This window comes from Streptomyces sp. NPDC001634 (genome assembly GCF_040298185.1).
GTDB lineage: Bacteria > Actinomycetota > Actinomycetes > Streptomycetales > Streptomycetaceae > Streptomyces.
Window position 1 is genome coordinate 1 of record NZ_JBEOZU010000076.1, and the last position, 48,446, is coordinate 48,446.

Annotated in this window: 42 protein-coding genes and 1 pseudogene; 24 read left to right on the top strand and 19 right to left on the bottom strand. The window is 70.6% G+C overall.

The features are described 5' to 3' along the window. The coding region (locus ABT186_RS36050; RefSeq protein ID WP_351928676.1) for a M4 family metallopeptidase at positions 1–1,554 on the top strand (1,554 nt) is incomplete at its 5' end. Here ABT186_RS36050 and ABT186_RS36055 read toward each other — a convergent pair. Beyond that, on the bottom strand, positions 1,488–1,808 hold the full coding sequence (locus ABT186_RS36055; RefSeq protein WP_351234104.1) for a PIN domain-containing protein: 321 nt from the start codon (positions 1,806–1,808) through the stop codon (positions 1,488–1,490). The two genes, ABT186_RS36050 and ABT186_RS36055, sit on opposite strands and share 67 nt — an antisense overlap. A gap of 31 nt (positions 1,809–1,839) precedes the next feature. On the opposite strand from ABT186_RS36055, the gene ABT186_RS36060 reads away from it, so the two are divergent. From ABT186_RS36060 to ABT186_RS36100, 9 genes are all read left to right on the top strand, one after another. Then, positions 1,840–2,328 carry a phosphotransferase gene (locus ABT186_RS36060; protein ID WP_351928702.1) on the top strand — a complete coding sequence of 163 codons (489 nt, stop codon included), beginning with the start codon at positions 1,840–1,842 and terminating at the stop codon, positions 2,326–2,328. Between the two features lie 276 nt (positions 2,329–2,604). Beyond that, positions 2,605–3,129, top strand: coding sequence for a GVDTG sorting domain-containing protein (locus ABT186_RS36065; protein ID WP_351234102.1), 525 nt, complete (start codon positions 2,605–2,607; stop codon positions 3,127–3,129). 117 nt (positions 3,130–3,246) lie between these two features. Beyond that, the gene (locus tag ABT186_RS36070; RefSeq protein WP_351234100.1) at positions 3,247–3,885 is read left to right on the top strand and encodes a class F sortase; all 639 of its coding nucleotides are present in this window, start codon (positions 3,247–3,249) and stop codon (positions 3,883–3,885) included. A 154-nt stretch (positions 3,886–4,039) separates the two neighbouring features. Then, entirely contained in the window at positions 4,040–5,275 is a 1,236-nt protein-coding gene (locus ABT186_RS36075; protein WP_351928678.1) for an NAD(P)/FAD-dependent oxidoreductase, read from the top strand. Beyond that, the gene (nirB, locus tag ABT186_RS36080) at positions 5,275–7,863 is read left to right on the top strand and encodes a nitrite reductase large subunit NirB (RefSeq protein ID WP_351234096.1); all 2,589 of its coding nucleotides are present in this window, start codon (positions 5,275–5,277) and stop codon (positions 7,861–7,863) included. The genes ABT186_RS36075 and nirB overlap by 1 nt, the downstream gene beginning before the upstream one ends. Then, on the top strand, positions 7,860–8,213 hold the full coding sequence (nirD, locus tag ABT186_RS36085; RefSeq protein WP_351928680.1) for a nitrite reductase small subunit NirD: 354 nt from the start codon (positions 7,860–7,862) through the stop codon (positions 8,211–8,213). Before nirB ends, nirD begins: the two co-directional genes overlap by 4 nt. A 7-nt stretch (positions 8,214–8,220) precedes the next feature. Beyond that, positions 8,221–8,679: a HEAT repeat domain-containing protein gene (locus ABT186_RS36090; protein WP_351928682.1), complete on the top strand. Its 459-nt coding sequence runs from the start codon at positions 8,221–8,223 to the stop codon at positions 8,677–8,679. Next, positions 8,663–9,232, top strand: a complete 570-nt coding sequence (locus tag ABT186_RS36095) for a DinB family protein (RefSeq protein WP_351237875.1) — start codon at positions 8,663–8,665, stop codon at positions 9,230–9,232. Before ABT186_RS36090 ends, ABT186_RS36095 begins: the two co-directional genes overlap by 17 nt. A 303-nt stretch (positions 9,233–9,535) precedes the next feature. Then, entirely contained in the window at positions 9,536–9,808 is a 273-nt protein-coding gene (locus ABT186_RS36100) for a hypothetical protein (protein WP_351237876.1), read from the top strand. Positions 9,809–10,083: 275 nt separating this feature from the next. On the opposite strand, the gene ABT186_RS36105 is transcribed toward ABT186_RS36100, so the two are convergent. From ABT186_RS36105 to ABT186_RS36120, 4 genes are all read right to left on the bottom strand, one after another. Next, positions 10,084–11,115, bottom strand: coding sequence for a Gfo/Idh/MocA family protein (locus ABT186_RS36105; RefSeq protein ID WP_351928684.1), 1,032 nt, complete (start codon positions 11,113–11,115; stop codon positions 10,084–10,086). Positions 11,116–11,237: 122 nt separating this feature from the next. Beyond that, positions 11,238–15,329 (bottom strand): beta-galactosidase, encoded by a 4,092-nt coding sequence (locus ABT186_RS36110; protein ID WP_351928686.1) that lies wholly within the window; start codon positions 15,327–15,329, stop codon positions 11,238–11,240. Positions 15,330–15,771: 442 nt separating this feature from the next. Beyond that, positions 15,772–18,513, bottom strand: a complete 2,742-nt coding sequence (gene ppdK / locus ABT186_RS36115) for a pyruvate, phosphate dikinase (RefSeq protein ID WP_351229003.1) — start codon at positions 18,511–18,513, stop codon at positions 15,772–15,774. 526 nt (positions 18,514–19,039) lie between these two features. Beyond that, positions 19,040–20,260, bottom strand: a complete 1,221-nt coding sequence (locus tag ABT186_RS36120) for an ROK family protein (protein WP_351928688.1) — start codon at positions 20,258–20,260, stop codon at positions 19,040–19,042. A gap of 120 nt (positions 20,261–20,380) precedes the next feature. Here ABT186_RS36120 and ABT186_RS36125 point away from each other — a divergent pair, with 120 nt between their 5' ends. From ABT186_RS36125 to ABT186_RS36135, 3 genes are all read left to right on the top strand, one after another. Next, positions 20,381–21,934 (top strand): MGH1-like glycoside hydrolase domain-containing protein, encoded by a 1,554-nt coding sequence (locus ABT186_RS36125; protein WP_502973432.1) that lies wholly within the window; start codon positions 20,381–20,383, stop codon positions 21,932–21,934. Further along, positions 21,931–23,868, top strand: a complete 1,938-nt coding sequence (locus ABT186_RS36130; protein ID WP_351228999.1) for an amylo-alpha-1,6-glucosidase — start codon at positions 21,931–21,933, stop codon at positions 23,866–23,868. Before ABT186_RS36125 ends, ABT186_RS36130 begins: the two co-directional genes overlap by 4 nt. Before the next feature lie 447 nt (positions 23,869–24,315). Continuing rightward, on the top strand, positions 24,316–27,174 hold the full coding sequence (locus ABT186_RS36135) for a CDP-alcohol phosphatidyltransferase (protein WP_351928690.1): 2,859 nt from the start codon (positions 24,316–24,318) through the stop codon (positions 27,172–27,174). On the opposite strand, the gene dusB is transcribed toward ABT186_RS36135, so the two are convergent. Beyond that, positions 27,175–28,344 carry a tRNA dihydrouridine synthase DusB gene (gene dusB, locus ABT186_RS36140; protein WP_351228995.1) on the bottom strand — a complete coding sequence of 390 codons (1,170 nt, stop codon included), beginning with the start codon at positions 28,342–28,344 and terminating at the stop codon, positions 27,175–27,177. A 98-nt stretch (positions 28,345–28,442) separates the two neighbouring features. On the opposite strand from dusB, the gene ABT186_RS36145 reads away from it, so the two are divergent. Continuing rightward, a complete protein-coding gene (locus ABT186_RS36145; protein ID WP_351228993.1) occupies positions 28,443–29,888 on the top strand; it encodes an MFS transporter in 1,446 nt (481 codons plus the stop codon). A 13-nt stretch (positions 29,889–29,901) separates the two neighbouring features. Here ABT186_RS36145 and ABT186_RS36150 read toward each other — a convergent pair whose 3' ends face one another. Then, a complete protein-coding gene (locus ABT186_RS36150) occupies positions 29,902–30,129 on the bottom strand; it encodes a hypothetical protein (protein WP_351228991.1) in 228 nt (75 codons plus the stop codon). Positions 30,130–30,285: 156 nt separating this feature from the next. Between ABT186_RS36150 and ABT186_RS36155 the strand changes: the two genes are divergently transcribed. Further along, the gene (locus ABT186_RS36155) at positions 30,286–31,965 is read left to right on the top strand and encodes a helix-turn-helix domain-containing protein (protein ID WP_351928692.1); all 1,680 of its coding nucleotides are present in this window, start codon (positions 30,286–30,288) and stop codon (positions 31,963–31,965) included. Between the two features lie 16 nt (positions 31,966–31,981). Here ABT186_RS36155 and ABT186_RS36160 read toward each other — a convergent pair whose 3' ends face one another. Then, the gene (locus ABT186_RS36160; protein ID WP_351228987.1) at positions 31,982–32,899 is read right to left on the bottom strand and encodes an MmyB family transcriptional regulator; all 918 of its coding nucleotides are present in this window, start codon (positions 32,897–32,899) and stop codon (positions 31,982–31,984) included. Between the two features lie 101 nt (positions 32,900–33,000). Between ABT186_RS36160 and ABT186_RS36165 the strand changes: the two genes are divergently transcribed. Together ABT186_RS36165 and ABT186_RS36170 are read left to right on the top strand one after the other, a co-directional pair. Continuing rightward, complete coding sequence (locus ABT186_RS36165; protein ID WP_351228985.1) at positions 33,001–34,428, top strand: MFS transporter; 1,428 nt, start codon at positions 33,001–33,003, stop codon at positions 34,426–34,428. A 174-nt stretch (positions 34,429–34,602) separates the two neighbouring features. Further along, the gene (locus ABT186_RS36170) at positions 34,603–34,809 is read left to right on the top strand and encodes a hypothetical protein (protein WP_351228983.1); all 207 of its coding nucleotides are present in this window, start codon (positions 34,603–34,605) and stop codon (positions 34,807–34,809) included. A gap of 103 nt (positions 34,810–34,912) precedes the next feature. Here ABT186_RS36170 and ABT186_RS36175 read toward each other — a convergent pair whose 3' ends face one another. Next, positions 34,913–35,530 (bottom strand): CGNR zinc finger domain-containing protein, encoded by a 618-nt coding sequence (locus ABT186_RS36175; RefSeq protein WP_351228981.1) that lies wholly within the window; start codon positions 35,528–35,530, stop codon positions 34,913–34,915. A 21-nt stretch (positions 35,531–35,551) separates the two neighbouring features. Here ABT186_RS36175 and ABT186_RS36180 point away from each other — a divergent pair, with 21 nt between their 5' ends. Continuing rightward, on the top strand, positions 35,552–36,004 hold the full coding sequence (locus tag ABT186_RS36180; RefSeq protein WP_351928694.1) for a VOC family protein: 453 nt from the start codon (positions 35,552–35,554) through the stop codon (positions 36,002–36,004). A gap of 21 nt (positions 36,005–36,025) precedes the next feature. On the opposite strand, the gene ABT186_RS36185 is transcribed toward ABT186_RS36180, so the two are convergent. The 3 genes from ABT186_RS36185 to ABT186_RS36195 form a co-directional block, all read right to left on the bottom strand. Next, the gene (locus tag ABT186_RS36185; protein WP_351228978.1) at positions 36,026–36,622 is read right to left on the bottom strand and encodes a TetR/AcrR family transcriptional regulator; all 597 of its coding nucleotides are present in this window, start codon (positions 36,620–36,622) and stop codon (positions 36,026–36,028) included. Positions 36,623–36,648: 26 nt separating this feature from the next. Continuing rightward, positions 36,649–37,653 carry an aldo/keto reductase gene (locus ABT186_RS36190; RefSeq protein ID WP_351228976.1) on the bottom strand — a complete coding sequence of 335 codons (1,005 nt, stop codon included), beginning with the start codon at positions 37,651–37,653 and terminating at the stop codon, positions 36,649–36,651. A 156-nt stretch (positions 37,654–37,809) separates the two neighbouring features. Further along, on the bottom strand, positions 37,810–39,192 hold the full coding sequence (locus tag ABT186_RS36195; protein ID WP_351228975.1) for a glycine--tRNA ligase: 1,383 nt from the start codon (positions 39,190–39,192) through the stop codon (positions 37,810–37,812). A 185-nt stretch (positions 39,193–39,377) separates the two neighbouring features. On the opposite strand from ABT186_RS36195, the gene ABT186_RS36200 reads away from it, so the two are divergent. From ABT186_RS36200 to ABT186_RS36215, 4 genes are all read left to right on the top strand, one after another. Next, positions 39,378–40,337, top strand: coding sequence for a metal ABC transporter substrate-binding protein (locus ABT186_RS36200; protein ID WP_351928696.1), 960 nt, complete (start codon positions 39,378–39,380; stop codon positions 40,335–40,337). Positions 40,338–40,354: 17 nt separating this feature from the next. Continuing rightward, positions 40,355–41,122: a metal ABC transporter ATP-binding protein gene (locus ABT186_RS36205; protein WP_351228972.1), complete on the top strand. Its 768-nt coding sequence runs from the start codon at positions 40,355–40,357 to the stop codon at positions 41,120–41,122. Then, complete coding sequence (locus tag ABT186_RS36210; protein ID WP_351228970.1) at positions 41,122–42,024, top strand: metal ABC transporter permease; 903 nt, start codon at positions 41,122–41,124, stop codon at positions 42,022–42,024. The genes ABT186_RS36205 and ABT186_RS36210 overlap by 1 nt, the downstream gene beginning before the upstream one ends. 221 nt (positions 42,025–42,245) lie before the next feature. Further along, positions 42,246–42,656, top strand: coding sequence for a Fur family transcriptional regulator (locus tag ABT186_RS36215; RefSeq protein WP_351228968.1), 411 nt, complete (start codon positions 42,246–42,248; stop codon positions 42,654–42,656). Between the two features lie 71 nt (positions 42,657–42,727). Here the strand turns inward: ABT186_RS36215 and ABT186_RS36220 are convergent, their stop codons facing one another. The 5 genes from ABT186_RS36220 to ABT186_RS36240 all read right to left on the bottom strand — a co-directional run bounded on the left by ABT186_RS36220 (position 42,728) and on the right by ABT186_RS36240 (position 46,297). Then, a complete protein-coding gene (locus tag ABT186_RS36220; protein ID WP_351228967.1) occupies positions 42,728–43,561 on the bottom strand; it encodes a glycosyltransferase family 2 protein in 834 nt (277 codons plus the stop codon). Positions 43,562–43,730: 169 nt separating this feature from the next. Continuing rightward, positions 43,731–44,582, bottom strand: a complete 852-nt coding sequence (locus tag ABT186_RS36225) for an isoprenyl transferase (RefSeq protein ID WP_351228965.1) — start codon at positions 44,580–44,582, stop codon at positions 43,731–43,733. A 45-nt stretch (positions 44,583–44,627) separates the two neighbouring features. Then, a complete protein-coding gene (gene recO / locus ABT186_RS36230) occupies positions 44,628–45,374 on the bottom strand; it encodes a DNA repair protein RecO (RefSeq protein ID WP_351228964.1) in 747 nt (248 codons plus the stop codon). Between the two features lie 22 nt (positions 45,375–45,396). Beyond that, positions 45,397–46,023 (bottom strand): DUF1266 domain-containing protein, encoded by a 627-nt coding sequence (locus ABT186_RS36235; protein ID WP_351928698.1) that lies wholly within the window; start codon positions 46,021–46,023, stop codon positions 45,397–45,399. Between the two features lie 58 nt (positions 46,024–46,081). After that, complete coding sequence (locus ABT186_RS36240) at positions 46,082–46,297, bottom strand: hypothetical protein (RefSeq protein ID WP_351928700.1); 216 nt, start codon at positions 46,295–46,297, stop codon at positions 46,082–46,084. 364 nt (positions 46,298–46,661) lie between these two features. On the opposite strand from ABT186_RS36240, the gene ABT186_RS36250 reads away from it, so the two are divergent. Further along, positions 46,662–47,495, top strand: coding sequence for a helix-turn-helix domain-containing protein (locus tag ABT186_RS36250; RefSeq protein ID WP_351228957.1), 834 nt, complete (start codon positions 46,662–46,664; stop codon positions 47,493–47,495). Further along, entirely contained in the window at positions 47,477–47,758 is a 282-nt protein-coding gene (locus ABT186_RS36255) for a DUF397 domain-containing protein (RefSeq protein WP_351228955.1), read from the top strand. Before ABT186_RS36250 ends, ABT186_RS36255 begins: the two co-directional genes overlap by 19 nt. Positions 47,759–47,768: 10 nt before the next feature. On the opposite strand, the gene ABT186_RS36260 is transcribed toward ABT186_RS36255, so the two are convergent. Further along, positions 47,769–48,212: a hypothetical protein gene (locus tag ABT186_RS36260; RefSeq protein WP_351228954.1), complete on the bottom strand. Its 444-nt coding sequence runs from the start codon at positions 48,210–48,212 to the stop codon at positions 47,769–47,771. Positions 48,213–48,256: 44 nt separating this feature from the next. Further along, a pseudogene (locus tag ABT186_RS36265) lies at positions 48,257–48,446 on the bottom strand (hypothetical protein); the annotation flags it as partial.

The following is a 48,446-nucleotide window of genomic DNA, read 5'->3' on the forward strand; positions in this document are numbered from 1 at the left end:
CCCGCCGCCGGAGCCGCCGGCAGACCCAGCCGGGCCACCGCGATCAGCAACGCCGCGGCGGCGCTGGTGCACCAGGCCGCGCGCCTCGGCCTGACTTCCGCGCAAGGCACCAGCGTCCGGGATGTCGTCGTGGACGCGGACGGCAGCCAGCATGTGCGGTACGACCGAACCTACCGTCAGCTCCCGGTCCTCGGCGGCGACTTCGTGGTCCACCTCGCACCGAACGGCTCCTACCGCAGCGCGGACCGGGCCACGAAGCGCGCCGTCTCCGTGCCGTCGACCACCCCCACGGTCAAGGCTCCCGAGGCGGCCGACCTCGCCTCCGCCGCGCTGCGCACCGCCAACTCCGGCGAGCTGCTGAAGAACGTGACCGCCAAGCCGCAGCTCGTCGTGGACGCGCTGCACGGCGCGCCCCGGCTGGCCTGGCGCACCAACGCCGTGGGCCAGGACTCCCTCGGCAACCCGGTCGCGCGCACGGTCCTCACCGACGCCCGCACCGGCCGCCAGATCGACGCCTGGGACAGCATCGAGACGGCCTCCGGAGACGGAAAGTCCCTCTACAGCGGCACGGTTCCGCTGGAGACGACCCAGTCCGGTTCGACGTACCAGCTCAAGGACCCGACGCGCGGGAACACGTACACGGGCGACGCCGCGAACAAGACGGACCTGTGCATCCTCGGGATCTGCTTCAGCCGCGCGCCCGCGACCCTCTTCACCGACTCCGACAACCACTGGGGCTCCGGCACGACCTCGGACCGCTCGTCGGCCGCCGTGGACGCGCAGTACGGCACCAACGAGACGTGGGACTACTACAAAAACGTCCACGGCCGCAACGGCATCGCGGGCGACGGCAAGGGCTCGTACAACCGCGTGCACTACGGCACCAGCTACAACAACGCCTTCTGGGACGACAACTGCTTCTGCATGACGTACGGCGACGGTGACGGCACGACGTTCGGGCCGCTGGTGGCGCTGGACGTGGCGGGCCACGAGATGTCGCACGGTGTGACGTCGAAGACGGCGGCGCTGACCTACTCCGGCGAGTCCGGCGGCCTGAACGAGGCGACCTCGGACATCTTCGGAACGCTGGTGGAGTGGTACGCGAACAACGCCTCCGATCCCGGTGACTACCTGATCGGCGAGAAGATCGTCCGCTCGGGCTTCGGCAAGTCGGCGCTGCGGTACATGGACAAGCCGTCCAGGGACGGGAACTCGGCGGACTGCTGGAGCAGTTCGGTGGGCAACCTGGACGTCCACTACTCCTCGGGCGTCGCCAACCACTTCGCATATCTGCTCGCGGAGGGCAGCGGCGCGAAGACGATCAACGGGGTCTCCTACGACTCCCCCACCTGCAACGGCTCGACGGTGACGGGCATCGGCCGGGACAAGCTGGGCAAGATCTGGTACCGGGCCCTTACGGTCTACATGACGTCCTCGACGAACTACGCGGGCGCCCGCACAGCGACCCTGAACGCGGCGAAGGACCTCTACGGGGCCGGCAGCACCGAGTACAACGCGGTGGCGGCGGCGTGGAGTGCGGTGAGCGTGGGCTGATCTGTTCGTGGGTGTGTGATGCGGCCGCCCGGGAACCGGACCGGGGCGGCCGCATCGTACGACTGGGCGGAGTACTCCCAGGCGGAGTCGCGCATCGGGTAGGACGGAAAGGTCTCCCGAAGCAACCCGTCCGCCTCGTAGTACGCCGGTCGCCCGCCGACCGCCCGTAGAAACTCCTTGCGCACCGGCTCGCACAGGCCCACGAGACCGGAACCGACACGTTGGTCCCACTCGTTCTTCGTGGTCGTGCCCAAGTGACGGGCGCCTCGGCGAGCGCCGGCGGCGCTGCGGAAGGCCGACGCCACCGGCGGCCCGGCGTCCTGGCGCGGTGGCCCGGTCGCGGCCAACGACGCCTACGTCCGCGCGGCGATCCGCGACCTGGGCGCGGACGGCACGGTGGACCCGGCGGCGGCGACGGCGCTGTGGGAGGACGTCATCAGGCTCCCCCAGTGGGACGGCGACCCCGTCCTGCTGCACGGCGACCTGCTGCCCGGGAACCTGCTGACCGAGGCGGGCCGGCTCACGCCGGTGATCGACTTCGGCGGCCTCGGCGTGGGGGACCCGGCGGCCGACACCCTGGCCGCGTGGGCGGTCTTCACGGCCGGCCCCCGCGACCTGTTCCGCGAGGCGGCCGGGGCCGACGACGCCACCTGGGCGCGGGGGCGGGGCTGGGCCCTGTGCTTCGGCCTGATGGCGGAGCACTACTACCGGGAGACGAATCCGGTACTGGCCGCGGTGGGCCATCGCGCGGTGAAGGAGGCACTCGCGTGCTGACGGATGCTGCCGTCCGGCCGCCGTCACCCGTTCGCCGCCACCCCTCCCCCCTTCGTCCCCTCATCCGCCACACACCCCGCCGTACGCCCGTGACCTGCAGGAACACCTTCGCGGCCGCACTGCAGGGCCCCGTTCCAGCACCCGCTCCCCGCATTTCTGACCATCCGTCAGAGAGCGGAAGCGGCCGAGTGCCTCTTTCCTCGACAGAGCAGGGGTACGACCGACTCAGCGGCACATTGGGGGTGCCGCGGGCCGTGCCCTCTCGGAGGAGCACCGATGCGACGTACGGCCCGTCTGCTGACCGGCACCGCGCTCGCCCTCGCCGCCGCGGGCCTGGTTGCCGCGCCCGCGTACGGCGGTGACACCCGGAGCCTGGAGGTCTTCCCCTCCACCGTCGTGCCCGGGGCAGAGGTCACCGTCAACACGGCGGCGTGCGGCGCGGACGGCTCGGCGGCGGGCGACGCCACCGCGGTCGGCGGCGGCACCTTCACGCTCGCGCCCAGCACGCACGAGCAGGATGCGATCGGGCGGTTCCGGGTGCCGCCGAGCGCGCAGCCGGGGACGTACGAGATCGTCGCGAAGTGCTCCGGCGGCCCGGACAAGACCGTGACCGGTGACCTGACGGTCACCCTGGCCGCGGCCAAGGATCAGACGCAACCCAAGGGAAGCGTGAAGACGGGGGTCGGCGGCGCACTGGGCCCCGACCCCGTGAAGACCGCGGCCGGCGTGGCGGCACTCGCCGTCGCCGCCGCGGGCGGTACCTGGCTCCTGCACCGCCGGGCGAGAGGCGACAGGATCTGACGGACACCCTCCGCTGTCCGTCCGCCGGTACCGCCACCCCTACCCCCCTCCGGGTCCGACTGCCCCTCGCGGCCCGGAGGGGGCACCCCACCACCGGCATCCAGGAAGGAGGCGCACGTGCGCAAGGTCGGCAGGCCCGCCACGGTCGGCAACGCCGCCATAGCATCCGCCACGGCGTTCGCCCTCTGTTCCGGTGCATGGCTGCTGCGCAGCGCCACCGAGACCCACCCCCCGCCACAGCCGTCGGCCGCGCAGGCGGCCGCGGGCAGCGGGCACGAGGGGGCCGCCGCGCCCGCGCTGCCGCCCTCGCCGCCCGACCGCATCCGAATACCCTCGATACGCGTCGACGCCCCCCTGATGGGCCTGCGCCTGACCAGGACGGGCAGCCTCGACGTCCCGCCCGCCGAGAAGAAGAACCTGGCCGGCTGGTACGAGGCCGGCACCATGCCCGGCGAGACGGGCACCGCGGTCGTCGCGGGGCACGTGGACAACGCCCAGGGCCCGGCCGTCTTCTACGACCTCGGCGCCCTGAACAAGGGCAGCACGATCGAGGTCGACCGCCGCGACGGCTCGACGGCCCTCTTCACGGTGGACTCCGTCGAGGTGTACGAGGCGAAGAACTTCCCCGACGAGAAGGTGTACGGCGCCGCCCCCCGTCCCGAACTGCGTGTGATCACCTGCGGCGGCGGCTACTCGAAATCGACGGGCTACCAGGGGAACGTGGTCGTCTTCGCCCACCTCACGGGCAGCCGCTGAGAGCTTCCCGCGATCTGCGGATGCGCTCCTCACACCCGCCCCCACGCCCGCGCCGAACCCTCACATCCCCGCCCCGCCCCCGCTGAGGGCAGCGTTCCTCGTGAGAAACAGTCGTGATGCGGCCGGGTAACGTCGGCACCGCACGCTGCGATGCATGACCTCGAATACGCGTGTGGTGGTGATCGGCGCCGGACTCGCGGGCGTACGTCTCGCCCGGCGGCTCGGCGAGCTCGGCACGCCCGCCGTCCTCGTCGGCGAGGAGGAGCACGCACCGTACAACCGCGTCCTGCTCGCCGAGGTCCTGGCCGGCCGCTACGCCCCCGCGGTGATCGCCCTCCCGGCCCCCGCACAGCTGACCCGCGCCCAGGTCACGTCCCTCGACCGCGCGGCCCGCGAGATCCACTGCGCGGACGGTTCGGTGATCGCATACGACACGCTCGTCCTGGCGACCGGCTCGAACCCGGTACTTCCGCCCCTGCGCGGCCTGCTCACCCCGGACCGGCACGAACTTCCCGAGGGCGTCCACGCGTTCCGCACGATGGACGACTGCCTGGGCCTGGCCAAGGCCGTGCGCGAGGGCGTGCGTGCCGTCGTCATCGGCGGCGGTCTCCTCGGCGTCTCCGCCGCCCGCGCCCTGGCCGCCCGCGGCGCCCAGGTCGTCCTGGCCCAGCAGGCCGAGCGGCTGATGGAACGCCAGCTCGACCCGTCCGCCTCGAAGCTGGTGCGCCGCCACCTCACCGACCTGGGCGTCGAGGTCCACACCGAGACCCGGGTCCGCGGTGTGCGCACGCTCGGCGGCGCGGTCCGCTCCGTCGAGATGGCCGACCGCTACGCCCTCGACACCGATCTCGTCGTCCTCGCCTGCGGCGTCCACCCCCGGGTGGGCCTCGCCCGGAGCGCGGGACTCGACGTGCACAAGGGCGTTCTCGTCGACGACGAACTGCGCACCTCCGACCCGCACATCCGGGCGATCGGCGACTGCGCCCAGCACGCCGGCACGGTCTACGGCCTCGCCACCCCCGCCCTCGACCAGGCCGAGGTCCTGGCCGAGCTGATAGCGAGTGAGGCGGGCGGCGCGGGCAACCCCGACGCCCGGTACACCGGCACCCGTTCCCTGACCCGGCTCACCCTCGCCGGTCAGGACTTCCTCGACCTCGCCGCCTTCGGCGAAACCGACCCCCGCCCCGGCGACGACGTCGTGCAGCTCGCCGACGCCACCCGCGGCACCTACCGCAAGGTCGTCGTCCGCGACGACCGCCTGGTCGGCGGGGTGCTCGTCGGCGAACTCGGCACCGTCGGCGCGCTCGCCCGCGCCTGGGAGGGAGCAGAGCCGCTCCCCGCGGACGGTGCCCCGCTGCTCCACCTGCTCACCAACGATGGAGGCTCCTGATGACCACCGGCACCCCCACGATCGTGCTCGTCGGCCATGGCATGGTCGGCCAGCGCTTCCTCGAAGCGCTCGCCGAGCGCGGCCTGACCGCCACGCACCGCGTGGTCGTGCTGTGCGAGGAGCCGCGCCCCGCGTACGACCGCGTCCAGCTCACCTCGTACTTCTCGGGCAGGACCCCCGAGGAACTGTCCATGACGGACATGGAGTTCATCGAGACGCACGGGATCGAGCTGCACATCGGAGACCCGGCGGAGACCATCGACCGGGAGGCACGCAAGGTGACCGCCCGCTCCGGACAGGTTTTCGACTACGACGTCCTCGTCCTGGCCACCGGCTCCTACCCCTTCGTACCGCCGGTCCCGAACAAGGACGCGCAGGGCTGCTTCGTCTACCGCACGATCGAGGACCTGCTCGCGATCGAGGAGTACGCGAAGACCCGTGCCACGACGGGCGCGGTGGTCGGCGGCGGTCTGCTGGGCCTGGAGGCGGCGGGCGCGCTGAAGGGTCTGGGGCTCACCAGCCACATCGTGGAGTTCGCACCGCGGCTGATGCCGGTGCAGGTCGACGAGGGCGGCGGCGCCGCGCTGCTGCGCACGATCGAGGACATGGGCCTGGCCGTCCACACCGGCGTGGGCACGCAGGAGGTCGTCGTCGGCGAAGACGGCGCCGTCACCGGCATGAAGCTGTCCGACGGCTCCGAACTCGCGACCGACATGGTCGTGTTCAGCGCCGGTGTCCGCCCCCGCGACCAGCTGGCCCGCGACTGCGGGCTCGCCGTCGGCGAGCGCGGCGGCATCACCGTCGACGAGCAGTGCCGCACGGTCTCCGACCCGCATGTGTTCGCGATCGGCGAGTGCGCGCTGGCGTCGGACGGCCGGGTGTACGGCCTGGTGGCCCCCGGTTACGAGCAGGCCGAGACGGCGGCGGCCACGATCGCCGCGGACGAGGCCTCCTTCACCGGAGCCGACCTGTCCACCAAGCTGAAGCTGCTCGGCGTGGACGTGGCGTCCTTCGGCGACGCACACGGCGCCACCGAGGACTGCCTGGACGTCGTCTACTCCGACTCCCGCGCGGGCCTGTACAAGAAGCTGGTCATCGGCCGCGACGGCACGCTGCTCGGCGGCATCCTGGTCGGCGACGCCGATGCGTACGGGACACTGCGGGCGCTCACCGGGTCCGTGCCGCCCATCTCGCCGGAGCAGCTGGTACTGCCCGCGGGCTCCGGCGGCCCGGCGCAGCTCGGCCCCTCCGCCCTCCCCGACGAGGCGGTCATCTGCTCCTGCCACAACGTCACCAAGGGCACGATCCGCGGCGCGGTCACCGAGCACCAGTGCACGACCGTGCCCGAGGTGAAGAAGTGCACCAAGGCGGGCACGGGCTGCGGCAGCTGCCTCAAGGTGCTGGGCCAGCTGGTCAACGACGAGCTGGAGGCGAGCGGCGTCGAGGTCGACAAGGGTCTGTGCGGCTGCTTCTCGCAGACCCGCGAGGAGCTGTACGAGATCGTCCTCGCCCTGCGCATCTCGTCGTACCAGCAGCTGCTCGACCGGTACGGGCGCGAGAGCGCGCGCGGCGGCGACGGCTGCGAGACCTGCAAGCCGGCGGTGGCCTCGATCATCGCCTCGCTGGCACCCACGATCGGTGCCGACGGCTATGTCCTGGAGGGCGAGCAGGCGGCCCTGCAGGACACCAACGACCACTTCCTCGCCAACCTGCAGAAGAACGGCTCGTACTCGGTCGTGCCGCGTATCCCCGGCGGTGAGATCACCCCGGAGAAGCTGATCGTGATCGGCGAGATCGCCCGCGACTTCGGTCTCTACACGAAGATCACCGGTGGTCAGCGGATCGACCTGTTCGGCGCGCGGGTCGAGCAACTCCCGCTGATCTGGGCGCGGTTGGTGGACGCCGGCTTCGAGTCGGGCCACGCATACGGCAAGGCCCTTCGAACCGTGAAGTCCTGCGTGGGCTCCACCTGGTGCCGCTACGGTGTCCAGGACTCCGTACGCATGGCGATCGACCTGGAGCTGCGCTACCGGGGCCTGCGCTCGCCCCACAAGCTCAAGTCGGCGGTCTCCGGGTGCGCCCGCGAGTGCGCCGAGGCCCAGTCGAAGGACTTCGGCGTCATCGCCACGGCCAACGGCTGGAACCTGTACGTCGGCGGCAACGGCGGCGCCACCCCGCGCCACGCCGATCTGCTGGCGCAGGACCTGTCCGACGCCGAACTGATCCGCCTGATCGACCGCTTCCTGATGTTCTACATCCGCACGGCCGACCGCCTGGAGCGCACGAGCGTCTGGCTGGAGCGGATCCCGGGCGGCCTGGACCACGTACGGGACGTGGTGGTGCAGGACTCGCTCGGCATCTGCGAGGAGCTGGAGTCCCTGATGGCGGCCCATGTGGCGAACTACCGCGACGAATGGGCGGAGACCATCAACAACCCCGAGAAGCTGGCCCGTTTCGTGTCCTTCGTCAACGCGCCGGACACCCCCGACCCGGTGGTCGGCTTCGTCCCCGAGCGCGACCAGATCAAGCCCGACCTGCCGCTGCTGACCATCGGCACGCGACCCCTGGAAGGAAGCGCCCAGCGATGACCCTGGCACCCGAGACGACCGACCTCAAGGTCCAGATCCGGCTCGACGAGGACAGCTGGTTCACGGTCTGCGACCTGAGCCTGCTGACCCCGGGCCGCGGAGTGGCCGCGCTGCTGCCGGACGGCCGCCAGGTGGCGCTCTTCCGTGACCGTGCGGGCCGGATCTACGGCATCGACAACCGGGACCCGTTCAGCGGCGCGGCGGTCCTCTCCCGCGGCCTGACGGGCACCCACCAGGGCAACCCGTTCGTCGCCTCGCCCCTGCTGAAGCAGCGGTTCGACCTGCGGTCGGGGCAGTGCCTGGACGACGAGACGGTGCGGGTGACGGCGTACGAGGTGCGCAGCGCCTGAGACCGACGTGCGGGATCCACTGCTGCGGTACCAGGTGGTGCAGCAGTGGATCCCGCACGGCCTTACCGGTTCCATGGCGGACGACCCCGACGCCCGGGTCAGGATCGCCGCACTCCACGCGCCGGCGTGCGACCGGTGCAAGGGCGACACCTGCGCACCGGGCCCGGACCGTGTCCCCGAACCCGCGCTGCACCGCCTGGTCTCGGACCCCGACCCGCACGTCCGGGCCATGGCCGCCGAACTCGTCGGCGGGTTCGCCCGCTCCGACGCACGCGCCGTTGCCGCCCTGAAGACGTCCGAGGACAACGCCCCGAGCCCCGCGGTACGGAAGAAGGCGGGCTGGTTCGCGCCCGGCGGGACCATCTACGGACGGACCCTTCCTTCGTGGGAGGCCAGCGGTTGCCTCGAAGCGAGAACTCAGTGGCGAACTTGGGCGGTCGCAGACGAACATGCAACGCATGAGTGACCAACCCGCGCGATGGAGCCAGGCAACCGTCTACCCCGACATGTGGGCCGATCCGGACGACGATCCCCGCAACAGCGAAGGTCCTGCTCCGGACGGTGAGCTTGCGACGCTGCAGGACTTCCTGACGAACTACCGCATGACCCTGCGGATGAAGTGCGAGGGCCTGGATGCGGAGCAGCTGGCCCGTCGGTCGGTTCCGCCGTCGACGATGTCGCTGCTCGGCCTGGTTCGGCATCTCGCCGAGGTGGAACGCGACTGGCGCAACTGGATCGGCAACGGTGACCCGCTGCCCAAGCTGTACGGCGAGCGTGACGCGGACTTCGACGGAGCCGTCGCCGAGCAGGCCGTGGTCGACGCTGCGTACGTCGATCTGGAGCGCGAGCAGGCCGCGACCGACGCCGCGCTGGCCGACCACCCGGACCTGGGCGAGCGTGTGGGGAAGGACGGGATCGCGGTCCGGGAGCTGATGGTGCACAGGATCGAGGAGTATGCCCGTCACTGCGGGCACGCCGACCTGTTGCGCGAGTGCGTCGACGGAAGGGTGGGCCAGTGACGAGGGGGGTTGCACCCGCCCCCACCAGCACCTGGGACCGGATCCTGGCCGCGGTCCAGGGGCCGACGCGGACACCGCCGGCCGCATCTTCTGGTCCATCGTGAGCGTGGACAGAGGCGGTCTCCCGCCGCCGGGTCGGAATGCGCGCGGCAGCGGACTGTTCTAGCGTCGAACGGAGGAGGGGCGGTCCTGCCGAGCCGACGGGTGCGGGGCCCGGGGCCACGGTCGTACGCCGGCCGCGTCCGCTGCTCGGTGCGTTGAATCCGCGAATCGCCGACCAACCCCGGAGAGCAGGTGGCTCCCATGCGCATGTCGGCCCGTATCGCCGGTCCCCTCACCGGTCTGACCCTCGTATGCGGCGGCGTGGCCTTCTCCGCCACCGCGGCACAAGCGGACATCCCGGCCTGCACGAACATGGTCCAGCAAGCGGGCGTCGAAGTCTCGGACGCCGTCAGAACGGCGTGTACCCAAGGTGTGCACAATGACCTGCAGGGCTGTGTGAACGCCCTGACCGCCGCGGGCGTGCCGGGCGGCGCTGCGAACGGCGCCTGCCGGCTGGCGGCCAACCCGCCGTGACGCGGATCCCAGGACCGAGCGTCGACCTCAGTCCGGCACCTACACCCGTCACTCGGCGGACCGTCTCCGGGCCGCCCGAGGCCGTCCGAGGCCGCCCGACGCCGACCAGCTGCGGCAGAAGCCCACGGCATCCGAGCTGTTGGAGCCGTGGGCTTCTGCTGTGCCGCCGGTCAGCGGCAGGGCCGATCAATGGAGTAGCCGAAGGTGCGTGCCTCTTGCTGTTCGCCATGCAGAGGCTGCGGCCCATATCCGGCGAGCCCTGCCGGACCGTGAGGTCAGGACAGGTGCACGGTCCGACCGCTGTCGGCACTGGCGCGGGCGGCGTCCAGGACTGTCGCCGTGGCCACGGCGTCCCATGGGTCGACGGGCACCGGCCCGGTGCCGCGGACCGCGGCGGCGAAGGCCGGATAGAACAGGTCCCACTTGCCGCGGGCGAGGGTCACAGGCTCGGCGCGTCCGGCTCGCAGTAGTTGTCCCCGCCGCAGCTCGGGCTCGCTCCCCCACCGGTCGCCTTCCGAGCCCGGGGAGGCGCCCGCGACCAGCAGCGCTTCTTGTCCGTCCACGCCGTCGACGACATAGCTCGCGCGGGTACCCGTCGCGCGGAAGCGGGGTCCGGGGGCGCTCTGCCGCCAACTCCCCCACAGGTGTGACCGCACGCCGTTGCGGTGGGTCAGCGCAAGGAAGACGTCGTCGTCGAGCCCGTCCTCATCGTTGCGTCGGTGGACCTCCGCGTACACTCGCTCGACCTGCCCGGACAGTACGAGTGCCTGGTCGACCAAATGACTGCCGAAGTCGAGCAGCGTGCCACCGCCCGCCGCGGGCGGGCCCGGTTCGGGCTGGAACCGCTCGAATCGCGACTCGAACCGCGTCAGCGTGCCGAGCGACCCTTGGTCAAGGAGTTGCCTCAGCGTCAGGAAGTCCGAGTCCCAGCGGCGGTTCTGATAAACGGTCAGCGGGACTTCATGCCGTTCCGCCATCTCCACTGTTTCGCTTGCCGAGCGCGCATCAAGCGCGAAGGGCTTGTCGCACACCACCCCCAGGCCCAAGTTCACTGCCTCCTGCACCAACGGGATGTGCGTGGCTGCGGGGGTGGAGATCGCGACAGCCTCGGCTCCGGCCCGCGCCAGCTCCTCGAGCGTGGCGTACGTCGGCCGTCCAAGATCCTGTGCTACCTGGGCACGGCGCTCGGGCGAGGTGGTGACCACCCCGAGGAACTCGCAGTCCGGCGCGACCGCGAGGAGGGGTGCGTGGAAATATCTGCCGCCGAAGCCGTAGCCAACCAGTCCGATACGTACGGGCGATGTCATATGAAACCCTTCTTCCATGAGGCCCGAGGTCTCCGGGAGGGGCGGCTCCGGGGCAGGCTGCGACGCGGTGGTGCGCCGGGTGCCTGACCGCACCCGGCGCACCGGTTTTCTTGATTCCAAGGTCACCCGCAGGTCAGCACGGGGTTTGCCCAGTCACCGTGGTCGTTGCCGTTGCCGTCCCCGCCGTCCCCCACGGACAGGTCGAGGACCTGCCCGCCGGTGACGGGGACGTCGATGGTGGCGGGAGCGGACTTGCCGTTGAGGACGGGGGTGGTGGTGAGGACCTTGCCGTCGAGGAGGACGGAGAAGGTGACGGTGCCGGGGTCGCCGTTGTCGACGCCCACGGTGGCAGTGAACTTGCTGCACTGTCCGGCGAGGTAGACCAGCACGTCGCTGGGCGAGTTGGTGCCCAGGCCCTTGGCGTAGACGGTGCCGCCGAGTTTGAGAGGTGTGCCGTCGCCGGCCGCGGTGCCGCCGACGCTCTGGTCGCGTTCGACCGGGCCCCAGCCGTTGGTGGCCGACAGGAACGGCAGGTCGCTGACCTGGTCGGTCCCGGCGGGCGGCGGGGGCGGGACGGCGGCGACGATCCGTTCGTCGCCGGCGGTGGAGGACCGGTCGCGCTGGACGAACGCCGTGGTGGCCTTCAGCGCGTTGGTCTTCGCCATGCCGGCGGGGGTGGTGACGTCCCAGGTGAAGGTCACGGAGCTGCCGGGAGTGACCCGCTGAGCGGCGGCGGGTGCGGGCTTCGGGGTGACCGTCCAGCCGTCGGGCGCGGCGAGCTTCGCCGTCACGCCGGAGGCTGTGGCTGCGTTGTCGGGCACCTTGAAGGTCGCGGTGGCGGTGAAGTGCTGTCCGGCGCCGGCCGATCCGGGCACCTGGAGGGCGACCGTCGCGCCCGGTGCGGCGGGCATGACGTACCGCGCCTTGTCGTAGCGGGGGCTGTCGTTCTGGGCGACGGTCAGCGAGGAGGCGTAGCTTCCGTAGTTGGTCAGCGCGACCTTGCCGAGGCCGCCGGTGGAGCCGTCCAGGTTCCATACGGCGATGGCGATCCGGTTGTTCCCGTTCGGGTTCAGGATGCCGTTGGGGACGGGGAAGCTGTGCTGTGGGCCGAGGTAGTTGACGTAGTTGCCCATGTCCCAGCCGTTGACGTAGATCTCGGCGCGGTACTTGCGGGACGGGTCGTCGGTGATGGTCAGGCCCAGCGAGGTGTCCTGGCCCTTGGGCAGGTCGAGGGCGACGTCGGTGCTGTACCAGGAGACGCCGGGGGTGGTGTCGGTGGCGGGCAGGGTGGTCGGGGTCCAGTTGTCGGTGGGGTAGCCGGGCAGCATCCATCCGGCCCGCTCGCCGTACAGGCCGCCGGTGGCCAGCGGGCCGCGCACGGTGTCGACGGGCGTCTCGCCACCGCGAACTCCCTGCAGCCGCCAGGTGATCGTGTTCAGCGAGTCACCGGTGAGGAGGGCGCCGGTCAGGCCGCGGGCGGCCTTGTTGCCGTTGGACTCGTTGTAGTCCTCCTCGTGGCCCATGTTGACCGTGAGCACGGATATCACGTTGTCGCCGCCGGCCTTGACCGCTCCGGCCGGGAAGCCGTACGTCTTCTGGCCGTCAGCGGTGGAGCTGCCCAGGAAGGTGCCGTTGAGCCAGACCGAGGAGGCCGCGGCCTTTCCGCCGCTCTGCGTGGACAGGGTGATGCCGGTCTCCTTGCCGGTGCCGGTGAACCGGCCGCGGTACCAGGTGCTGCCGGTGTGGAAGCCGTAGTCGTCGGCGAACAGCACGGGCAGGCTGCCCGGCTGTGTGGTGCTGTGGGTGGTGGTCTTGTCGGCGACCTGCCAGGAGGAATCGTCGAAACCGGCCTGCGCTTCGGGGGATTCGGCGGTGTGCTTCCAGTTGGTCGGCGCCGGCAGGGTGACGGGGGCCGCGGTGGGCAGGGTGCCGGTGAGGCTGCCGCTCGCCGAGACTGTGGTGTGGACCGACTTGCCGTTCCAGGTCAGGGAGCCGGCGTTGGCGAAGACCTCGGCCGAACCGTCCGTGCCGGTGTCGCCGGTCAGGTTCAGCGTCGTACCGGAGTACGCCGCGCCGCGCAGCAGGTGGGTGCCGCGGACCAGCACCGGCCCCTGCGCGGTGTCCTGGCGCCAGAAGGTCCTGGCAGTCGCCGTGTCGGCGAGCAGCAGGAGCAGTGGGTGGCTCCCGCCGGTGACGGTCACCCGGGTCAGGCCGTCGTGCTGGTAGTTCAGGCGCAGGTCGCCGGTGGCCGGGTCCCAGGTGGAGGCGACGGCGCCTCCGGTGGAGGTCACCTCCGGCTTGGACGCGAAGTGCAGGACCGTCTCACCGTCCGAGCCGTGGTCGCCGTAGAGCACCGCAACGTCCCGGCCGCCGATGGTGGCGTCGGTCATGATCTGCGAGGTGGAGTACTGGAGGTGGTTACCGCCCGGGTCGTAGTCCGCGACGATGATCGTCGACTTGCGGCCGTTGAGGGTGAGGGCGGTTCCGGGCTGCTGCGGGACGGTGTAGACGGGGGCCGTCGCGGCGGAACCGGTGGCGACGTCGATGGCGTCGACCGTCACGAACGTGCCCGTGGCGGCGGCGTCCTTGGTGCCGGTCACCACGACCTTCAGGGTGTGTGGTCCGTCGGTGAGGCCGCTCGCCTGGTACGCCACGTACTGGTTCTGCTTGGACGCGCCGTAGGTGTCGACGGTCTTGACCTTGGTTCCGTCGAGGTAGACATCAGCGATGCCGTGGTTCTTGTCGAGGTTGCTGATCCACTTCACGCCGGTGCCGGTGAAGGGCACGGACACGCTGTCGCCGGCGGTGTCCGAGAAGGACTCGGTGTGCTTGTAGTCGCCGCCGGTGTAGTTCTGCTCCGCGCCGACGTGCGACCAGCTGCCGGTGTACGTGACGGCCGGGTCCGGGTCGTCGTAGGTGTATCCGGCGTGGGCGCCGAGGTCGATCGTCACATGAGCGCTGTCGCTGGTGGTGGCGGTGGAGTCGGCGTGCCGCAGGACATGGAACTGGGTGCCGGTGTCGGGGTTGGCGCGCGCGGTGTCGACGATCTTCGAATTGTCGGTGGGCGTGGCGGCCAGCGCATCGGTCTTGGTGAGCGGGGCGACGGCCTGGGTGAAGTAGCCGATCAGCTTGTCCTGGTCGTACTTCGGGTCGAGCTGCCGGTTCTCCCGGATGGCGGCGCCGTAGTCGTAGGACGTGTAGTTCTCCGGCATGCCCAGCCAGCCCCAGTTGGTGCCGCCGTAGGTCATGTAGAAGCTCTGCGAGGTCGCGCCGACCGCGATGTTCTGCTTGTAGAACACGTCGGCGAACTGGTCGTTGATCAGCTGGGCGCACTTGTCGTAGCCGGGGCCGCCCCACGGGTCGAAAGCGCCACCCTGGAACTCGGCGGTCGCCAGCGGCTTGCCTGCCACATGGTCGTAGCTGATGTCCGGAACGCCATTCCACTTGGTGGGATTGGAGCAGTTGAAGCCCTGCGGGTAGGAGTCGGCGGCGTCCACGTCCAGGGCGGCGTCACCGGAGTTGAAGGTGCCGTTGTTGTTGCCGACCAGCGGCACGGTGATGCCGTCCGCCTTCGCCTTGTCCTCCAGGTGCTTCATGTACGTACGACCGGCCGCCGAGCCGTGGTAGTACTCGTTCTCCACCTGGTACTCGATCACCGAGCCGGCGCCGTTGGTGAGTTGGTGGCGCTTGATGATGCGGTCGATCTGCGTCTGCCACTCGTCGCTGTACTTCAGGTACTCCGGGTCGGAGGTGCGGGTGTTGCCGGCCTTGGTGGACAGCCAGCCGGGGAAGCCGCCGCCGTCGACTTCGGCGTTGATGTAGGGGCCCGGGCGGGCGATCACGTAGATGCCCAGGTCGTTGGCCATGTCGAGGAGCTTGTCCACGTCGCGGACGCCAGTGAAGTCGTACACGCCGGGCGCCGGGGAGTGGTAGCCCCAGTCGAAGTACAGCGACACCGCGTTGAAGCCCGCCGCCTTCATCTTCTGCAGGGTGTCGAGCCAGAGGGCCTGGCTGGGCAGCCGGAAGGAGTGGAACTCTCCCGACCACAGGTACGTCCGCTTCCCGTCGATCATGAACGAGTAGCCGTCGTACGTCACCGAGTGCGTCGCGGGTGAGGCACCGGCAGCCGCGGACGACGTGGATGTGGCGCCCACCGCGGGGTGCACACCGGCGCCCACCCCGCACACCAGGGCAATGGTCGCAGCGATCGCCAAGCGGCGTCTGACTGCCCGGCGACCCGGGCCATGAGCATTCATCTCGACCTCCATACAAGACGATCGATCATCAACCCCCGAATGCAACCGAAATGCACCAGGCGCTGAGGCTCAATTGGTTTGAATTATGTGCGAATCTGTTGCACAGGGGAGTGTTGCGAGCTGACGAGCGCAGCGCAAGAGTCTCGACGCCGTCATCTGCATCGGGGGACACGGAAGCCGGCCGAAGCCGCGACGTGTTGCGCCCGCCTCTGCGACCCCCCAGGCAACCCTGAACTGCCCGACCTCTCCGCGCGGCTCCGGCCCCGCCTTCGTCCGCGCACAACGAAAGGGCGGCACCCCCCGCACAGGGGTGCCGCCCTCTCTGGATGGTCCGGAGCCGCCTTCGTGAGTCGGTGAGGGTCGGGTACCGACGACGGCTCCGGAGGTCTTGCGGTGTGTGTCAGCGGTGGTCGCTGCCCTGCGACTGCGATGCCGCACGCCCCGCCTCCAGGCGGGCCACCGGGATACGGAACGGTGAGCAGGACACGTAGTCCAGTCCCACCTCGTGGAAGAAGTGGACGGACTCGGGGTCGCCGCCGTGCTCGCCGCAGACGCCCAGCTTCAGGTCGGGGCGGGTGGCGCGGCCCGCCGTGGCGGCGGCCTGGACCAGGGAGCCCACGCCGTCCTTGTCGATCGTCTCGAACGGGCTGACGCCGAAGATGCCCTTCTCCAGGTAGGCCGTGAAGAACGAGGCCTCGACGTCGTCGCGGCTGAAGCCCCACACCGTCTGGGTCAGGTCGTTCGTGCCGAAGGAGAAGAACTCGGCGGCCTCGGCGATCTGACCGGCGGTCAGCGCGGCGCGCGGCAGCTCGATCATCGTGCCGATCGCCATCTTCAGCTTCGTGCCCGTGGCCGCCTCGACCTCCGCGATGACCTGGTCCGCTTCCTCACGCACGATCTCCAGTTCCTGGACCGTGCCGACGAGCGGAATCATGATCTCCGCGCGCGGGTCGCCCTTCGCCGCCTTGCGCTCGGCCGCGGCCTCGGCGATCGCCCGTACCTGCATCGTGAACAGACCCGGGATGACCAGACCGAGGCGCACGCCCCGCAGACCCAGCATCGGGTTCTGCTCGTGCAGGCGGTGCACGGCCTGGAGCAGGCGCAGTTCGTTCTCGTGCGGCTCCTGGCGGGACTCCGCCAGCGCCACGCGTACCGACAGTTCGGTGATGTCGGGCAGGAACTCGTGCAGCGGCGGGTCCAGCAGACGGATCGTCACCGGCAGGCCGTCCATCGCCTCGAAGAGCTCGACGAAGTCCTGCTTCTGCAGGGGGAGCAGTTCCTTGAGGGACTCGTCGCGCTCGGTCTCGGTGTCCGCCAGGATCAGGCGCTCGACCAGCTCGCGGCGGTCGCCCAGGAACATGTGCTCCGTGCGGCACAGGCCGATGCCCTGCGCGCCGAAGCGACGGGCGCGCAGCGCGTCCTCGGCGTTGTCCGCGTTCGCGCGGACCCTCAGGCGGCGCTTGCGGTCCGCGAAGGCCATGATCCGGTGGACCGCCTCGACCAGCTCGTCCGCGTCGTCGGCGCCCGCGTGCATCCGGCCCTCGAAGTACTCCACGACCGGGGAGGGGACCACCGGGACCTCGCCCAGGTAGACCTTGCCGGAGGAGCCGTCGATGGAGATCAGGTCGCCTTCCTCGACGACGTGACCGCCGGGCACGGTCATCCGCCGGCGCTTGGTGTCGACCTCCAGCTCCTCGGCGCCGCACACACAGGTCTTGCCCATGCCGCGCGCGACGACGGCCGCGTGGGAGGTCTTGCCGCCGCGCGAGGTCAGGATGCCCTCGGCCGCGATCATGCCGTCCAGGTCGTCGGGGTTCGTCTCGCGACGGACGAGGATCACCTTCTCGCCGGAGCGCGACCACTTCACCGCGGTGTACGAGTCGAAGACCGCCTTGCCGACCGCCGCGCCCGGCGAGGCCGCGATGCCCCGGCCGACCTGCTCGACCTTCGCATGCTCGTCGAACCGCGGGAACATCAGCTGCGCGAGCTGGGCGCCGGTGACGCGCTGGAGCGCCTCGGCCTCGTCGATCAGGCCCTGGTCCACCAGCTGCGTGGCGATACGGAAGGCCGCGCCCGCCGTGCGCTTGCCGACGCGGGTCTGCAGCATCCACAGCTGGCCGCGCTCGATGGTGAACTCGATGTCGCAGAGATCCTTGTAGTGGTTCTCCAGGGTCTCCATGATCTGCATCAGCTGGTCGTACGACTTCTTGTCGATCCGCTCCAGCTCGGCGAGCGGGACCGTGTTGCGGATGCCCGCGACCACGTCCTCGCCCTGCGCGTTCTGCAGGTAGTCGCCGTACACGCCCTGGTGGCCGGAGGCGGGGTCACGGGTGAACGCCACGCCCGTGCCCGAGTCGGGGCCCAGGTTGCCGAAGACCATCGAGCAGACGTTGACGGCGGTGCCCAGGTCGTGCGGGATGCGCTCCTGGCGGCGGTAGAGCTTCGCGCGGTCGCCGTTCCACGAGTCGAAGACCGCCTTGATGGCGAGGTCCATCTGCTCACGCGGGTCCTGCGGGAAGTCGCGCCCGGCCTCGGTCTTGACGATCTTCTTGAACTTGGTGACCAGCTTCTTGAGGTCCCCGGCCTCCAGCTCCGTGTCGACCGTGACCTTCTTGGCCGCCTTGGCCGCCTCGAGCGCGTCCTCGAAGAGGTCGCCGTCCACGCCGAGAACCGTCTTGCCGAACATCTGGATGAGACGGCGGTACGAGTCCCACGCGAAGCGCTCGTCGCCGGCCTGCTTGGCCAGGCCCTGCACGGACTTGTCGGAGAGGCCGATGTTCAGGACGGTGTCCATCATGCCCGGCATGGAGAACTTCGCGCCGGAACGGACGGAAACCAGGAGCGGGTTGTCGGCCTGGCCGAGCTTCTTGCCCATCCGCTCCTCGAGCGCGGCGAGGTGCGCACTCACCTCGTCACGCAGTGCCGCCGGCTCCTCGCCGCTGTCGAGGTAGACCTTGCAGGCCTCGGTGGTGATGGTGAAGCCCGGAGGGACGGGAAGGCCCAGGTTGGTCATCTCGGCGAGGTTCGCACCCTTGCCACCGAGGAGGTCCTTGAGGTCCTTGTTGCCCTCGGTGAAGTCATAAACGAACTTCACGCCCTCGACGCCGTTCTCAGCTACGTGGGGATCTTTGTTTTCCGACACGGTCTCGACTCCTCGAGGACGCGGTGGCTGCCCTGACGGCGAGGAACATACCCAGATCGAAGGCGCCTGGGTACGTCCACTTGCGCGTCATGCGCCCGTAACCACTCGTCCGCCACCGGATCGAAAGTCAAGGCTGAGCAAGCACTCACCGTCGGATGTTTTCACTTCTTGAACGCAACACCACCCAGGGGATGCCATACAGCGCTCATCTGAGCGGATCTCGGCACGTCTGATTTCGATCGATGAACGATCAAGGGGTGGCACTGAGTGCCACCCCTTGGAGAAGTGCAGCCGCCCAAGATCCGCTCATCTGAGCGCAACCCCTATCAGAGGTGGCGAGAATCACGCTATGCGAGGCGGGCCGATTTCACCATGCGGACGTGCATCCGGACGGAAACACGACCGTCACGCGCACGACGCCACACGCCTCGCCTCACCTCGCATCGCCTCGCCTCGCCTCGCCTCGCATCACAGGCATCACACACCTCGTACACGCCTCGAACCGCCTCACACGCCTCACCACGCCTCACACGCCGAGCGCGAGCAGCCTCTCCTCCACCCGCTCCGGGGCGTAGAGGTGCTCGACGACCAGCGCACCGGCCCCGACCAGGCCCGCACGCTCCCCGAGCTGCGAGGTCAGCACGTCCAAGTGCGCGGTGGAGCGGGGCAGCGCCCGCTGGTAGAGCAACTCCCGTACGCCCGTGAGGAAGGGTGTTCCGGCCAAATCTCCGGCGATCATCAGCACCCCCGGGTTCAGCAGGGTCACGACGGTCGCGAGGACGTCCCCGACTCCTCGCCCGGCCTCCCGTGCCAGTGCGGCGGCCTCGGGGTGCCCTGCGGTCAGCAGATCCCGTACGTCCGAGCCCGAGGTGGCCGGCACCCCCGCTTCGGCGAGCCGCCGTGCCACGGCGCCTCCGCTCGCGACGGCGGCAAGGCAGCCGTACGACCCGCACCGGCACAGCGCGTCGGCGCTCTCGGGGACGCGGATGTGCCCGATGTCCCCGGCGCCGCCGTCGATACCGCGGTAGATCCGGCCGTCCACGACCACGCCCGCGCCAATACCGGTGGAGACCTTGACCAGCACGAACGCCGAGCAGTCGGGGTGTCCGGTGCGCTGTTCGCCGTACGCCATCAGGTTGGCGTCGTTGTCGACGAGTACGGGCACGTCGGCGGCGCCGTGCGCGTGCTCCGCGAAGGCACGGCCGAGGCGCCCCCGTATGTCGTAGCCGTCCCAGCCCGGCATGATCGGCGGCTGGACGACCCGGCCGGTGTCACTGTCGACGGGCCCGGGGACGGCGATTCCTATGCCGCAGACCTCGTGCGCCCGGTGGCCCGCCTGGGGCAGCAACTCGGCGAACCAGCGGCCCAGTGCGCCCAGTACGGCATCCGGGCCGTCCTCGATGACCAGGATCCCGGAGTGCTCGGCAAGGATCTCGCCGGTCAGGGAGAGGACGGCGGCACGGGCGTGCCGTGTGTCGAGGTCGGCGGCAAGCACCACGGCGTGGGCGTCGTCGAACTCCAGGGTGATCGAGGGGCGGCCGCCCAGCGGGGAGTCGACCGGACCGCCCGCGCCCTCGCGCAGCCAGCCGGCCCGGAAGAGACGGTCCAGTCGCTGGCCGACCGTGGCCCGGGACAGGCCCGTGGCCTGCTGCAGAGCACCACGGGTCGTGGCGCGGCCACTGCGCACCAGTTCGAGCAGATCTCCGGCGCTGGCCTGGCTGCCCGGCTTTCCGGCTCTTCCGTTCATGCGCACCCCCTTGCGTTCACCAACCTTGCATTACATATTGAGTTTTGCGTGTTAAATAGACGTAACCCTAGGGTAGCCACTGCCGAACCGCTCGGCCGGACGTCTTTCGGGGAGACCTGAGTGGACCGCACGACCCAACTCACCGCCCTCCGTACGGAACTCACGGGTCCCGTGCGCACCTCCGGCTCACCGCCGGGGTCCGGCCCGGGTGAGATCGTCCATTCCGGGAGCCATGTATACGATCCGGCCAGGCCCTCGGGTTCGCTGCACGTCAGAGCGGCGCAAGTGCTGGAGGACAACTGGACGGGCACGTCCACGGTGCCCTCGCGCAGCCTGTATCCGCACCAGTGGTCGTGGGACTCGGCCTTCATCGCGATCGGGCTCCGGCATCTGTCGCCGCTCAGGGCCCAGACGGAGCTGGAGACGCTCCTCGACGCCCAGTGGGGGGACGGGCGCATCCCGCACATCGTCTTCAACCCCTCCGTGCCGCTCGACGCCTACTTCCCGAGCCCCGACTTCTGGCGCTCCTCGACCGCGGGGCGCGCTGCGGGCGCCCCGCGCACCGTACAGACCTCGGGCATCGTGCAGCCACCGGTGCACGCGCTGGCGGCCTGGCTGGTGCACCGCTCCGACCCGGGGCTGTCCAGGGCGCGCGGCTTCCTGACCCGGGTCTACCCGCGCCTTGCCGCCTGGCACCGCTATCTGCTGCACCGCCGGGACCTGGGCGGCGGCGGGCTCGCCTCGGTGGTCCACCCCTGGGAGCAGGGCATGGACAACAGCCCCACCTGGGACGCGCCGCTGTCCAGGATCACCCCGGCCCCGGCCCGTTCCTTCCGCCGCGCCGACCTCGCCCACGGCGCACCCGAGGACCGGCCGACGGACCTGGACTACGGGCGGTATGTGCAGCTGGCGACGGACTACCGGGACGGGGGGTACGCCGATGGCACAGACGAGGGGGCGGCTCGCAGGGCCCCGGTCGATGGCGGTGGTGGGAGACGGGCGGGCCGGTTCGCGGTGGAGGACCCGGCGTTCAACGCACTGCTGATCGCTTCGGAGCATGCCCTGGCGCGGATCGCACGCGAACTGGGCGCGACGGGGACGGCCCGGCACGCCCGCGCGGAGCGCCTGACGGTGGCGCTGATCGACCGGCTCTGGGATCCGGCGGAGGGGATGTTCTTCTGCCGGGACGTACGGGGCGGCGACACCCTCGTCCCCGAGCGCAGCATCTCCGGACTCATCCCGCTGCTCCTGCCCACGCTTCCCCGTGACATCGCCGCCGCACTCGTCCGTACCCTGCGCGGCCCGCACTTCGGGCTCGGCGGCGTCACCCGGCTCGTGCCGAGCTACGACCTGCTCGGCGAGGCCTTCGATCCGCACCGGTACTGGCGCGGGCCCGCCTGGTTCAACACCGGCTGGCTGCTGGAGCGCGGACTGCGGGCGCACGGGGAGCAGAGGGAGGCGGACGCGCTGCGCGGCACCCTGCTGGAGATCGCGGACACCTCGGACTTCGCGGAGTACGTCGACCCGTACACGGGCGAGGCGTGCGGAGCACTCGGCTTCGGCTGGACCGCCGCACTCACGCTCGATCTGCTTCAGCGGCGCCCCGGACACGGCGTGTCCCCCGTGGGCGCCGACGCATTCGACAAGAGTGACAAGGGAGGGGACCGGGGATGACGGACCGGCATCATCTTCTCGTGCACGGCGGGACGTTCGCCGCCGTGGGCGACGGCGGGGACATCAGCGGAGTGCGGGGCGGCGGCTCCCCGGCCGGGTTATTCGTACGCGACGCACGGCACCTGAGCCGGTGGCAGCTCACCGTCGACGGCGCCGTGCCCGAGACGCTCACGCCGGTCGCCGACGGGGACACGGCACGCTGCGTCCTCGTGCCGCGCGGTGGCCGGCAGGAACCGCCCGCGCACACCCTCTTCCGGGAACAGGCCGTCGCCGACGGCGCGTTCGTGGAGTCGCTGCGCGTCACCAGCAACCGCCCGGTGCCCACGACGGTCCGCGTCGCGGTCACCGCGGACGCCGATTTCACGGACCAGTTCGAACTGCGCTCCGACTACCGTACGTACGCCAAGTCGGGCGCCGTGCGCTCCCGCGAAGTCCTCGACGACGGCGTGGAGTTCAGCTACCGGCGCGGCGAGTGGCGGTCCTGTACGACAGTGACGGCCGAGCCCCCGCCGGACGGCGTCGAGGAAACAGGCACGGGCGCCCGGCGCCTGGTCTGGACGCTGGATCTGGAGCCGCACGGCTCCACGGAACTGGCGCTGCGGGTCGCGGCCCGGCCGCACGGGGCCCCACAGCACCCGGTGGTACCGCGCTCACCTGCCGCCGCCAACGACCAACTCCTCGCCGAAGAGGGCGCGTTCATGGAGGGCGTCGCCTTCCCCACCGGCTGGCCCGAACTGGCCACAGCCTGTTCGCGGGGCTTGTCCGACCTCGCCTCGCTCCAGATCCCGGCGACGGGTCCCGACGGCGAGGACCTGCGCGTCCCGGCGGCAGGCGCCCCCTGGTTCCTCACCCTCCTCGGCCGTGATGCGCTTCTCACCTCCCTCTTCGCGCTGCCCTACCGCCCCCAGCTGGCCGCGGCCACGCTCCCCGCGCTCGCTGCGACACAGGCGACCGAGGTCGGGGCGGATGCGGTGGCCCAGCCCGGGAAGATCGTGCACGAGGTACGGCACGGGGAACTGGCACACTTCGGGCAGGTGCCGTACGGGCGGTACTACGGCTCGGTCGATGCGACCCCCCTCTTCCTGGTGCTGCTCGGGGCGTACGTCGAGCAGACCGGGGACGTGGCACTGGCCCGTCGCCTCGAACCCAACGCCCGCGCCGCGATCGGCTGGATGCTGGACCACGGCGGGCTCACCTCCCGCGGCTACCTCGTCTACCGCGCCGACCAGGGCGGCCTCGCCAACCAGAACTGGAAGGACTCCCCCGGCGCGATCTGCTGCGCCGACGGCAGCCGTCCCCATGGGCCGGTGATGGCGGCGGGCGCGCAGGGGTACGCGTACGACGCGCTGCGCCGCACCGCGCAACTGGCGCGCGCCGTGTGGGAGGACGAGGTGTACGCGGCCCTCCTCGAACAGGCGGCCGGGGATCTGCGCGACCGCTTCCAGCGGGACTTCTGGATGGACGAACACTCCTTCCCGGCGCTGGCGTTGGACGGCGAGGGCCGCCAGGTGGACGCGCTCGCGTCGGACGCGGGCCATCTGCTGTGGTCCGGCCTGCTGGACAAGGAGTACGGGAAGCTGGTGGGCCGACGCCTGCTCGAACCGGACTTCTTCTCCGGCTGGGGCGTGCGCACGCTGGCCGCGGACCAGGCGGCGTACCACCCGATGTCGTACCACCGCGGCTCGGTCTGGCCGCACGACAACGCGCTGATCACGCTGGGGCTGGCGCGCTACGGGCTGCATGACGAGGCCCGTACGGTCGCACACGCGCTGGTCGACGCGGCGACGGCGACCGGCCACCGGCTGCCGGAGGTGCTCGCGGGGTACAGCCGCGACACCCACCCGGAACCGGTGCCGTATCCGCATGCGTGCATCCGCGAATCCCGCTCGGCGGCGACGCCGCTGGCGCTGCTGACCGCGGTGGGGGGCGCGTAGCGGGCGGCTCGGCCGACCGGAGACGTCCGGGGTCGCGCGGGCCGGGCGGGCGGCGCGGCCCCGGACCCGTGAGCGAGCAGGTTGACCTGGGGTTTGCCGGGTGTTTGCCGGGCTGTGGTGCACCGTGGTTGAACGTAGGTACTCGGCCACCCGTACGGGATGACGGCGGGTCTCCAGCCTCCCCAGCGTGGCCCGCCGCTCCACCACGGGCTTCAATACGGAAGGACCCTCGGGTTGCCTCTCAACACACGTTCACCACAGACGACGAAAAAGGCTGGGGCGGCCACGGAGAGGGTCCTGCCGGCGGAGGAAGAACCTGCGGGGGCAGGGAGAGGGACTCCGGGGACGGCCCAGACCGAGCCGGCCCCGGGGGGTCCCCCGGGCCCGCCGTCGGTAGTACTGCCGAAGCAGACAGCGGACGAACGAACCGAGCCTGAGCCGACGACGGTGGAGAAGCCCGCCACGCCGGAGTCGAAGACGGCAACGGAGTCGATGCCGGGCGACGGGAACGCCGGGTCCGCAGCCGGTGGTGCGGCGGATGCCGAGCCCGTGCTCGGGGGCGCGACAGAGGCGGGGTCCGTGTCCGGTGGCGCAACGGAGGCCGGGTCCGGAGCCGGGGGCGCGAGGGGTGCCAGGTCGGCGTCCGGCGTCACGGAGGAGCCCGAGCCGGCCGACGGGGTCGCCGAGTCCATAGCCGACGTGGTGGCTGATGCCGAGCCCGTAGCCGGGGACGCGGCGAAGGCCGAGCCCGCAGCCGGGGGCGCGGCGAAGGCCAAGCCCGCATCCGGCGACGTGGAAGACGCCGGGCCCGCGTTCGGCGACGCCACGGACGCCAAGCCCGCGTCCGGTGACGCGGAAGACACCGAGCCCGCAGCCGGGGGCGCGGCGGAGGCCGAGCCCCTGTCCGGCGACGCGGAAGACGCCGGGCCGGTAGCCGGCGTCGCGGCGGACGCCACACCCCTGCCCGGCGACGCGGAAGACACCGAGCCCGCAGCCGACGGCGCGACACACGCCAAGCCCATATCCCGCCACGCGGCAGACGCCAAGTCCGCCGACACGGACGCCAAGTCCATAGCCCGCGCCACAGCCGACACCGAGCCCGCGCCCGCGCCCGCGGCCACGACGAACGCCGAGCCCCAGACCCAGGCCGCGGCGAAGGCCAAGCCCGCATCCGGCGACGCCGCCCAGACCCGGGCCGCGAAGGATGTCGAGCCCATAGCCGGTGTCGCGGCGGACGCCAAGACCGAGTCCGGCGACGCGGAAGACGCCGAGCCCATAGCCGGTGTCGCGGCCGACGCCCAGTCCGTAGCGGGCATCGTGGCCGATGCCCAGTCGGCGTCCGGCGTCGCGGAGGAGCCCGAGCCGAAGCACGAAGCCGCCGCGGCACACGCGTCCGAGGACGACGCCGCCGCGCACGTGCCCGGGGACGACGCCCGCCCGGTGGCCGACCACTCGGCGAAGCCGACGGCCAAGGCGGCCGCGAACCCCGCGGGCGGAAGTGCTTCGCCCGGCAGGACCGCTTCGGGTGAAGCCCGTACCGACGCGGCAACCGACACCGAGTCCACCGAAGGCGCAGCCGAGACCGGGACCCCCTCCCCCGCCGAAGCCGAGGCGCCTCCCGCGGAAGGCGAAACCCCCACCCGCCGCCGGCGCACCTGGCGGGCCGACCACCCCCTCGTCGCCCGTGTCCTCGGTATCGGCGTCACCCTGCTCGCCGGGGTCATCGTCGTCGCCTCGCTCGTCCTGCCCAACCGGCCCCAGGACATCCAGCCCGCCTATTTCACGCGGCTCCCGGTGGAGGCGCTGATCGGTGCCGTCGTACTGACCGCGCTGCCGCGCCGGACGCGGCTGGTCACGGCCTGGCTCGGCGGGATCGTGCTCGGCGTGATGACCCTGCTCAACCTGCTGGACATCGGCTTCAACCAGTACCTCGGCCGCGGCTTCAACGTCATCCTCGACTGGCCCCTCTTCAGCGACGCCTACTCCTACCTCAAGGACACCCTCGGCGGGGCGGGCGCCCTGGGCACGCTGATCGCCGTCATCGCGATCGTCCTCGCCGTGCTCGTCGTCTCGGCGCTCGCCGTCGTCCGGCTCAGCAACCTGATGGTCCGCCACCGGGCCACCACCACGCGTGTCGTCCTCGTGCTGAGCATGGTGTGGATGACCTGCCAGTCCCTCAGCCTGCAGTACCAGGGTGTGCCGGTGGCCGCCGACCGCACCGTGTCGACGCTCCAGTTCCGCTCCGACAACATCCGTCAGACCATCCGCGACGAACGGGAGTTCGCCAAGATCGCCAAGGTCGACGCCTTCGGCAACACCCCGGCCTCCCAGCTCGTGCCGGACCTGCGCGGCAAGGACATGATCTTCACCTTCATCGAGAGCTACGGCCGCAGCGCGATCGAGGACCCGATCATGGCGCCCGGCGTCGACAAGACCCTCGACGACAGCACCGCGGCCCTGGCCAAAGCCGGCTTCCACGCCAAGAGCGGCTGGCTGACCTCGGCGACGTACGGCGGCAGCAGCTGGCTCGGTCACTCCACGTTCCTGTCGGGCCTGTGGATCGACAACCAGAACCGCTACCGCACGGTCACCGCGAGCGACCACCTCAGCCTCACCAAGGCCTTCAAGAAGACCGGCGCCTGGGACACGGTCGGCATCATGCCCGGTGTGCAGAAGGGCTGGCCGGAGGCGAAGTTCTACGGCCTCGACAAGGTCTACAACGCCTTCCAGATGGGCTACAAGGGCCCGAAGTTCAGCTGGTCGACCATGCCGGACCAGTACGCCCTGGAGGCCTTCCAGCGCCTGGAGCACAGCAAGAAGCGCGACAAGCCGCTGATGTCGGAGATCATCCTGACCTCCAGCCACACTCCCTGGGCGCCCATCCCCCAGATGGTCGGCTGGGACCAGCTGGGCAACGGCTCGATCTTCGACGGCATCCAGAAGGCCGGCCACCCGTCCTCGTACACGTACACCAGCGACGTCCACTCGAAGGAGGAGTACGGCAAGTCCGTCCAGTACTCGGTCACCAGCCTGACCCAGTTCCTGGAGCGCTACGGCAACGACAACACCGTGCTTGTCTTCCTCGGCGACCACCAGGCGAACGCCCACGTCAGCGGCAACCGCGCCAGCCATGACGTGCCGTGCGTGATCGTCGCCAAGGACCCGAAGGTGCTCGCGAAGATCGCCGACTGGGGCTGGTCCGACGGCCTGCGGCCCGCGCACAACGCCCCGGTGTGGAAGATGAGTTCGTTCCGCGACCGCTTCCTGACGGCATTCGGCTCGACGCCGCACCCGTCGAAGGGCTGATCAGCCGCCCGAGGTGTCCAGCTCCGCGTCCTCGCCGACCCCCGCGCAGTCGTACGGGTCCTTCAGCCAGCCGTCCGGCAGCACCACCCGGTTGTTGCCGGACGTACGGCCGCGGGGCCCGTCGGCGCCCACCGGCCAGGCCTGGTCGAGGTCCAGCTCGTCCAGGCCGGCCCGGAGTTCCTCCAGCGACGAGGTGATCGCGAGCCGCTTGCGCATGTCCGAACCTACCGCGAAGCCCTTCAGGTACCAGGCCACGTGCTTGCGGAAGTCGATGACCCCGCGCGACTCGTCGCCGATCCACTCGCCGAGCAGGGTGGCGTGCCGGACCATGACATCGGCCACTTCGCGCAACACCGGCCGCCGACTGTATCCATCCGTGCCTCCGGCACGGGCGGTACGCCCCTCGAAGGCCGCCACCAGGTCCGCGAACAGCCATGGGCGGCCGAGGCACCCACGCCCCACAACCACTCCGTCGCAGCCCGTCTCGCGCACCATCCGCAGCGCGTCCTCGGCCGACCAGATGTCGCCGTTGCCGAGCACGGGGATCTCCGGCACATGCTCCTTCAGCCGCGCGATCGCGTCCCAGTCCGCCGTGCCCCCGTAGTGCTGGGCCGCCGTACGGCCGTGCAGCGCAATGGCCGTGACGCCCTCCTCGACGGCGATCCGCCCGGCGTCGAGGTAGGTGATGTGGTCGTCGTCGATGCCCTTGCGCATCTTCATGGTGACGGGGAGGTCGCCGGCGCCGCTGACGGCTTCCCGCAGGATCGCCCGCAGCAGGTTGCGCTTGTACGGGAGGGCCGACCCGCCGCCCTTCCTCGTCACCTTCGGCACCGGGCAGCCGAAGTTCAGGTCGATGTGGTCGGCCAGGTCCTCCTCCGCGATCATGCGGACGGCCTTGCCGACGGTCGCCGGGTCCACGCCGTACAGCTGGATCGAGCGCGGCTTCTCGGTCGCGTCGAAGTGGATCAGCTGCATGGTCTTCTCGTTGCGCTCGACCAGCGCCCGGGTCGTGATCATCTCGCTCACGAACAGCCCCTTGCCGCCGCTGAACTCCCTGCACAGCGTGCGGAACGGCGCGTTCGTGATCCCGGCCATGGGCGCGAGCACGACGGGCGGCTGGACTGCGTGCGGGCCGATCTGCAACGTCGGGGTCATCGTGGGCGTGGACATTCCCCCATTGTCACGTACGCGGGCGGGTACTCGGCACTGCCGATCATGTAGCGACAATTAGTTAGACACACTATCGATTTTGGCGTACGATGGGCCGCATGCCCGAGCTCAGCCCCCGCCGGCGCCTGCTGGTGCTCGCGATCTGCTGCATGAGCCTGCTGATCGTGAGCCTCGACAACACCGTCCTGAACGTCGCGCTGCCCTCCATGCAGAGGGAGTTGCACGCGAGCGTGGCGGGCCTGCAGTGGACCATCGACGCGTACACGCTGGTCCTGGCCTCGCTGCTGATGCTCGCGGGCTCGACGGCGGACCGCATCGGCCGCCGCAGGGTCTTCCAGACCGGTCTTGTGCTCTTCACGATCGGCTCGGTCCTGTGCTCTCTCGCCCCGAATCTGGCCCTGCTGGTCGCCTTCCGCATGGTGCAGGCCGTGGGCGGTTCGATGCTCAACCCGGTCGCGATGTCGATCATCACCAACACCTTCACGGACCCGCGTGAGCGCGCCCGCGCGATCGGCGTGTGGGGCGGGGTGGTCGGCATATCCATGGCGGCGGGCCCGATCGTCGGCGGTCTGCTGGTCGACTCGGTCGGCTGGCGCTCGATCTTCTGGATCAACCTGCCGGTGGGCGTCGCCGCGCTGCTGCTCACCTTTCTGTACGTCCCGGAGTCCCGCGCCCCGAAGGCGCGCCGCCCGGACCCGGTGGGCCAGCTCCTGGTGATCGTTCTGCTGGGCTCCCTGACGTACGCGATCATCGGGGCGCCGGACTCGACCGCCGGGCACACCCTGGCCTTCGGCGCGCTTGCGCTGGCCGCGCTGCTCGCCCTGCTCCGGTACGAGCCCCGGCGCGCGGAGCCCCTCATCGACCTGCGCTTCTTCCGTTCGGTGCCGTTCAGCGGGGCGACGGTGATCGCGATCAGCGCGTTCGCGGCGCTCAGCGGCTTCCTGTTCCTGTCGACGCTCTACCTGCAGAACGTACGCGGTCTGGACGCGCTGCACGCGGGCCTGTGGATGCTGCCGATGGCGGTCATGTGCTTGGTGTGCGCCCCGGTCTCCGGCCGGCTGGTCGGCAACCGCGGCCCCCGCCTCTCCCTGCTGACGGCCGGGATCACGATGACGGCGAGCGGTCTGCTGTTCGCGGCCTTCGAGGGCGAGACGTCGAACGTCACTCTGGTGATCGGCTACGTCCTCTTCGGCCTGGGCTTCGGCTTCGTGAACGCGCCCATCACCAACACGGCCGTCTCCGGCATGCCGCGCGCCCAGGCCGGGGTCGCCGCCGCCGTGGCCTCCACCAGCCGCCAGATCGGCGGCACGCTGGGCGTCGCGGTGGTCGGCGCGGTCCTGGCCTCGGGCGTGCACGCGGGCCCGTACAAAGAGGTGTTCGTCCAGGCCGCCCGCCCCGGCTGGTGGATCCTCACCGGCTGCGGCCTTGCGGTCCTGGCCCTGGGCATCCTGACGACGGGCCGCTGGGCACGCGGGACGGCGGAACGGGCCGCGGGCCGGTTCCATGAGACCGAGGTACGGGACACGACGGGCGTGCGCGCATAGTCCGCGACCGGCGTCATCGCCGCTCGATGACCTGGTTGAACAGCGCGAGCGCCCCGCCGCCGGCGCCTCCCGCGGTCACGACGGCCTCGGGCCACGGGTGGTGCGCCGCAAGCCAGAGGGCTCCGGCCGCCACCGCGGTGAGAACGGACAGCAGGAGCACGAGCGCGCCCCTCATGCCGATCAGTGCCCCGCTCGGCGCCGGAGGCTCAGAAGGCCGGCCCTGGGGTGACGGCTCGATCACGATGTACTCCCTCGGAAACGCAACGGGTTGTGCGGTGTTCTCACGCCACACGGTGCTGCGGAGGGCCGTTCGGTTGCACCGCTTCACGCGGAAGTCGTCCGAAGTCGGACCGGGGCCGCACGGTCCGTCGGTACAGTTCCGAACGGAACCGAACGGTTGACCGCGAGGACGGGGGCGGCGGTGGGGAACGACTGGTTGCCGGATCCGGAGTCCATCCAGACCCGGGCCGACCTGGCACACGGTCTCCAGGCGCTGCGTGAGGGGGCGGGCCGAAGTTACGGACGGGCGGCGAGGGCGGCCGGGGTCTCCCGGTCGACGGCCAACGCCATGTGCCGGGGACAGTCCCTCCCCAGAGAGGAAACGCTCGATCGGTTCGTGAAGGCCCTGGGGGCGGACCCGGCGCCGTGGACGAAGGCGCTCCGCCGCATCAGGCGCAACGAGGCGGGTGAGGTTCCGCCTCCCGCCTCCGCCCGCCCGGCCGCGGACGTCATCGTCGAGCTGCGGCCCTGGGTGACGTACTACGACCGGGACACCTACCCGCAGGAACTGCTCCGGAACGTCCCCACCGAACCCGAGGACGGCTGGCCGGAAGGCGGTGATCTCGCCGAATTCCCCGCGCTTCTGGGGCGCCTGACGAGCTGCCATGTCCGCGTGCAGGCCGTGACCTGTCATCGCGGGATCGCCGTACCCGTCGACTCGCCCGAGCGGTTCTGGGCGCTGGTGGCGACCGACATCGTGTTGCGTGAGTCCGGCGGCCGCCGGTTCGAAGGCTCCCGTAAGTGGCTGGTCAGGCAGACCGAGGAGATCATCGGCGGGCAGGGCGCAGGGCAACCGGGCCGACTGGCGCTGATCTGGCGGACGTTGTTCGAGGTGCTGCTGCAGGGCGAGGATCCGGCACGCTGCGCCTGGCCGCCACGGCAGATCGTCAAGGATGTCGCCGACGCGTTGAACGCGAAACCGCTCCGCCTGCGCAGGGTGATGGACTGGCTGTTCGAGGTCTTCCCCGCCGACGACATCGTGGGCGACGGCCTGCGGGAGGCTTGGGAGCAATACACGGCCACACGGTTCCCGGGCCTGTCGAGCGCCGACTCCGGCTCCTTCGCCCCGCGGCTCGTCCCCATCGCCGGGGGGAATCTGTGCCCGTATCCCTTCCAAGCGATGCGCTTGCCGCTCACCGAACGTCATCTGGCGCTTCTGCTGGGCAAGGCGGCATCAGCCGATACCGGCCTGCCGCTTCCGTACCTGCTCGGCTCACAGTCCGAGGAGAGGGGCGACACCCTGGGGAAGTTCCTCCGCGATCTGATCGGCCGCTGTCTGGTGCTCACGCGGTCCGAATCCGACGAGGACTGGGTCTGGGCGGTGCCCACGGCGCCCGAATGGCTGGAGCTGTCCGGCTGTGCGACCGACGGCCGACTGTATCCCTGGGGGACGGAGTTGCCGACACCCCGCCACGCCAACCTCCGTTATCCCGGCGGGCCTAAGGCGGTGAAACCGGTGGGGCTGCAGTCCGAGGGCAAGTCGCACACCGATGTCTGGGACTGCTGCGGCAACGTCCATGAAGTCGTCGTGTGGCGCCCGCGCTTTCTCGATCAAAAGGCCCCCGCCCTGCCCGACTTCCGCCTGGCGGGGGCGAGTTTCCGCAACCGGCCCGAGAACGCCTCGTGCTGGACCTTCCGCCGGTTCATCCCGGAACCCTGGCTGCCGTCCCGGCAGAACGTCGGCCTCCGGCTCATCAAGTACCGCAGCACGGACGCCGTCCTGCGGACGCAGGCGCTCAAGGACTTCCACAGCATGCGGCAGCGGCCGCACGGGGTGGAAAGCGGCACCCCGGACTGAGCTGAGCCGCACTGAGCTAAGCCGCCGCCCTCTCCCTCTCCACCGCGATCGTCAGCAGTCTCTCCAGCCCCCTGCGCGACTCTGCGTCGGCCGGCGCATACGTCACCATCCGCGACCCGTTGTGCGGCCCCAGCCACAGATCCGTATGGTCCAGCGTGAGCAGGCCGACGTGAGCGTTGCGGAACTGCTTCCGCTTGCTGCGGGCGCCCACCACCTCGTGCCGCTCCCAGTTCTCGCGGAACTCGGCGGACTCGGCCGTCAGTCGCTTGAGCAGCATCTTCCAGGTGGGATCGCCGAGATTGCCGGCCATGGCACCGCGCAGCTTGGCGGCCATGAGCCGCAAGGCCTCTTCGCGCTGCACCATCGACGTCTTCCAGTCGGCGTTCGTGTAGGCCAGCACCATGCAGTTGCGGTCCACCGGCGCCACGGCGTCGAGGTCGCAGAGCAGCAGCCCGTACGTGCGGTTGTAGGCGAGGATGTCGTACCGGCTGTTCTGGATGCAGGCCGGTATCGGCTCCAGCTGTTCCAGGAGGGCGCGCTGGGCCGGGGTGATGCCCGGGCAGTTCGAGCCGGGCGTGGGGTCGACGGCCCCGGCCAGGTTGAACAGATGGGCACGCTCACCGGGGTCGAGCAGCAGGGCGCGGGCGAGGGCGTCGAGGACCTGGACGGAGACCTGGATGTCCCGGGCCTGCTCCAGCCAGGTGTACCAGGTGACGCCGACCGCGGAGAGCTGTGCGACCTCCTCGCGGCGCAGCCCCGGAGTACGGCGGCGCCGGCCGCGGGGCAGTCCGACCTGCTCGGGGGTGATGTGCTCGCGGCGGTGCCGGAGGAACGCGGCCAGCTCGTGCCGCCGGAAGTCGGATTCGCGAGTCTCGCGAGCCTCGGACTCCCGGGCCTTTGAAGCCGTCGGCGTCTCCTGCACCATGGTCGTCATGCCTCCACCCTGCCGTCCTCAGGACCCTGTTTCCAGGTAGTGCTTGTACCAGGATAAAGAAACTCTGGTACCACCCTGAGAGAAGGCGGAGTCTCGAAGGCGTGACCGAAACTCTGACTTCCCGTACCGTCCGCTCGCCGGTGGCGGAGCCCCAGTTGGGCGGGCTCGGACTGTTCACGGTGCTGCTGGCCGCGGCACTTCCCCTCATCGACTTCTTCATCGTCAACGTCGCCCTCCCGACGATGGGCAAGGACCTGCACGCGAGCGAGGCGGTCCTCGAACTCGTCGTCTCCGGGTACGGGCTCGCGTACGCCGTCCTGCTCGTCCTGGGCGGCCGCCTGGGCGACCTCTTCGGCCGGCGTGAGCTCTTCCTCGGCGGGATGGCGGCGTTCGGCGTGACCTCGCTGGCGTGCGGGCTCGCGCCGAACGCCTGGACGCTGGTGGCGGCTCGCGTCGCGCAGGGCGCGGCGGCCGCGGCGATGCTGCCGCAGGTGCTCGCCACGATCCAGGCCGCGACCAGCGGGCACCGCCGTGCCAAGGCGATGGGCCTGTACGGCGCGACGGCCGGACTCTCCATGGTCGCCGGACAGATCCTCGGCGGCGTGCTCGTGGCCGCGGACATCGCGGGCACCGGCTGGCGGTCGGTGTTCCTCGTCAACGTCCCGGTCGTGGTGGTCGGCCTGGTCCTGGCCGCGCGGACCATCCCGGAGACCCGCTCGCAGCACCCGGAGCCGGTGGACGGCCCCGGCACCGTACTGCTCGCCGTGTCGCTGCTGACCCTGCTCGCGCCGCTGACCGAGGGCCGCGCGGCGGGCTGGCCGCTGTGGACCTGGCTGGCGCTGGCCGCGTTCCCGTTCGTGGCGTGGGCGTTCTACGCCGTCGAGCGCCGGGCGGACCGGCAGGGCCGTACGCCGCTGGTTCCGCCGAGCCTGTTCGCACTGGTGTCGCTGCGCCGCGGGCTGATCATGATCGTGCCGTTCTCCATCGGCTTCAGCGGGTTCATGTTCGTGATCGCGGTGGCACTGCAGCGCGGCGCCGGGCTCGGTCCGGTGGCGGCGGGGCTGACGCTCACGCCCATGGCGGTGGTGTTCTTCCTCGTCTCGCTGTGGGGGCCGCGTCTCGTCGCCCGTTTCGGCACCCGCGTGGTGACCGCCGGCGGGCTGATCCAGGGGGTCGGTGTGGCGCTGATGACGCTCGCCGCCTGGCGCTCCTGGCCGCACCTGGGCTTCGTCGAGCTGCTGCCGGGCGCGGCGGTGGCCGGTGCCGGCCAGTCCCTCCAGCTCCCGGTCGTCCTCCGGCTCATCCTCTCCGAGGTGCCGCCGGCCCGGGCGGGCGTCGGCAGCGGCGTCATGGTCACCACCCAGCAGTCGGCGCTGGCGCTGGGCGTGGCGACGCTCGGCTCCCTCTTCCTGGCCCTGGTGCCCAGCATGGGCATGCGGGACGCGCTGGTGACCACGCTCCTGGTCCAGCTGGCCGGGATCGCCCTGACGATCGCCCTGAGCATGCGCCTGCCACGCACGATCGGCTAGCGCGGCTCCGGCCGGGCGGTGCCCCGCGCCCCTCAGGGGGCGCGGGGCCGCCGGGTGCCCGGAGAGGGCCCGCCGGGACCGGTCCACCGATTCGACGCCCAATACCCCCCGTTGATCTTCCCGTTGCTGCACACTCCTTGCTGCGCAAGCGGACAGGTACTTCCTGGAGGCGTCATGCTGCAGATCAACACGAGCAAGGTCAGCCGCTGGGACCAGCACGGGCGCGAGCACGTGGTACGGGTCCAGCGGGCGGGAGTGCAGCGCACGATCAGCTGCGAGACATGTGGCTGGCGCAAGAACGCGCAGTTCCTGCCGTGGCTGAAGGCGGAGGAACACCTCGCGGAGGCACACCAGGCGACGGTGGACCCGGCGGAGGGTTAGCCGCCGAGGGCCACCGCGATGTCGTCCGGCACCCCGGTCCGGTGCGGACGGTGGCCACGCACCTCACCGGCGACTGCGGAGGCGGAGCCGGTGGGCATCGCCATCACCCTTCCTCGGATCGGCGGGCGCGCAGTGTCCGCACCTTGTGGCGGTTGCCGCAGTGCTCCATGGAGCACCAGCGGCGGCGGCCCGGACGGGATGTGTCGACGTACACCAACTGGCAGTCGTCGGCGGCGCACATGCGGATGCGATGCGCGCAGGGGCCGGTGAGCAGGTCCACGGCGTCGCGGGCGACGGTGGACAGCAGCTGGGCGCCAGTGCCGGGCCCGGCCCAGGCCCGTGCGCCGTCGGCGCCGATGGCGGGGGTGAGGGGCGGCCGTGTGGCCGCGTCGTTGACGATGCCTACGTCGTCCGCGGCACCCGGTGCCCCTTCCGTACGCGCGATGACGACCCGCCACAGCGCATCCCGCACCCTCCGTGCCGCCGTGAGCTCGTCCTCTGCGATCTCCAGGACGGGCGCCGGTGACAGCCGGGACCGCTGCGCCCAGGCGGCCAGGTCGGCGGGCTCGTACAGCGTCTCGTACCGCCGGAAGGCTCCCGGCCCGCCCGTGGTGAGCAGCTCCAGGCTCAGGGCGCCCGCGTCGAATCGGTAGGCGGCCCCGGTGTGGGACCGCAGCACGATTCCGTTCCCCTCGGCCCCGCTCATGGACGACGACCCCATGTAACCAATATAACCGGTTACATGACACTGGACTGGAAGCTGGTCGTGGACGCCCGTGACGCCCTTGCCCTGGCGGACTTCTGGGCGGCGGCACTGGGGTACGAGGTCGAGGACAACAGCGCGCTGATCGCCCGTCTGCTGGCGGCGGGCCAGTTGCCGCAGGCGGCGGTCGCCGAGCACAACGGCACGCGTGTCTTCCGGGGTTTCGCGGCGATCCGGCACCCTCAGGACCCGTACGACGAGGAGACGGGCATCGGCCGGGGCCGCCGCATCCTCTTCCAGGACGTCCCGGAGCCGAAATCCACGAAGAACCGCCTGCACATCGACGTCCACGCCGGCCCCGACGCCCGCGACGCGACGGTCGCCCGCCTGGAGTCCCTGGGCGCCACCCGCGTCGAGGAGGAGGACAAGGGTCCGGGCGGCCGCTGGTGGGTCATGCGGGACCCGGAGGGCAATGAGTTCTGCGTCGCCTGAGCGCGGTGAGCACGGTCCGCGTCAGGCGTCGGCCCGCAGCCCTCGCACCAGAAGGTCCACCACCGCCGCGAACTCCTCCTCGACCCCCGGCTGCCGCCACTCCGCCGCGTGGGCCGGGTCGTGGAAGCGCCCGGTCGCCTGGAAGACCGCACGGGCCGTGACCGCCGGGTCGGGGGTGGCTGCGAACGTGCCGCGTGCGACACCGTCACGGACGATCGCCGTGAGCTGGGCGGTCAGCTCCACGATGTGCTGGTCCACCGCCTCACTGCTCTCCCCGGCCAGCACGCTGAAGGTGGCGAACAGCTCGGGGTCGTCCCCCGCCTTGCGCCGCTTGGCGTCGAAGAGCGCCCGCAGCCAGTCCCGCAGCCGTGCCTCGGGATCCCGCCCCTCGGTGACGAACCCGGCCAGGACCTCGGCCGTACGGTCAAGCCACCGCTTCGTGACCGCGTCCCGCAGCGCCGCCTTCGTACGGAAGTGGCGGTACACGCTGCCATGGCTGACGCCGAGCGCACGGGCCACGTCCACCACGGTGGCCTTGGCCGGGCCGTGGCGGCGCAGCACCTCCTCGGTCGCCTCGAGGATGCGCTCGGCGGTCAGGGTCTCGGTGCTCGGTGCCATGACCTAGACCGTACCCGGCACCGGGATCACTCCTTCGTGCCGAGGCGCGTCATGTGCGAGGCGGGGTAGCGGTCGCCGGCCGCCGCATCCGCAGGTACGGCCTCCTCGATCGCCGTCAGGTCGGCCTCGTCCAGTGTCACGTCCAGCGCACCCAGCGACTCCGCCAGCCGCTCCCGGGTGCGTGCGCCGACCAGCGGCACGATGTCCTCACCGCGTGAGAGCACCCAGGCGATCGCGATCTGCGCGACCGTCACGCCCTTCTGCTCGGCGATCTTCCGCAGCGCCTCGACCAGGTTCAGATTGTGCTGGAGGTTCTCGCCCTGGAAGCGGGGCGAGAACGCCCGGAAGTCGCCCGCGGCGAGCTGCCGGTCGCGGGTGAAGTGGCCGGAGATCAGACCGCGGGACAGGACGCCGTAGGCGGTGATGGCGATGCCCAGCTCGCGGGTGGTCGGCAGGATCTCGTCCTCGATGTCCCGCGAGATCAGCGAGTACTCGATCTGCAGGTCGGCGATCGGTGCGGTGGCGGCGGCCCGGCGGATGATGTCGGCGCCGACCTCGCTGAGGCCGATGTGCCGGACATACCCCTTCTCGACCAGTTCCGCGATCGCGCCGACCGTCTCCTCGATCGGCACGTCCGGGTCGGCGCGGGCGATGCGGTAGACGTCGATGTGGTCGACGCCGAGGCGCTGGAGCGAGTACGCGGCGAAGTTCTTCACGGCGGCGGGGCGGCCGTCGTAGCCGACCCAGTTGCTCTCCGGGTCGCGCAGGGCGCCGAACTTCACGCTCAGCAGGGCCTGTTCACGACGGGCCGCGGGGGCGGCGCGCAGGGCCTCGCCGATCAGCATCTCGTTGTGGCCCATGCCGTAGAAATCGCCGGTGTCGAGCAGAGTCACGCTCGCTTCGAGGGCGGCATGGATGGTGGCGATGGACTCGGCCCGGTCCGCCTCGCCGTAGAACGCGGACATGCCCATGCAGCCGAGGCCGAGGGCCGAGACCTGGGGGCCGGTGGTGCCGAGGGGGCGGGTGTGCATGACAGCTCCTTGGTATTCCGTGGACCTTTCTCCAGCATCACATGACAGCTGACAGATTTCAATATCTGTCAGCTGTCATGTGATGCTGGGCGCGAAAAAACGCCGGGCGGGCTGGAAACTCCAGCCCGCCCGGCGTCCGGGAACTTCGCGAAGCGACTAGCAGCCGATGAGCCGCCCGGCCAGGTAACCCTCGATCTGGTCGAGGGACACACGCTCCTGCTTCATCGAGTCCCGCTCACGCACCGTCACCGCATTGTCGTCCAGCGTGTCGAAGTCGACCGTCACGCAGTACGGCGTACCGATCTCGTCCTGGCGCCGGTAGCGGCGGCCGATCGCGCCCGCGTCGTCGAACTCGATGTTCCAGTGCTGGCGCAGTGCCTGCGCCAGACCCTTGGCCTTCGGGGACAGCTCCGGGTTCCGGGACAGCGGCAGCACCGCGACCTTCACGGGAGCCAGGCGGTGGTCCAGGCGCAGCACCGTGCGCTTCTCCATCTTGCCCTTGGCGTTCGGCGCCTCGTCCTCGACGTAGGAGTCGAGGAGGAAGGCCAGCATGGTGCGGCCGACACCGGCCGCGGGCTCGATGACATAGGGGGTCCAGCGCTCGCTGGCCTCCTGGTCGAAGTAGGAGAGGTCCTGGCCGGAGGCCTTGGAGTGCGCACCCAGGTCGTAGTCCGTCCGGTTCGCGACACCCTCCAGCTCGCCCCACTCGTTGCCGCCGAACTGGAAGCGGTACTCGATGTCGGCCGTGCGCTTGGAGTAGTGGGAGAGCTTCTCCTTCGGGTGCTCGTACCAGCGCATGTTCTCTTCACGCAGGCCAAGGCCCGTGTACCAGTTCCAGCGCTCCTGCATCCAGTACTCGTGCCACTTCTCGTCCTCGCCCGGCTTGACGAAGAACTCCATCTCCATCTGCTCGAACTCGCGGGTGCGGAAGATGAAGTTGCCCGGCGTGATCTCGTTGCGGAACGACTTGCCCATCTGCGCGATGCCGAACGGCGGCTTGCGGCGCGAGGTCTGCTGGACCTGGGCGAAGTTGGTGAAGATGCCCTGCGCGGTCTCGGGGCGCAGATACGCGATCGAGCCGCTGTCCTGCGTCGGGCCGAGGTGGGTGGAGAGCAGACCGGAGAACTGCTTGGGCTCGGTGAACATGCCCTTGTTGCCGCAGTTGGGGCAGTTGACGTCCGCGAGGCCGTTCTCCGGGAGGCGGCCGTGCTTGGCCTCGTACGCCTCTTCCAGGTGGTCGGCGCGGAAACGCTTGTGACAGGAGGTGCACTCGGTCAGCGGGTCGGTGAAGGTGGCGACGTGACCGGAGGCCACCCAGACCTCGGTCGCCAGGATCACCGAAGAGTCGATACCGACGACGTCCTCGCGCGACGTCACCATGTAGCGCCACCACTGGCGCTTGATGTTCTCCTTGAGCTCGACACCCAGCGGTCCGTAGTCCCAGGCGGCACGCTGACCGCCGTAGATCTCGCTGCACGGGAATACGAAGCCACGGCGCTTGCTCAGGCTGACGATGGTGTCGATCTTGTCGGCGGCCACGGTGCTCTCTTCATTACGACGACGGGCGACGAAGCGACTGCTTCAGAGCATTGCTTCAGAGCGAATGCTTCAGGTTACCGGCGGGGGCTCCCCTCCAATCAAATCGGTATGGCACCTCGGGCACACCGACGCCTTACCCGGAGGCTTGTTGACAACGGTTTCCATATTTGTTGAAAATGACTGTCATGAACGTACGACGACGCCTCATACCGGCGGCCGCCCTGACCGGGGTCACCGCACTCACGCTCGCGGCGACCTCCGCCTGCTCCTCCGCCGGCGCCGCGGCCGGCAACACCGGCAAGTTCGACGTCGTCGCGTCCTTCTATCCGATGGCCTTCCTCGCCGAGCAGATCGGCGGGAACTACGTGCACGTGACCAGTCTGACGCAGCCCGGCCAGGAACCGCACGACCTGGAGATCAGCGCCAAGCAGACCGCGCAGCTCCAGGAGTCCGACGCGGTCCTCTACCTCAAGAACCTCCAGCCCTCCGTCGACGACGCGGTGGCCCAGTCCGAGGTCAGGACCAAGATCGACGCCGCCTCCCTGACCACCCTTGAGGAGCACGGCAACGAGGTCGGCGGACACGCGGCCGCCCGCGACACGACCAAGGGCGAGGAGTCCGGCGGCAAGGACCCCCACATCTGGCTCGACCCGGTGCGCTACGCCGAGGTCGCCAAGGGCGTCGGCAAGGCCTTCGAGAAGGCGGACCCCAAGCACGCGGACACGTACCGGAAGAACACCGACGCTCTGGTCAAGAAGCTCGACGACCTCAATACGCAGTTCGCGCAGGGCCTGAAGAACACCAGGAGCAAGGTCTTCATCACCACGCACGCCGCCTTCGGCTACCTCGCCGAGCGCTACGGCCTCACCGAAGAGGCCATCAACGGCCTGGACCCGGAGTCCGAGCCCAGCGCCGCCCGCGTCCGCGACCTCGAGAAGATGGCGCAGGCCGACGGCGTCACCACGGTCTTCTACGAGACGCTCGTCAGCGACAAGACCGCGCAGACCATCGCCAAGGACGCGAACCTCAGGACGGACGTCCTCGACCCGATCGAGGGCATCACGCCGAAGTCCCGCGGCACCGACTACTTCTCGGTCCAGGAAGCGAACCTCAAGGCTCTGCAGACAGCCCTGGGAACCAAGTGATCATTACGGAGGACGGCATGACCCAGCCCGTCATATCGCTGCGCGGCGTCCGCGCCGACCTGGGCTCGCGCCCCGTCCTGCGCGGCATCGACCTCACCGTGCACCGCGGAGAGGTCGTCGCGCTGCTCGGGGCGAACGGCTCGGGCAAGTCGACCGCCGTGCGCAGTGTGATCGGCCAGGTGCCGGTGAGCGCCGGCGAGGTCGAGCTGTTCGGCACCCCGCAGCGCCGTTTCCGCGACTGGCGGCGCGTCGGATACGTGCCGCAGCGCACCACGGCCGCGGGCGGCGTGCCCGCCACGGTGACCGAGGTGGTCTCCTCCGGCCGGCTCTCCCGGGCCCGCTTCGGCATCCTGCGCGGGGCCGACCACGAGGCGGTACGACACGCCCTGGAGCTGGTCGGCATGGCGGACCGGGCGAAGGACTCCGTCAACGCGCTGTCCGGCGGCCAGCACCAGCGTGTGCTGATCGCCCGCGCGCTCGCCTCCGAACCCGAACTGCTGATCATGGACGAACCGATGGCGGGCGTCGACCTGGCGAGCCAGGAGGTGCTCGCACAGACGCTCAAGGGCCAGGTGGCGTCCGGCGCGACCGTGCTGCTGGTGCTGCACGAACTGGGCCCCCTGGAGCCGCTGATCGACCGGGCGGTCGTCCTGCGCGACGGCTGCGTCCTGCACGACGGCCCGCCCCCGAAGGCCGTCGGCCAGCATGCCCTGCCCGGCCACGACCACGTACACCCGCACGCGACGGCGGGCACCGAACCGATCCGTACGGGGCTGCTGAGCTGATGGACTTCCTGAACTACGCCTTCATGCAGCGGGCCCTGCTCGCCGCCGTCCTGGTCGGCATCACCGCGCCGGCCGTCGGCATCTACCTCGTACAGCGACGCCAGGCTCTGATGGGCGACGGCATCGGCCATGTGGCGATGACGGGCGTCGGCCTGGGCTTCCTGCTGTCCACCTCCCCGGTGTGGATGGCGACGGCCGTCTCCGTCCTCGGCGCGGTCCTGATGGAACTGATCCGCTGGTACGGAAGGACGCGCGGCGACATCGCGCTCGCGATGCTCTTCTACGGCGGCATGGCCGGCGGCGTGATGTTCATCAACCTCGCGCCCGGCGGCTCGAACGCGAACCTGACCTCGTATCTGTTCGGCTCGCTCTCCACGGTGTCGCAGTCGGACGTCGTGGCGATCTGCCTGCTCGCGGCCTTCGTCGTGCTGGTCACCCTCGGCCTGCGCCGCCAGCTCTTCGCGGTCAGCCAGGACGAGGAGTTCGCGCGGGTGACGGGCCTTCCGGTGCGCGCGCTGAACCTGCTGACGGCGGTCACCGCGGCGGTGACGGTGACGGTCGCGATGCGCGTGGTGGGTCTGCTCCTGGTCTCCGCCCTGATGGTGGTCCCGGTGGCGGCGGCGCAGCAGCTGGGCCGCAGTTTCGCGGCGACCTTCGCGATCGCGGTCGCCATCGGTGTGACCGTGACCACCAGCGGCACGATCACGTCGTACTACCAGGACGTACCGCCCGGCGCGACGATCGTGCTGCTGACGATCGCGGCGTTCATCGCGCTGACGGCGCTGGCCGCTCCGCTCGCCCGGCGGCGCGCCCGCGCGACGGCCGCCGCGCAGTCCTCCGGGGACCCGGTGGAGTGCGCGATTCCAGCCACGCGGGACGCGACCGACGAGGTCGGAGTCTGACCGCGCACAGGCCGGGCTGGCACAATGGCCCGGCAAGGCACAGATGTGAGCCGCGAGAGAGCCGGAGGAGCGCGCCGGTACCGAGGGCGATGGGGGTCCCCCTGCTCGAGCGAAGTCGAGAGCTTGGGGGAGCGCGGAGGCCCGAAGGGCTGAGCACGGTCGCGGTCTCGGCACCGGCTCAAAGCGCCCCGTAGGCGAACGAGCCCTCGAAGGAGACAACGGTGACTACCGCCGGCCCGCCCGTCAAGGGACGATCCACCCGCCAGCGTGCCGCCGTGGCTGCGGCGCTGGCCGAGGTCGACGAGTTCCGCAGCGCGCAGGAACTCCACGACATGCTCAAGCACAAGGGTGACTCGGTGGGCCTGACGACGGTCTACCGCACGCTGCAGTCCCTCGCCGACGCGGGCGAGGTCGACGTCCTGCGCACCTCCGACGGCGAGTCGGTCTACCGCCGCTGCTCCACGGGCGAACACCACCACCACCTCGTGTGCCGCGTCTGCGGCAAGGCCGTCGAGGTCGAGGGCCCGGCGGTGGAGAAGTGGGCCGAGGCGATCGCGGCGGAGCACGGCTACGTGAACGTCGCCCACACGGTGGAGATCTTCGGCACGTGCGCGGAGTGCTCCGCACACTGAGCCCGGTCCGGGTGCCGGGGCCGCTGCGGGACCCCGGCTCCCGGTCGTCACGGCCGCGAACGGCCGTCCCGCTATCGGACCGCCGACCGGCTGCTGAAGTGAACCGGCGCCGACGGGCCGCTCATCGGCATCGGCCTGCGGACGGTGCTGAACAGCCGGGCCAGGACGGCCGAACGGCCCTGATCCGCCTTGTTCGGCGCGATGGCGGCCACCCCCGCACGGAGCCACTCGTCCCAGTCCGGACGGTCGGCCGGGTCCAGGCGTCCATGGGCCTCGGCCATGTCCAGGATCCTGGTGCCTATCTCGGTCGCCATCGAGCCCCCGTGGAAGCGGAAGCGGCTGCCGATGACACCGAGGTGACACACGTTCACCTGCCCGCCGGACAGGGCGACGGAGATATTGAGGAAGGTCTCGACACCGAAGTCCGGCGGCAGCGGGGCGGCGCGCAGGAAACGGGTGCGGACGGCACGGTACCCCGTGAGGGCGTTGGCCCCGTGGAAGCCGACCTCCGGGAAGAACCGGGCGGTGAGCGGCTCGTAGATGGTGAACGTGGACGCCAGGATGGTGCCCGGGTGGTCGTACTCGTAGTCACCGACCACATGGTCCGCCGTACCACCGGCCGCGGTCTCGCGGAGCAGCGCGGCGACATTCCGTTCCGACGAGACGAGGTCGGCGTCGAGGAAGCACGTCCACTCGCTGTCCACCGCCGACACGGCCAGTTGCATGGCCGCGCCCTTGCCGAGCGGACCGCCGAGCACCTCCGCACCGGCCTCGCGTGCCCGCCGGGCCGTGTCGTCGGTCGACCCGCTGTCCACGACCAGCACACGGTCACCGGGCTGTGCGGCCGCGAGGGCCTGGCCGACGATCGTGGCCACCGTGGCCTCTTCGTTGTGTGCAGGAATCACGAAAGCGAACAAGCTGAACCCCCGTAGGATCGAGCAGTCACTCATGATCCTAATCGCACACGCGCACGATCCATTCCCGCCCGAAGCAGCGCTCCAGGCCCGAAGCAGCGCTCCAGCGCTCTCGACGGCCCTGCGCGGCCGTCGGCGGCGTGCGCGGGCGGCACGGTGGCTACGAGGTGGCCGGCCGGCCCTGCATGTCCCGTTCCATGGCCAGCAGCTCCTCGTTCGGGATCGCCCCGCCGAAGCGGCGGTCGCGGGAGGCGAACTCCACGCACGCCCGCCACAGGTCACGCCGGTCGAAGTCCGGCCACAGCACGTCCTGGAAGACCATCTCGGCGTAAGCGCTCTGCCAGATCAGGTAGTTGGAGGTGCGCTGCTCGCCGCTCGGCCGCAGGAACAGATCCACGTCCGGCATGTCCGGGTAGTAGAGGTACTTCGCGAGAGTCTTCTCGGTGACCTTCGACGGGTCGAGCCTGCCCGCCTTCACGTCCTCCGCCAGGGCCTGCGCCGCGTCCGCGATCTCGGCCCGGCCGCCGTAGTTCATGCAGAAGTAGAGCGTGAGTTTGTCATTGCCCTTGGTCTGCTCCTGGGCGACCTGGAGTTCCTTGGCCACCGACTTCCACAGCTTGGGCATCCTGCCCACCCAACGCACCCGGATACCGAGGTCGTCGAGCTGGTCGCGGGTCTTGCGGATGAAGTCGCGGTTGAAGTTCATCAGGAAGCGCACCTCGTCCGGCGAGCGCTTCCAGTTCTCGGTGGAGAAGGCGTACAGGGAGATGTTCTCGACGCCCATCTCGATCCCGCCCTGCAGCACGTCCAGAACGCGCTCGGCGCCCACCTTGTGCCCCTCGGTGCGCGGCAGCCCCCGCTGCTTGGCCCAGCGCCCGTTGCCGTCCATGACGATCGCCACATGCTTCGGGATCAGCTCGCCCGGGAGCTTCGGCGCGCGGGCCCCGGACGGGTGCGGCTCAGGCGTCCGGTACTCGCGGCGCTGACGTCCCAGGAACCCGCGTACGGCCATGTGCTTCTCGCTCCTCGTTCTGCTGTCTGCCGTCGATCTGCTGTCTTACTGTTCCACGTACCGAAGCGAGCGCAGTCCGCGCTCCAGGTGCCAGTGCAGATACGCCGACACCAGTCCGCTGCCCTCCCGGATGTACCGCGGCTCGCATGCGTCCGCGGTCTCCCAGTCTCCCGTCAGCAGAGCGCCGAGCAGTTCGAGGGCCCCCGGCGAGGGTACGACGCTGCCGGGCACCCGGCAGTCGCCGCAGACGACCCCGCCGGACGCCACCGAGAAGAACCGGTTGGGCCCGGACATACCGCATCTCGCGCAGTCGCTGAAGCTGGGCGCGTAGCCGTTGACCGCGAGGGAGCGCAGCAGGAACGCGTCGAGGACGAGATTCGGGGCGTGCTCACCCCGGGCAAGGGTCCGCAGCCCCCCGACGAGCAGCAGATACTGCTGAACGGCCGGCTCGCCCTCATGGTCCGTGAACCGCTCGGCGGTCTCCAGCATGGCCGTCCCGGCGGTGTAGCGCGCGTAGTCGGTGACGATCCCGCCCCCGTAGGGAGCGATGGTCTCGCTCTGCGTGCACAGGGGCAGCCCACGCCCCACCAGCTCGCTGCCCCGCGCGAAGAACTGCACGTCCACGTGGGAGAAGGGTTCCAGCCGAGCCCCGAACTTCGACTTGGTCCGCCGTACGCCGCGGGCCACGGCGCGTACACGTCCGTGACCGCGCGTGAGCAGCGTGATGATCCGGTCCGCCTCACCCAGCTTCTGGGTGCGCAGCACGATGCCGTCGTCGCGGAACAGACTCATGGACTCATTCTCGCGTACGGAGTCAGCGCGCGTGGTCGGGGTTGTAGATCGCGTCCCAGGGTGCCAGGTTCCAGGGGCTCGCCCGGTTCGCCGGGTCGAGCAGGGAGCGCAGATGGGCGTCGGCCACGTCCTGCGGGGCGGGGAGGTCCGCGTCGGAGACCACCCCCCGCAGCCCGTCCCGCCACACCTTGCGCCCCAGCAGATAGTGATCGGCGTACTCGTGCCAGGAGGCGTACGTCTTCGCGACCACCGGCACGATGCTCTTCAGCGCGGTCCAGGCCTCGGCCTCGTTGATCATCCCGCACCCGAAGCCGCGGCGGGCGATGTCGACGTACAGGGCGGTGCCCCAGGCCAGCGGTGTGACGCCGAGGATCTGGTGGGCCCGCGCCCGGTAGCCGGTGCGCGCCAGCCCGCCGAGCCGGCCGACCAGCTTGTCACGCGAGGTGATCTCCCACTGGTCGGCCAGCCACCGCCGGGCGCTGTCGTCGTCGATCCGGGTGAACGGGTACAGGGTGGTCCGCGAGGCGTTGCGGTCCCGGTTGACCGGCGCGCTCAGCGACACCATCCACAACTGGTGCGTCGTGAGCGGGACGGGGTACCGGCGCTCGGCCCTCGGTTTTCTCCATCTCGTCAAGCTCCACAAGCCCATGCGCCCGCACCCTACGTCATGCCGCACGCGCCCCCGTGGGGGCCGCGGATCCGCCGCTTCAAGGGACCTCGCCACGGCTGCGTGCGTTGGCGTACGCCGTGGCCGCGCGGAGGCGCTCCGCCTGTGTCGCGACCCGCACGGCCTCCGGCTCGACATCCCACTCCTTGCCCCCGCCGTAGGGTCTCAGCTGCACGTACGGCCCCTCGTGCCCCATCACCATGCCCACCCTTCCGGTGCGGATGTCGACGGCGTACGACCCGATCGGCGGCTTCATCCCACCTCCGTGACCCGCTGCGCACGGAGGGCGGCCGCGAGCCGGGCGGCGACATCGACGGAACAGCCGCCCAATTCCACGAGCGGACAGGGCGCCTCACGCGCCAGGCTCGCCGGGTCGAGCCGGAGCGACGGCAAAGCAATTCCGGCGTCCGCAAGCGCCGTCCGCAATTCCTTCACGGTTTCCTCCGCCTCTTCGACGCAGCGCGCCGAGTGTCGTCCCCCGAGTGATACGTGTACTGCAGCCACCGTGCTCCCCTTCCTCTCCGAGTTTTACCCTTCGCGCCTCAATGGTGACGCTCTGCATCTACACTCGGCAGGAGTCTGTGCTCTACAAGTGCGAGGCAGTAGAGGGGCGTTGGGCTATGGCCAACGGTTCGCGCCAGGCGGCGTGGGAGTTCTTCGGCGCGGAGCTGAAACGACGCCGGGAGAACGCGGGATTCACTCAAGTGGAGCTGGGCGCACGCGTTTTCGTCTCGGGCGGCTACATCGGCCAGTTCGAACAGGCTATTCGTAAACCGCAGTTGGACGTGGCGCAGCGGATTGACGAGGCCCTGCAAACCGAGGGTTTTTTCGAGCGCACGTGGCGAAAGCTGATTGATGACAAGCGGTATGCGGATTACTTCGCGGCCGTGGTCGAGTTGGAGCGGCTGGCGACGAAGATCTGCGAGTTCGCGCCGACTTTGGTGCCGGGGTTGTTGCAGACGGCGGAGTACACGCGAGCGGTGACGCTGGCGAGCAACCCGTTCGTCACCGAGGAGTACATCCAGGAGAAGGTGACGGCTCGCGTGGAACGGGCCCAGATCCTGGCTGACGCCACGCGGCCCGTGTACTGGGTGATCCTGCACGAGCACGTGCTGCGCATTCCGGTCGGCGGTGACGCCGTGATGGCCGCGCAGTTGGACCACATCGTGGAGCTGGCACGCCAGCGGAAGGTCCTGGTGCAGGTGCTGCCGGCCAGTGTGGGCGCATACCCGCTCATGGGCCGCATGGTCAGGCTCTTCGAGTTCGAGGATGCACCGCCAACCGCCTATACAGAGGCGGTGTATTCGGGGAACCTGCTCGACGATCCGGCCCTGGTGAAGCGTGTGCAGGGGGCATACGATCTGCTCAGGGCCGCCGCGCTGCCGCCGAAGGCGTCCCTGGCCCTGATCGAATCGGCGGCGGAGGACTACAGACGATGCGCGGGTACGACCTGAGCAACGCCCGCTGGCGCAAGAGCAGCCGCAGCGACGGCAACGGCGGCAGCTGCGTCGAGGTCGCGTACGACTTCCCCGGCGCCGCCCGCTGGCGCAAGAGCACGTACAGCGACGACAACGGCGGCGACTGCGTCGAGGTCGCCGACGGAGTCCCCGGAGTCGTCCCCGTCCGCGACAGCAAGGTCCCCGGCGGTCCCGTACTCCTCATCGGCTCGGTGGCGTGGACGGAGTTCATCGGCGCCGTGGAGACCGCCCGCTTCTGACGCTTCGGATTCAGGCTTCCGGGGCCAGGCAGACCGGGAGCGGGCCGGCGGAGGGCGCCGGGTCGGCGAGGCAGGCGGCGGCGCGTTCCGGGCCCAGGAACGGGACCAGCACGGAGAAGGCCAGGCCCGGCAGCAGGCCGGGCAGCTCGGCGGTCCGGCCGGCGGCGATCCGCCGGTAGATCGCTGAGTACACGCCGCCGACCACCGTATCGACCAGTTCCTCGGCGGGGACGGGAAGTTCGGTCTCGGGCAGGTCGGTGAAGAAGTCCCGGAAGCGGGCCAGCAGCTCCTCGCGCGCCTCCCGCCCGGCAGGGCCGACCGCGTCGATCTCCACGATGGCCATGGTCGCGAACGCGGGCGCCTCGGCGAGGATGCCGAGCATCGCGCCGAGCCCGGCGCGCACCCGGCTCGGCCAGTCGGCTCCCGTGAAACTACTCCCGCTCCGAGCGCTCATGGCGATCCTCGCGGTCGTCACCGCGACCACCCTCGCCACCGTTCCTAAAGACTGAGTGGGAGTGAGTCCTGTTGCCAGGACCCATGCTCAGCCGCGTGCCCCGAACGGTGTTGGGTACGCTGGTCGGCCGCTTTCACTTCGCACCCGGCGCCATCGGATCGTGTCCGTGGTCCGGGGATGCGGGGGCGGCGTTCCTCACGCCTTCGGGTGCCGTGTCCGGCCTGGGCGGTCCGA

Coding starts and splice junctions, on each gene's coding strand:
- ABT186_RS36065 (WP_351234102.1), top strand. CDS start 2,605: ATGCGACGTACGGCCCGTCTGCTGACCGGCACCGCGCTCGCCCTCGCC.
- ABT186_RS36075 (WP_351928678.1), top strand. CDS start 4,040: ATGACCTCGAATACGCGTGTGGTGGTGATCGGCGCCGGACTCGCGGGC.
- nirB (WP_351234096.1), top strand. CDS start 5,275: ATGACCACCGGCACCCCCACGATCGTGCTCGTCGGCCATGGCATGGTC.
- nirD (WP_351928680.1), top strand. CDS start 7,860: ATGACCCTGGCACCCGAGACGACCGACCTCAAGGTCCAGATCCGGCTC.
- ABT186_RS36095 (WP_351237875.1), top strand. CDS start 8,663: ATGCAACGCATGAGTGACCAACCCGCGCGATGGAGCCAGGCAACCGTC.
- ABT186_RS36100 (WP_351237876.1), top strand. CDS start 9,536: ATGCGCATGTCGGCCCGTATCGCCGGTCCCCTCACCGGTCTGACCCTC.
- ABT186_RS36105 (WP_351928684.1), bottom strand. CDS start 11,115: ATGACATCGCCCGTACGTATCGGACTGGTTGGCTACGGCTTCGGCGGC.
- ABT186_RS36120 (WP_351928688.1), bottom strand. CDS start 20,260: ATGAACGGAAGAGCCGGAAAGCCGGGCAGCCAGGCCAGCGCCGGAGAT.
- ABT186_RS36130 (WP_351228999.1), top strand. CDS start 21,931: ATGACGGACCGGCATCATCTTCTCGTGCACGGCGGGACGTTCGCCGCC.
- dusB (WP_351228995.1), bottom strand. CDS start 28,344: ATGTCCACGCCCACGATGACCCCGACGTTGCAGATCGGCCCGCACGCA.
- ABT186_RS36145 (WP_351228993.1), top strand. CDS start 28,443: ATGCCCGAGCTCAGCCCCCGCCGGCGCCTGCTGGTGCTCGCGATCTGC.
- ABT186_RS36160 (WP_351228987.1), bottom strand. CDS start 32,899: ATGACGACCATGGTGCAGGAGACGCCGACGGCTTCAAAGGCCCGGGAG.
- ABT186_RS36170 (WP_351228983.1), top strand. CDS start 34,603: ATGCTGCAGATCAACACGAGCAAGGTCAGCCGCTGGGACCAGCACGGG.
- ABT186_RS36175 (WP_351228981.1), bottom strand. CDS start 35,530: ATGGGGTCGTCGTCCATGAGCGGGGCCGAGGGGAACGGAATCGTGCTG.
- ABT186_RS36180 (WP_351928694.1), top strand. CDS start 35,552: ATGACACTGGACTGGAAGCTGGTCGTGGACGCCCGTGACGCCCTTGCC.
- ABT186_RS36185 (WP_351228978.1), bottom strand. CDS start 36,622: ATGGCACCGAGCACCGAGACCCTGACCGCCGAGCGCATCCTCGAGGCG.
- ABT186_RS36190 (WP_351228976.1), bottom strand. CDS start 37,653: ATGCACACCCGCCCCCTCGGCACCACCGGCCCCCAGGTCTCGGCCCTC.
- ABT186_RS36200 (WP_351928696.1), top strand. CDS start 39,378: ATGAACGTACGACGACGCCTCATACCGGCGGCCGCCCTGACCGGGGTC.
- ABT186_RS36205 (WP_351228972.1), top strand. CDS start 40,355: ATGACCCAGCCCGTCATATCGCTGCGCGGCGTCCGCGCCGACCTGGGC.
- ABT186_RS36210 (WP_351228970.1), top strand. CDS start 41,122: ATGGACTTCCTGAACTACGCCTTCATGCAGCGGGCCCTGCTCGCCGCC.
- ABT186_RS36225 (WP_351228965.1), bottom strand. CDS start 44,582: ATGGCCGTACGCGGGTTCCTGGGACGTCAGCGCCGCGAGTACCGGACG.
- recO (WP_351228964.1), bottom strand. CDS start 45,374: ATGAGTCTGTTCCGCGACGACGGCATCGTGCTGCGCACCCAGAAGCTG.
- ABT186_RS36235 (WP_351928698.1), bottom strand. CDS start 46,023: ATGGGCTTGTGGAGCTTGACGAGATGGAGAAAACCGAGGGCCGAGCGC.
- ABT186_RS36240 (WP_351928700.1), bottom strand. CDS start 46,297: ATGAAGCCGCCGATCGGGTCGTACGCCGTCGACATCCGCACCGGAAGG.
- ABT186_RS36250 (WP_351228957.1), top strand. CDS start 46,662: ATGGCCAACGGTTCGCGCCAGGCGGCGTGGGAGTTCTTCGGCGCGGAG.
- ABT186_RS36255 (WP_351228955.1), top strand. CDS start 47,477: ATGCGCGGGTACGACCTGAGCAACGCCCGCTGGCGCAAGAGCAGCCGC.
- ABT186_RS36260 (WP_351228954.1), bottom strand. CDS start 48,212: ATGAGCGCTCGGAGCGGGAGTAGTTTCACGGGAGCCGACTGGCCGAGC.